This window comes from Ruegeria sp. CE9, assembly GCF_056537425.1.
Genome location: NZ_JBQFRO010000006.1, coordinates 110985 through 168655 on the forward strand (window position 1 = coordinate 110985; position 57671 = coordinate 168655).

The following is a 57671-nucleotide window of genomic DNA, read 5'->3' on the forward strand; positions in this document are numbered from 1 at the left end:
AATTGTCAGCTTCAGAATCGGCTTCGGTCCGGCGTGAAATCTTCCACGCGCCCCGCAGGAACAATCCGTTCAGAACCAGCGCAACAACCAGATAGATCGGACCGCCAATATCCGAGAATGCAGTACCCACGGCCAGCAGAGCCAGCAGTGCAGTATAAACCAGAATATGCCAGCGCGTTGCCCGACGACCGTGTGTTACAGTCAGCATCGGCACGCCCGCATCGTCGTAGTCCGAGCGCATGAACAGAGCCAGCGCCCAGAAATGAGGTGGGGTCCACATGAAGGTCAGCGCGAACATCAGCCATGGCTCGATCGACATCGTCCCCGTCGCCGCAACCCAGCCGATGACAGGAGGAAATGCTCCGGCAGCCCCGCCAATCACGATGTTCTGCGGCGTCGAGCGCTTCAGCCACATCGTGTAGACAACGACATAGAAAAATATGGTGAAGGCCAGAAACGCTCCGGCGAACCAATTGGTGGCAAGCCCAAGCATGATCACCGACAGACCGGACAGCGCCAGCCCCAATGCCAGTGCCTCACCCTCTTCAACCTTGCCGGACGGGATCGGACGCCCCTTGGTACGCTTCATCACACGGTCGATATCCGCATCCCACCACATATTCAGTGCACCGGATGCCCCACCGCCGATTGCAATGAACAGGATGGCGCAGAAGCCGACAAAGGGATGTACGGGGACAGGAGCTGCAAGCAAGCCAACCAAAGCTGTGAAAACGACCAGCGACATCACGCGCGGCTTTAGCAGGGCGAAGTAATCGCCAAAGCTGGCCTCGTCCGCGCGGGTCTGCGCGGAAACGGTGCTGGCATTGAAGCTTGCGTCGCTCATCTTTGGTCCTTTTCGGGGCAAAAGCTGCGCGATACCCGCGCAGCCCGCATGTGTTTACCTAGGCCGGTAAAGGCTTAGTTCGAGGCCACCTGATAAGATGCAGGCTGACCTGCATATTCTTCCAGAGCGCCTTGCAGCCATTGTTCATAGGCTTCTTCGCTGACCACTTTGACGGTGATCGGCATATAAGCGTGGTCCTTGCCACACAGTTCCGAGCACTGGCCGAAATAGACGCCTTCCTTTTCGGCTTCGAACCACAGCTCGGCCAAACGACCGGGCACGCCGTCCTGCTTCACGCCGAACGAAGGAATGGTCCAGGAGTGGATCACGTCAGACGCGGTAACCTGCATCACGATCACCTTGCCAACCGGAACAACAACGGCGGTGTCGGTTGCCAGCAGCCATTCGTCTTCACCATAGCCCGCGTCGGCCAACTTTGCGCGCATCGCATCGTCCAGAACAAACGGCGTGACATCGGCATCAGCCGGGCGCGCGCCCTCGTCCAAAGTGGCGGGGTGGCCTAGCAGATAGCTGTCAAAGGCAAAGTCGTGATCGACATATTCGTATGTCCAGTACCACTGGTTGCCGACAACTTTGATGGTGATATCGCCTTCGGGAATTTCCTGCTGATTGAACAGCACTGGCAGCGAGAAGGCCCCGATGAAGACCAGAATCAGGATCGGGCCTAAGGTCCACGCGATCTCAACCGGTGTATAGTGCGAAAATCCTGCGGGCTTGGGGTTCGCGCGCTGGTTGTAGCGCACGATGCAATAGACCAGCAGGCCCGCAACAAACAGGCAGATCACCGTGATGATGACCAGAATCATATTGTCCAGTCGCTGAATCCCCTCAGCAAGGCTTGTGGCGGCAGGCTGAAAACCCATGCCCCCGTCAACAGGCTTGCCAATAATCTCAAGCTCCTGAGCCATGGCGGGAAGGCTGGAGAGGGCCGTAGCAAGCCCGGAAAGCATCAAAGCATTCTTCATTTTCTGTCCTGATCGTTTGATCTTTGCGTCTCTGGCGAAAAGGTGTGAATCGGTCGCACCTCTCCCGTTGTCTTTGGCCGCGTTAAAAACCATATTCCGTCGGGTAGATAAAGCAAAATGCTTGCGTCAAACAGACGCTATTTTTGATCTGGATCAAACCCGAAAGGTCACGACCTATGACTCAGGCCCCGTTTCGCCCCTTTGAAAGCGTTCTTCCCAAGGACGAAGCGCTTGCCGTGCTGCAGGCTGCAACCAATGGCGCCGAGGACGGAGAGCTGTTTGTCGAGCGGCGAAAATCCGAGTCACTGGTATTCGATGATGGGCGTTTGCGCACGGCTTCTTACGATGCCTCCGAGGGATTCGGCTTGCGCGCGGTCCAGGGTGAAGTGGCCGGGTATGCCCATTCAACGGATGTCTCAATTCCCTCGCTGAAACGTGCCGCTGAAACTGCGCGGCTGGCGGTTGGGGATGGCGGCGGGACGCTGGCCGGGCCACCGCAGGCCACCAACACGCGGCTATATACGGATGAAGACCCGATCGAATCCGCCAGTTTCCCGGTCAAGATTGAGACCCTGCGCGAGATAGATGCCTTTGCCCGTGACCTCGACCCTCGGGTTGTGCAGGTCAGCGCCACAATCGCCGCAGCCGTACAAGAGGTCGAAATTCTGCGCCCCGATGGCGTGCAGGTGCGCGATGTGCGCCCGATGACGCGCCTGAATATTTCGGTCATCGTCGAGCAGAACGGGCGACGCGAAAGCGGATCAGCCGGGGGTGGAGGCCGCGTGGGGCTGGACGGGTTGATAGACCCCGCCGATTGGCAGGACAAAGCACGCGAAGCGCTACGGATCGCACTGGTCAATCTGGATGCCATCCCTGCCCCTGCGGGCGTGATGGAAGTTGCACTAGGTCCGGGATGGCCAGGAATTCTGTTGCACGAGGCCATTGGCCACGGACTTGAGGGGGATTTCAACCGCAAAGGAAGCTCGGCATTTGCGGGGCTGATGGGGCAGCAGATCGCCTCGAAAGGCGTGACGGTTGTGGATGACGGTACGATTGTAGATCGTCGCGGCTCGATTTCGGTAGATGACGAAGGAACCCCCAGTTCGCGCACCGTTTTGATCGAGGATGGTGTCCTCACCGGCTATATGCAGGACCGTCAGAATGCACGTCTGATGGGCGTTGCCCCTACCGGGAACGGACGCAGGCAGAGCTATGCCCATAAGCCGATGCCGCGCATGACCAATACGATCATGCTGGGGGGTGAGGCCGATCCGGCTTCGTTGGTCGCCGATATCAAAGACGGGATCTGGGCTGTAGGGTTCGGCGGTGGTCAAGTCGATATCACCAACGGCAAGTTCGTGTTCTCCTGCACCGAGGCCTACCGGGTTGAAAACGGCAAGATCGGCGCTCCGGTCAAAGGCGCGACATTGATTGGCGATGGCCCTTCGGCGTTGAAGCGCATCCGGGGGTTGGGCAATGACATGGCTCTGGACCCAGGCATGGGCACTTGCGGCAAGGACGGTCAGTGGGTGCCAGTAGGCGTAGGTCAACCTACCGTTTTGATGGATGGGCTAACTGTTGGTGGTTCTGCCACTTGAGTCGCCCCGCTAGGAAAAACCAGACGCACGGAGTTAACAATGCACCCTTCAGGTGGTGCCGATTGCTCGACTTTGGAAATGCAGGCCAAGAAAATTCATACGGATTTTCTCGTTATTTTTCTGAGGCATAACCTCTCATCTGCAACAAGGGCAGGACAAATACACATCTAATTTTCTGAGATTCACAGGCTGTTAACCCGCTGCACCGTAAACCAGTTTTGCAATCAGGCGGAGCATCGGATGACCGAAGAGCAGCTTTCTTCCTATCACCCCCCACTCCCACCCACCACGGAAGAGGACCGGTTTTCGTGGCTCCGTCTGTTGCGCTCGCGCAAGGTTGGCCCGGCGACGTTTCGGCGCCTGCTGCGCGAGCATGGCTCGGCGCAGAACGCGCTGGCTGCGCTGCCTGAAATGGCGCGCGCTGCCGGGATCGAAGGGTATGAAACCTGTCCTCCTGGTGTGATAGAGGCGGAGCTCAAGGCCGCAAAAGCCGCCAAAGCGCGGCTTTTGTATCTTGGGGCCGCTGACTATCCCGAGGCACTATATGACCTTTCAGATGCCCCCCCGATGCTTTGGGCGATCGGAGATCCAACCATTTTGAAGCGCCGGATGATTGCCATGGTCGGGGCGCGCAACTGCTCTTCGCTGGGCGCGCGCATGGCACGGTCACTGGCCAGCGATCTGGGCAAGCAGGAGTTTGTTGTAGTCTCAGGGCTTGCGCGTGGCATCGACACGTCAGCGCATCTGGCCGCGCTGGCGACGGGAACGGTTGCAGTGATGGCAGGTGGGGTTGACGTTATCTATCCGGCCGAAAATACCGATCTGGCGCGCAATATTGCCGAAACCGGCCTTCGCCTGTCCGAGCAGCCAATGGATACGACACCACAAGCACGGCATTTCCCGCGCCGCAATCGCATTATCTCGGGCCTGGCGCAGGCTGTGGTGGTTGTCGAAGCCGCAGCAAAATCCGGCAGCCTGATCACCGCGCGAGACGCCTTGGATCAAGGGCGCGAGGTTCTGGCCGTGCCAGGCCATCCTTTCGACGCGCGTGCGGCGGGGTGCAACTTGCTGATCCGGGACGGGGCAACACTTGTTCGAAATGCAGAAGACGTGATGGCCGCATTGCCAATGCAGCAACCAGTGTTTGTCGCCCAAGACGCTCTGACCCTTGAACCCGCCAAAGAATCAGCCGGGCCAACGCCACAGGCATTGCATGAGGCGATTCTGACGCGTCTGGGCCCATCTCCGATCGCCGAAGATCAGTTGATCAGGGATATCGCAGCCTCCGCTGGCGAAATCGGTCCTGTGCTGGTTGATCTGGAACTCGACGGAAAAATCCAGCGACAACCAGGCGGGCTATTGTCGCTATGCGCCTGACATACCGATAGTTTGCACCTACATTCCGGTATCCGATCTTTCGGTAAATTGGATCGTATCCGGCCTGAAGTCAGCACATTTTACGTTGCAAAAAGGAACGCATTGACAATTCGATCTTGCCCCACACATTTTGCACGGTCATACAAAGCGCAAAATCCGTCGAGCGAGGATTCCTCTTAAATGCCCGTAGTTGTTGTAGAATCTCCGGCCAAAGCAAAAACGATCAATAAGTATCTTGGCTCCGACTACACTGTTTTGGCCTCATATGGCCACGTGCGTGACCTGCCGCCGAAGGATGGTTCAGTCGATCCCGAGCATGAATTTTCGATGAAATGGGAGGTCGGGAATGACAGCCGCAAGCATGTCAAAGCCATTGCCGACGCTCTCAAAGAGGACAACGCACTGATCCTGGCAACCGACCCCGATCGCGAAGGTGAAGCAATCAGCTGGCACCTCCAGGAGGCGCTTACTAAGCGCCGCTCGATCAAGAAAGACACGCCGGTCAGCCGTGTGACCTTCAATGCGATCACCAAGGATGCGGTAACCGAGGCGATGCAGAACCCGCGTGAGGTCGACATGCCTCTGGTCGAAGCGTACCTGGCCCGCCGCGCATTGGACTATCTGGTGGGGTTCAACCTGTCGCCAGTTCTGTGGCGAAAACTGCCGGGTGCCAAGTCCGCAGGTCGTGTGCAATCGGTCTGCCTGCGCCTGATCGTTGAGCGCGAGATGGAGATCGAAGCGTTCAAACCAGTAGAGTACTGGTCGGTCAAGGCGGTGTTTGAAACACCGCGCGGTCAAACCTATGAGGCGCGTCTGGTCACTCTGGCCGGTCAGAAACTGGACAAGCACGATCTGGCCAATGCGACGCAGGCGGAACTGGCGGTTCAGGCGATCACCAGCCGTGATTTGAGTGTGACATCGGTCGAGGCCAAACCCGCTGCACGCAATCCCAGCGCGCCATTCATGACCTCGACCCTTCAGCAAGAAGCCAGTCGCAAATTTGGCATGGGTGCACGCCATGCGATGCAGGTGGCCCAACGGCTCTATGAGGCCGGCTACATCACCTATATGCGGACAGACGGGATCGATATGGCGCCCGAAGCGGTGGCCGCTGCACGGGATGCCATCACCGACCGATATGGCGCCGAATATGTGCCTGACAGCCCTCGTATCTATAAGAACAAGGCCAAGAACGCGCAGGAAGCGCATGAATGTATCCGCCCGACGGAAATGAACCGCGATGCCAAGGCGTTGAAGGTCACGGATGAAGATCAGCGCAAGCTCTATGATCTGATCTGGAAACGCACCATTGCCTGTCAGATGGCCGCCGCGCGGCTCGAGCGGACGACGGTTGATATCACAAGCACAGACGGTCAGGTCGGCCTGCGCGCCACGGGTCAGGTGGTGTTGTTCGATGGCTTCATGCGCGTCTACGAAGAAGGCCGCGATGACGTGGTTGACGATGATGACAAGCGTTTGCCCCAGATCATGCAGGGCGACCCGGCACGCTTTGCCAAAACATCGCTGCGCGATCAGTACGCGAAGGCCACCGGTGACTCGGACAAGGCAGCGATCCTGTCTGACAACGAATCCGTTCTGGCGCTGCAGCATCACACTCAACCGCCGCCGCGCTATACCGAGGCGACTTTGGTCAAACGGATGGAGGAGTTGGGTATCGGTCGACCCTCGACCTATGCCTCGATCGTCACCACGATACAGGATCGTGAATATGTGCGCAAAGACAAGAACCGGCTGATCCCCGAAGAGAAAGGCCGGATCGTCACGATATTTCTGCTGAATTTCTTCCGCCAGTATGTGGGCTATGAGTTCACCGCCAATCTGGAAGAAGAGCTTGACGATGTCAGCGCCGGTGATCGTGACTATAAAGATTTGCTGGGCAAGTTCTGGCGCGATTTCTCGGCGGCGATTGGCGAAACGTCCGAACTGCGCATCTCGGAAGTGCTGGACAAGCTGGACGAGGCGTTGGCGCCTCAACTCTATCCCCCGCGTGAGGATGGGTCAGATCCGCGGGTCTGCCCGAAATGTGGGGTGGGTCAGTTGCATCTGAAAACCTCGCGCACGGGTGGATTCGTGGGCTGCGGCAACTATCCAGAATGCACTTATACCCGGCCCATCGCGGGCGAAGGCGCGGAAGGTGATGAACGCCTATTGGGCGAAGATGCGGGCGATGAGATCTGGCTAAAATCCGGCCGCTTTGGTCCTTATGTTCAGCGGGGCGAGCCGACGCCTGAGAACAAGAAACCCCCGCGCGCATCCTTACCACGCGGCTGGAGCAAGGATGACATGGATCTGGACAAGGCATTGACGCTGCTGTCCTTGCCCCGCCAGATCGGAGAGCATCCTGAGGGCGGTATGATCACATCGAACTTTGGTCGCTTTGGTCCATATCTGATGCATCAATTGGCTGACGAGGCCAAACCGGTCTATGCCAATCTCAAAGACCCGAACGATGTGTTTGAAATCGGCATGAACCGTGCCGTCGAACTGCTGGCCGAAAAACGCGCCAATCCGGGGCGCGGACGGCGCGCGGCAGCAAAACCGCTCAAAGAGCTGGGTGAGCATCCCGATGGCGGCGCTATGCAAGTCCTGGACGGGCGCTATGGGCCCTATGTCAAATGGGAGAAGGTAAACGCTACCATCCCCAAGGATATCAAGCCCGAGGACGTGACGCAGGAAATGGCCATTGAACTGGTCAACGAACGTGCCGCCAAGAAAGGCACAAAGAAAAAGGCAGCCCCTAAGAAGAAAGCCGCCGCCAAGAAAACCACTAAAAAGGCGGGTTAGGTAGAAATACCACCTGCTCCTTGGATTCGTTGACTTCCCCGTGACGTGGCGGCACAACTCGGCCCAACACCATGTCATTGGGGGAGTTTTCCATGAAGAAAATCTATGCCAATGCCGAAGAGGCGCTCGATGGAGTGATCTCGGATGGCATGTTGATTGCCGCTGGCGGCTTTGGCCTGTGCGGTATTCCCGAATTGCTGCTTGAGGCGATCAAGGCATCGGGCGCTCAGAACCTGACCTTTGCCTCGAACAACGCGGGTGTTGATGATTTCGGCATCGGCATCCTGCTGCAGACCAAGCAGGTAAAAAAGATGATCAGCTCATATGTCGGCGAGAACGCCGAATTCATGCGGCAGTATCTGAGCGGTGAGCTTGAGCTGGAATTCAATCCGCAAGGCACTCTGGCTGAACGGATGCGCGCAGGCGGTGCTGGCATTCCCGGCTTCTACACCAAAACCGGAGTGGGCACGGTCATCGCGGAAGGCAAAGAGCACAAAGACTTCAACGGCGAGACATATATCATGGAGGAAGGCATCTTCGCCGACCTCGCGATTGTGAAGGCCTGGAAAGCGGATGACACCGGGAACCTCGTGTTCCGCAAGACCGCCCGCAATTTCAACGTGCCCGCTGCGACTTGCGGTAAAATCTGTGTGGCTGAGGTGGAAGAAATCGTTCCTCGTGGCTCGCTGGACCCGGATGCGATCCATCTGCCCGGCATCTATGTGCACCGCATCATAGAAGGCAGCCACGAGAAGCGCATCGAACAGCGCACCACCCGCAAGAAGGAGGACGCATAATGCCTTGGGATAGGAACCAAATGGCCGCTCGAGCGGCGCAAGAGCTGGAAGACGGCATGTATGTGAACCTCGGCATCGGTATTCCGACGCTGGTGGCGAACTATGTGGGAGATAAGGACATCACGCTGCAGTCTGAGAACGGGATGTTGGGCATGGGCCCCTTCCCGTTCGAAGGCGAGGAGGATGCCGATCTGATCAACGCTGGAAAGCAGACGATCACCGAGTTGTCTCGTACGTCTTATTTCGACAGCGCCACCTCTTTTGGCATGATCCGTGGCGGTAAAATCGCTGCAGCAATTCTGGGTGCGATGGAGGTCGACGAAGAAGGTGATCTCGCCAACTGGATGATCCCGGGCGTGCTGGTCAAGGGCATGGGCGGCGCGATGGACCTTGTTGCGGGCGTGGGCCGCGTGATCGTGGTGATGGATCACACAAACAAGCATGGAAAGTCCAAGCTGCTGAAGAAATGCACCCTACCGCTCACCGGCAAAAAGGTAGTGAATCGCATTATTACCAATCTGGGCGTTCTGGACGTCGCAGAAGGTGGTTTGAAAATCGTCGAGATCGCTGAAGGCGTCACCGAAGATGAAATTCGTTCAGCAACAGAGGCAAAGATCGTCAATTAAGTTGGATCTGAAGAGTTAAAAGGCCCGCTGTGACGCGGGCCTTTTTCAGTTCGATGTCTGGAAGATGCAAGGATCCGAGACAAACTGGGGCGTTGTTGTGCACAAGGCGCTGGCGACCTGAAATGCTGCAAGTACCTTGGGCACATAATCTCTGGTCTCGGCATAAGGTGGCACACCGCTGTGTTTATGAACCGCCCCCTCACCTGCATTATAACCCGCCAATACGAGAATCGGGTCGTTGTCGAATTCCTCCATCAGCCAATGCAGGTACTTAACGCCTCCCTCGATATTCTGCTCGGGTTTGAGGCTGTCTTTAACTCCGAACCGCTCGGCCGTTGCCGGCATCAGCTGCATCAACCCTTGTGCACCGGCAGAGCTTACCGCTTCGGTGCGCCCGGCCGACTCGACTGAAATGACGGCCAGCACCAACGCAGGTGAGACGTTGGTGCCCACGGTGGAACGCAGAATATCCACACCACGCTTCTCGGCGATGTCCTGAAGCGCCTGTAGACGCGGCGCAGCTATCCCCGTTGCGGTCAGTGCTTGAACCGCTTCTCTGAGCCGTCCTGCGCTTGCCTGCGCCAGATCAGGTGACACTCTGTTCCAAAAGGCCTTGTAAGTCCCCACCGGCTTCGTTGCCCCAGCGATCTTGGGGGGCACCGGTGCAGGTACTTTTGTAGGCGCCGTAACCTCGGGCACATCCAGCTTGGCACCCGTGCTGGGCGCCGAGGGCGATGCCGCGTGTTGTTCGGGCGTGATTTGAATCGTCACCCTTGGGCGCGTGCCCGGTTTGGGCGCTTTGATGCGTTTATAGACGCCGCGCGGCTCTGCCTCAGTCGCGGATACAGGAATCACACCCGCAAATAGAAACACCACCGCACCGGCGCAAAGGATTGCGTCCCGGAAATGCATTTGCCTGCCTCGATTTCTTATCTTTTGAAGTATTTTGAACATCATAACTGCTCACAACACCAGAAAAACCAAGCGAATTGGGGCAATTTCGCCTCATTTGCCGCTATTTTGCATCGCTCGATCATAGCAACGAAGAAAAAGTGACATATTTTTTCGCTTATTTTCAGTATGTTATAAAAATTACCAATAAAAAATTAAGCTTTGCGCCAAAAAAAATTGGTTTGGCCCAATTCCTGCCACGCACAGAGGTCAAACATATATCCATACCGAGACGATCGGGAGCGGACTGAGAGAGAAAGCTCTGAAAGACGCCGAGGTTAATTACTTTTTGATCCTTTAGGAGGGACGTAACATGATCAAGTTCATCAAGAACTTCCGCAAAGACGAAGACGGCGCCGTAACTGTAGACTGGGTCGTTCTGACCGCAGCCGTTGTTGGCCTTGCAGCCGTTGCATACAACCAGATCCACAGCGGCGCGAGCAGCCTGGCTGGTAACATTGACGACGCTCTGGGTTCGGTTACCATCACAGTTCCGAGCACCAACTAAGACTTAATCGGTCTAACATGACATTTGGGGCCATGTCTTTGTTCAAAGGCGTGGCCCTTTTGTTTTCAAGTAAGATTGATCTGGTGTGAACTGATGTTGAACAGACTTAAGAGATTCGGGGTCGACGAGACAGGCGCGATAACGGTGGACTGGGTGGTTCTAACCGCCGCGGTGACGGGCCTGGCGGCATTGATGTACTTTGTACTGAGCCAAGGGCTTCTGACGGCTGGTCAGCCAGTAGCAAATGTTGAAGTTGAAGAAATAAACTTCGATTGAAGCTCTACCTTTGCTTGGATTGGATCGTAACCCTGGTTCTGTCTGTAGTTTGTCTTTTTTATCAAATGACAGCAGGATTGTCCGCTTTTTCGACACAATTGGAAAATATCCTTAAGACTGAATCACTGTGACGTCGTGCGTCACGGTCTGGAAAAGAAAAAGAGGAACAAATGCGAGCTGTTTTTGGACTTGTTCTTATCATCGGGGTCGCTCTGGCCGGTGGTGCTGTCTATATGGCACGCGAATACATAACGGATAACCAGGCCAAACTGGCGCAGGAACGAAAGCTGCGCGAAGAGGCGCTGGCGAACGCGAAGGCAGGAATTGTCCCGACTGTCGGTGTTTTGGTTTCAAACCGATCGCTCAAATACGGTGAGCGCCTGAACCAAGAAGACATTCGGATTGTTCAATGGCCAGAAAATGCGATTCCTGAGGGCGCTTTCCTAGAGATGGCAACCTTATTCCCAGAGATTAAAAATAATGAACGATTCGTCCTCCGTGCGATGGAGAAAGACGAAGCCATTATGGAAGTTAAAGTCACCAATCCGGGCGAAACGGCTGGCCTGAGGTCGCAGTTATCCAAAGGGATGCGCGCTTTCGCGATCAGCGTCGACGTCGCCTCGGGTGTATCGGGATTCTTGCGTCCAGGCGACACTGTTGATGTGTACTGGACTGGTTCCTTGCGCGGAACCAATGATACTGGCCGCGGTGAAATCACGCGCCTCGTACTCACCAACATCGAGTTGGTCGCCGTTGACCAGACGGCAGGCGCGGACGTGACTGGTACTACCATCGCCCGCACTGTTACGGTTGCTGCAACCCCACAACAAATTGCGGCCTTGGCTCAAGCCCAGAACACTGGTCGTATGTCACTGGCATTGGTCGGCGCACAAGACGACAAGGTGGCAGAGGTTGTCGAGGTTGATCAACAATCCCTGCTGGGAATCGAAGAACAGGCCCCGGCACCTGTTGTCGCCGAGAAGAAAGTTTGCACAATTCGGACACGTCGGGGTGGCGAAACGGTCGAAACCCCAATTCCCTGCACAAACTAGCGTCAATTCAGACATTTACCAGTTAAAGACCGTGCAAATCGCGCGGTCTGTCTCTTTGTGTTGTTGCGAATAACCCACATAAGGAAAATTCCGGAAACCATTGATTATTGCAATAAATCTGGTTTTGGCGCAGGGTTTCCAACCATAGGGCATAAGACCCAAATAAAATCGAGTGGTGATCGGAGAGGCAGGTCACATGACAATACGTTCCTGGATCAGCGCAACCCTGCTGGGGTTGTCGCTAGTTGTGAGCCCAATCGGCGACGCCGCTTGGGCAGAAAATCTTCGCGTGGTGAAAAAGGGTACGGCAGAATCGCTGGATGTTCCCGTGAACCGCGCAATCGTGGTGGAAAGCGAACAACCGTTTGCTGACATCAGCATTGCCAACGCAGGCATCGCGGATATTTCGACTTTGTCGGACCGCACAATTTATGTTCTCGGTCGAGCACCGGGGATGACGACACTGACCCTGTTCGACGGCGCAGGTAATCTGATTACCAATGTTCGTGTGCGGGTTTCGCCGGATGTCACGGAATTCAAAGAGCGGCTGCGCCAGATTCTTCCAAATGAGCGAATAGAGGTTCGGACCGCTAACGATGGTATCGTTTTGTCTGGTACAGTTTCCAGCAGTGCCAAGCTTGCACGCGCTCTTGAACTGGCTGAACGGTATGCACCTGAGCGCGTATCAAATCTGATGAATGTCGGTGGTGTGCAACAGGTCATGCTAAAGGTACGCTTTGCGGAAATGAACCGCTCCGTTGCAAAGAACCTGTCAGCATCTCTGGGGTTTGGCGGTGGTGACACCACCGCTGGTTTCAATACGCTGAACAACCAAGGTGCTCTAAACAACGCCTTGGGGAACAACATCCCGTTTGTTCAAACAAATTCGGGCGCTATCCTTTTCGGTTTTGGCGCGGGTTCAACACAAGTTCGACTGTTGTTGGAAGCCCTTGAAACCAAAGGGCTTGTGCGCAGCCTCGCGGAACCAAATCTTTCAGCCTTATCTGGTCAAGAAGCTGAGTTCCTCGCTGGCGGTGAAGTGCCGATTCCCGTCCCGCAAGGTGACGGTGTGGTTGCGATCGAATATCGTCAGTTTGGTGTACAACTTCTGTTTGTCCCGCGCGTCGTCGATGGAGACCTGATCAACCTGGAACTTGGCGCCTCGGTATCTAGCATCGACCAAAGCCAAAGCTTCACGATCAATGGCGACAATGTACCCAGCTTTATTACACGCCAGACCCGGACGACGATTGAGTTGAGGGATGGTGAGAGCTTTGCGATCGCTGGACTGATCCAAGACGACTTCACGGATCTGAACAGCCAGGTCCCCTGGCTCGGTGATGTACCGGTGCTTGGAGCCCTGTTCAGAAGTGCCCAATATCAACGAGATCAGAGCGAATTGATCATCATCATCACTGCGCATCTGGTTTCACCAACGCGCGGCGAAGCACTCGCCTTGCCGACAGATCGGGTCAAGCCTCCCAGCGAGTTTGATCTGTTCGTCAATGGTAAGGTCGCTCGGACCGAACGCGCCGGCAACGGCGCAGCCTCAGAAGTCGCCAGACAAGATTTTGGCACCTCTTACGGCTATGTCCTGGATTGATAGAGAGGATAGACCAATGGATAAGTGGATCATAACACTGGGTCTTTCGGTTGCTGTCGCCGGCTGTACACGTGAGGCCGGGTACGAAATCGATCAGGGAACTTTCGGTAACGCCACCCTCAACAACATTCAGGTCATGAATGGCGAGCTGACCTATGGTCAAATTCTCGCGAGGCGTTTTGCCGCTGAGGTGCCTTCGCAGATCAACTTTGCCTTTGATAGCGCCCAGCTGGACGCATCAGCGCAACGTATTCTGCTGCAGCAAGCGGCCTGGATCAAACAGTTCCCCGAAGCGCGATTCCGTGTCTACGGACATACTGACGCCGTTGGATCTGAGTCATACAACAAGCGTTTGGGACAGCGTCGTGCAAATGCCGCCGTCGCCTTCCTGACGCGACAGGGGATTTCCCGGTCGCGACTTGAAGCTGTTGTTTCTTTTGGAAAATCCAGACCACTGGTTGCAACCCAGGATCGCGACCGGCGCAACCGTCGCACGGTGACTGAAGTTTCCGGCTTTGTTGATCGGCATCCAAATGTGCTGGATGGAAAATACGCTGACGTGATCTATCGCGAATATATCTCAAGTGCGATCCCACAAAGCTATATCCAGCGTCAGGAAGATGCTGGAGGCACCGGAGAATAATAACCAGGGCATGGGCGGCATTGTCGCCCATTTCCCTACAATTGGTTCTTTTGCGCCCAATTCTCGCCCAACTTTCGAGCGACCTTGTGAACAATTGGGTGACCTGCGGCCAAAATTGACCGCATCGGGCGACAGCATACCAGAACTGACCCTTCAAGCGTTCTAACGGTTTGCTCAGCCCTCTCGACGAGGATTGTGTTAATGACCAGCGCGACGCCGCAAGACGATAACAATGCTATTCTGGCCTGCACCATCAGCCGGGATGTCCAGAACTTTGATCTTCTGATCGAAGACATGGAAGCCGCGCTGGGTGAGCGCTGGGGTGACCTTGGATTCGCCGAAGCGCTTGCGTTCTTCAGTCAACCCGAAGCCCAAACGCTTCAATTTGTTGCCCTGGCACTGGACGGTGATGACGAAGATAACCTGACCCTGATGAGTGAGATCATCACGCAAGCCAAGGAAAAGGGCATCAAGGTCGTACTGATTGCCGAAGACGTAACCCCAGCCGCGCTGCATCAGCTACTGCGCAAGGGCGCGGATGAGTTCGTCCCCTACCCGCTTCCGGAAAATGAGCTACAGGAAGCGATTGATCGGATGAACAAACCTGATCCGGTTGTCGCGCCTCAAGCTACTCCAACCCCAACTGGCGGCGCTTCGAAAGAAGGGGCGCTATTTGTTGTTCAGGGTCTCGCAGGCGGTGTCGGTTCAACGACCATGGCGGTCAATCTAGCTTGGGAGCTTGCAACGGTATCCGCCAAGGAAGCGCCCAAAGTGTGCCTGATCGATCTGGATCTGCAATACGGCACGGTTTCGACTTATTTGGATTTGCCGCGCCATGAAGCTGTGTTCGAGATGCTTTCTGACACCGATTCAATGGATGATGATTCTTTCAGCCAGGCATTGCAAACATTTGACGAGAAGCTGCAGGTGCTTACCGCTCCTTCCGACATGGTACCGCTGGATATTATCAATCCCGAGGACATCCAGCGTGTAATCGACACTGCTCGAGCTAACTTCGATTACGTGATCGTCGACATGCCGAAAACGCTCGTCCACTGGTCAGAAACAGTCCTGCAAGCTGCACATGTGTACTTTGCACTGATCGAACTGGATATGCGTTCGGCTCAGAACGCTCTGCGCCTGAAACGTGCCCTGCAGGCCGAAGAACTACCGTTCAATAAGCTGCGGTTCGCGATGAACAAAGCACCGAAGTTTACGGATCTCAACGGCAAAAGCCGGGTCAAACGCATGGGCGAAAGCCTTGGCATCTCTATTGATCTGCTGTTGCCAGATGGGGGGAAACCCGTGATGCAAGCCGGTGATCATGGTTTACCACTCGCCAGTTCGGCAGCCAAAAATCCGCTGCGCCGCGAAATCGCCAAACTGGCCCAATCGCTTCATAGCTTGGGCAGTAGCGACGCCGAAGCCGCATAACACAAAGGGGAGCTGCCGTGTTCTCAAGATACAAAAAACAGCCTTCGGCGCAGCCGGTTGAAGCCCAGGCGCCCAAGCCAGAAGCGCCGGCAGAACCTGCAGCAGCACCTGCTGCGAACGCAGTCGCGCGGCGGCCGGTCAAGAAAAAGGCAGCAGAAGTTGTTGGAAACGACAAGGAACGCAAGCGCAAGGAGAGATTGGGGGAGATCAAGCTAGAGCTCCACCGCGAACTGCTTGAAAACCTGAATCTCGCAGCACTGGAAAAGGCCGAAGAGGTCGAGCTGCGCAACGAGATCAGCGCAATTGCCAGCGAAGTGCTGGAAGCGCGTAACATCGTTCTGAATCGTGAAGATCGCAGCCAGCTGAATAAAGAGCTTTATGACGAAGTAACCGGCCTTGGTCCTCTGGAAACACTGCTGCAGGACGATTCAGTCAACGATATTCTGGTCAATGGCCCTCAGCAGATTTTCGTTGAACGTGCCGGTAAGCTTGAGCTTAGCGACATCACGTTCAAAGACGAAAAGCACCTGATGCGGATCATCGACAAGATTGTCTCTGCCGTTGGTCGTCGCGTCGATGAATCTAACCCCTATGTTGACGCCCGTCTGGCGGATGGCTCGCGTTTCAACGCAATGGTGCCGCCGATTGCGGTGGATGGTTCGCTAGTTTCCATTCGTAAGTTCAAAAAAGACAAACTGGGCATCGACGATCTGGTGAACTTCGGTGCGTTTACCGAAGAAATGGCGGCCTATTTGCAGGCCGCAGTTTCGACGCGTTTGAACATCATCGTTTCGGGCGGTACAGGTTCCGGTAAAACGACGACGCTGAACGCTCTGTCCAGTTTTATTGATGATGCCGAGCGGATTCTGACCATTGAGGATACGGCGGAACTTCAGCTGCAACAGACCCATGTGGGCCGGATGGAAAGCCGCCCACCCAACGTCGAAGGCAAAGGTGAGGTCAGCCCGCGCGATTGTTTGAAGAACGCCCTGCGTATGCGCCCCGACCGCATCATCGTTGGTGAGACGCGTGGCGCCGAGGTGATCGACATGCTTCAGGCCATGAACACAGGCCACGATGGTTCGATGACCACGATCCACGCCAACTCGGCCCGCGATGGTATCTCGCGTCTGGAAAACATGATTGCCATGGCCGGGATAGAAATGCCGATCAAGGCCGTTCGCAGCCAGATCTCATCAGCTGTGAACCTGATCGTTCAGGCCAGCCGTCTGCAGGACGGCTCGCGCCGGATGACGTCGATCACCGAAATTACCGGCATGGAAGGCGATGTCATTTCGATGCAGGAGATCTTTAGATTTCAACGTGTTGGACTGACGCCAGACAACAAGATCATTGGTCATTTCACGGCAACCGGCGTGCGCAGCCACTATTCCGAGCGCTTCCGCCTTTGGGGCTTTGACTTGCCCGCCTCGATCTATGATCCGACCACGATGTAGGAGAACCAAGATATGCAACTGCCTATTGAGGCGCTCATCTATATCGTGATCTTCGTCGGGGTCTTTGCCCTTGTCGAAGGTATCTATCTGGTCGCCTTCGGAAAATCGATCAGCCTGAACAGCCGCGTCAACCGAAGGCTGGACATGATCGACAAAGGTGTCGGTCGTGAACAGGTTCTGGAGCAGCTGCGCAAGGAAATGCAGCAGCACATGAAGTCGCAGAGCATTCCGCTCTATTCACTATTGGCCGACAAAGCGCAGAAAGCTGCGATCGCCTTTTCCCCACGACAGTTGATTATGATCATGGCGCTGGTTTCCGGATTGGCTTTCATGGTCCTGAGTATTGCCACTGCTACCGAAGTCGCGCTTCGTTCAGCGCTTTCCGTCGCCATTGGCGTTGGCGCGGTTTATGCTTGGGTAAACAACAAAGCCAAAAAACGCATGGCATTAATCGAAGAGCAGCTGCCGGATGCGGTAGAACTCATGGTGCGATCGCTGCGCGTGGGTAACCCGTTTGTGTCCTCAATCCAGATTGTTGCAAACGAGGTCGAGGATCCTATCGCCACCGAATTTGGCGTTATCTCGGATGAATCTGCCTATGGTCGCGATGTAGGCGAAGCGCTCAAGGATATGGCCGAGCGGTTGGATATGCAGGATTTGCGGTTCCTCGCCGTCGCAGTGTCGATCCAGCAGCAATCAGGTGGTAACCTGGCCGACATTCTGGCCGGTCTTGCAAAAGTGATCCGCGCTCGATTCCGATTGTTCCGCCGTGTGAATGCCATCACTGCTGAAGCTAAATGGTCAGGGAAGTTTCTATCGGGTTTTCCGGTCGCGTGTCTTCTGTTCATCTTGGTCAAAGATCCGAACTACTATGACGCCGTGATCGACGACCCGCTATTCATTCCCGCATGTTTCTTTGTTGGCATCACGCTAACGCTGAACCTGATCGTCATGCGTATCCTGACCGACATTAAGGTTTAAGAGGCCCAAAGATGGAATTTTTGAACCAGATCAACGAGCTGCTAAAAGAGAACCTTGGCGAATTCGGCCCGCTGATCGTTGTCGGCGTCTTGGGATTGTTCATGATCCTGGTCACAGTGCCTTTGATGCTGAACCAGCCGGAAGATCCGCTCAAGAAACTGCAACGGTCGAATTCTGCGCCAAAGACTAGCAAGAAAGAAAAGAAAGAGCGCCTCAGAACTGCCAGCCGAAACGAGCAGCTTGAGAAGTTTGCCAATTTTCTCGAACCAAAGGACGAAAAAGAATATTCGGCAGTTCAACTTAAACTGCGGCAAGCCGGCTATCAGTCGAAAGACGCCGTTCGGTTCTTTCACTTTGCTCAGTTTGCATTGGGCATAGTCGGAATTTTAGTCGGGGTCACACTGGTTACGGTATTCGCAGGGGATCAGGAGTTTGATACGACCCAACTGCTGATCCGCGTTCTGGGACCTGGCATTGCTGGATATTTCGTACCCAAGTACTGGATCACGCGACGCGTCGAAGAGCGCAAGGAGGCAATTGTAAACGGCTTCCCTGACACGCTCGATCTGATGCTAGTCTGCGTCGAAGCTGGTCAGTCATTGGATCAGGCGATCGTTCGGGTCGCATCCGAAATGAAGGCATCTTATCCGGACATTGCGCTTGAGTTTGAGGTTGTCGCCTACGAAATGAAGGCCGGTAAGGAGAAGGATACCGTTCTGCGTGATTTTGCGACAAGATGCGGAGTTCAGGACGTAAGCGCATTCGTAACCGTGATGATCCAGTCGGCGACTTTCGGGACATCAATTGCTGAAGCCTTGCGGGTTTACGCCGATGAAATGCGTGACAAGCGCGTGATGCGCGCCGAAGAGGCCGCGAATAAGTTGCCAACGAAAATGACGCTTGCGACAATGATGCTGACCGTTCCCCCACTGCTGGTCATTCTTGTTGGTCCTTCGGCGAAAGCTATCATGGAGTTTGGAAGATGAAGAAAAGAATCTTCTTTTGCGCGGGAGCGCCAATCTGACTTATTGGTACCTTAGCAGGATTTTTCAGGCCGCCATGGTTTTCGCCATGGTGGCTTCTTGCACTGAAACAACTGCGACGGACGATCCGTTTGCACCGGGCGTCGACCCTAAAGGGCCTACGGTAGATGAGGTTGCCGTCGGAAACCGGTTGATGGCAGCGGGCGAATATGAGCTTGCGCTTGAATCCTTTACTCGTGCTGCGTTGCAACAAGGCATGACTCCGGAAATTCTGACATCGCTTGGAACGGCCAATCTGGGTCTAAGCCGGATTGGCCAAGCTGAACCGCTCCTTCGCCGTGCGGTCGAGGATGACCCCGACTGGCCCGTCGCATGGAATAATCTGGGCGTGTTCCTTGTCGAAACAGGTGAATTTGCCGAAGCAGCCCAAGTGTTCCGCAGAGCCTACGCATTGGACAATGGCGAAAGTGACGCAATCCGTGACAATCTGCGGTTAGCACTCGCAAAAATAGAAAATCCTGTTAATAATACTCCACAAGAACAAGAATTTGAGCTGGAGCAGCGCGGCGACGGAGAATTCGTTCTGCGCAAAACCCGGCAATAGAGGCAGAGCAGTAAAAGGACGCAAAAAATGCGCCAACCCTTCTTGATTCCGACGATGGTTGCGTGCGGGCTGGTTTTATCCGCCTGCGCGAAAGAAACCGAAGAGGAAAAGGTCGAGCGTACATTTCAGGAAGTGAACGTCATCGACGAGACCAACCTGAATGATGTTATGCTAAACGCGGCCGATCCCAATGAGGCGGTGACCTATTTCCAGGGTGCAGCCGCTAAAAATCCGGATCGTATTGATTTGCAACGCGGTCTGGCAATCACCCTAACCCGCGCCAAGCGCAGCACCGAAGCTGCCGCTGCGTGGAAACGCGTGCTCAGCATGAAGGGCGCCAATAACGCCGACCGTGTCGAATATGCGGATGCTCAGATACGTGGTGGAAACTGGGACGGTGCAAAGGAGACGCTGGATCGGATCCCACCGACCTACGAGACCTTCAAGCGCTATCGGCTTGAGGCGCTAGTGGCGGATTCTCGGAAGGATTGGAAGCGCTCTGACCACTACTACGAAACCGCTGTTGGCCTGACGACGCGCCCGGCGGGTGTCATGAATAACTGGGGTTATTCCAAGCTGTCGCGCGGCCAGTATGCCGAAGCCGAGCGTCTGTTTACCGAAGCGATCCAGCAGGACAACTCTTTGTTTACCGCCAAGAACAATCTGGTTTTGGCGCGCAGCGCGCAAGGCAACTATAGCGTCCCGGTTGTGCCAATGACACAGACCGAACGAGCGCGGCTGCTGAATACGATGGCCATTTCGGCGGTGAAACAAGGTGATATCAACCTTGCGAAAAACCTGTATCGTGAGGCGATTGCCACGCATCCCCAGCACTATGACGAGGCGGTCCGCTCGCTTCGGGCGCTTGAGGACGCCTGATCCATGACCATACCAGCGGCCGCAGCAGCGTGGTTTCTGCCCTTTGTTCTGCCGATCTGTTTCTACGTTGCCTACACGGATATGCGTGAGATGCGGATCAAGAACCATGCGGTCGTGGCGCTGGCCGTGGTTTTCATAGTCGTCGGCCTCATCGCCCTGCCACCATGGTCTGGGCCGTGGGTTCCAGGCAATTTGGGCCCGTTAAGCCTGACTTTACCGGTCTACGGGTGGCAGTTATTTCACATGGTCGTCGTTCTCATCATCGGTATCGTACTGAATGCTGCCGGTGTGATGGGCGCCGGAGACGCCAAATTCTGCGCCGCCGCAGCCGCATTTGTTTGGGTCGGAGACCTGATGCTGGTCTTAGTGATACTGACCGCAACTCTACTGGGGGCGTTCTGTGCCCATCGGCTCGCGAAATACACGCGGCTACGCCAGATCGCGCCGCATTGGGAAAGCTGGGATCGCGGAAAACAATTCCCAATGGGTCTGACGTTGGCAGGCAGCCTCGCTGTCTATTTGATTCTGGGCATAATCCACGGATCGTAAACAATCATCAGCGCGCCTCGCCTGCGCCTTTGTCCTGCCACAAATCCGCGCCAAATTCTGAAAAAAGCGGTCCTTAACGGGCCTTTGGCGTGATTTTTGTATGGACGAGCCCCGCTCATGAATATGCAGACCTCCTCTGTGATTGCCCCCCCTGCCCCAAAGGGTTTGGGCGAAATGCAACTTCCGCTGGTGATGATGCGGGACATCCTGCTGAAAACGGTTTTTCGCAAAAACGTGGACACCGTCAGCGAAATCGCCGAGGCCGTCTGCCTGCCGGGTTCCGTCACTCAAGAGATTGTGGACATCGCCCGCGAACAGAAACTGCTGGAAGCAACCGGTACGTTGAACGCCAACTCCGGCAATGAAATGGGCTATCAGTTAACAGATGCCGGCAAAGCCCGCGCGCTGGACGCGCTGAGCCAGTCTGAATATTTCGGCGCAATGCCGGTGCCGCTGGATGTGTATCGCGAGCAGGTCAAGCGACAGTCGATCCGGAACATTCAGGTTACGCGCGACCAGTTGACAGGCGCGATGGGGCATCTGGTTTTGCCCGACAGTCTTCTGGACCATCTGGGCCCTGCGGTCAGTGCAGGCCGGTCGATCCTGATGTATGGCCCTCCGGGCAACGGTAAATCCTCGATCTCGAACGGAATACGCGATGCGCTGGGGGACAATGTCTATGTTCCGCGTGCCATTGAATATGCCGGTCAGGTGATCACAGTTTACGACCCGATCGTACATACGGCGATCGAGCAGGAGGCTGATGACCCCAACAGCCTGCGCCGCCGCAAGCGGTTCGACACGCGCTATGTGCAATGTGAACGCCCCACCGTGGTAACCGGTGGTGAACTGTCGCTCAGCATGCTCGATCTTGTCTACAACCCAACGGCGCGGACCTATCAGGCCCCGCTGCAGTTGAAATCAACCGGTGGCATCTTCATTGTGGACGACCTTGGGCGTCAGGCCGAACCCCCTCAGGCCCTGATCAACCGCTGGATTGTTCCACTGGAAGAGAGCAAGGATATCCTAGGCTTGCAATCGGGTGAAAAGTTCGAAGTGCCCTTCGATACCCTTGTCATTTTCTCGACCAACTTCCACCCGAATGAAATCTTTGACCAAGCGGCCCTGCGCCGGATCTTCTTCAAGATCAAGATTGACGGGCCGAACCAGGAGAACTTCCTGAAGATCTTTGCCATGGTGGCCCGCAAACGTGGTATGCCGCTGGACGAGGCCGCGCTGGTACATTTGTTGAAGGTCAAATACCCGACGATCAACAATATCTATGCGAACTATCAGCCGATCTTCCTGATCGACCAGATGATCTCGATCTGTGAATTTGAAGGCATCCCCTATCAGATGAGCCCCGATCTGATCGACCGCGCATGGGCCAACATGTTCGTTAAGGAAGAAAAGATCATTCACTGATCTAAGGGCCATGGTTTCCATGACCTTGGGGCTGCGCTAGATTTGCTGGATGGCGCAGATTCCCCATGCAATTCAGAACTGGTTCTCAGACAAAGGCTGGTCGATCCACCCACATCAGCACGAGATGTTTGAGCGGGCTGCCGATCCGGCGACGTTGCTGATTGCGCCTACCGGTGGTGGTAAAACCATGGCCGGGTTTCTGCCTTCGCTGGCCGAATTGGCAGAAGGTCAACAAGAAGGCTTGCACACGCTCTATGTATCACCGCTCAAAGCATTGGCGGCGGATATCAGACGTAATTTGCGGGTTCCGGTGGAAGAGATCGGCTTGCCCATTCGGATTGAAGACCGCACCGGCGATACTTCGGCCACGCAAAAGAAACGCCAGCGTGCCGACCCGCCCCATATTCTGCTGACAACACCTGAAAGCCTTGCGCTGTTGACCTCTTACGAGGATGCGCCCCGTATGTTTGAAGAAGTTCAGCGTATCATCGTTGATGAAATCCACGCGTTGGCGGAAAGCAAACGAGGGGATCAGTTGATGCTGGCGCTGGCACGGTTACAAACCATCTGCCCCAATCTACGCCGGGTTGGCCTTTCGGCTACCGTCGAAGACCCCGAAGGCATCGCGCGCTTTCTGGCCCGTCACCCTGATCCTTGCCAGATTATTCAGGCCGATCCCGGCCCAGACCCCGATATCTCGATGCTGCAAACGCAAGAGATGCCGCCGTGGTCGGGTGGTGGCGCGGCATATGCAATCTCTGCAGTTATGGAACAGATCAGGCGGCACAAGACGACACTGATTTTTCACAACACCCGCGCGCAGGCCGAGATTTTCTTTCACAACCTCTGGCTCGCCAATGATGACGCCCTGCCCATTGGCATCCACCACGGTAGTCTGGATCGGCAACAGCGCGAGCGGGTCGAGGCGGCGATGGTTCGGGGGGACCTGCGCGCGATTGTCTGCACGGGCAGCCTCGATCTGGGAATCGATTGGGGCGATGTGGACCTCGTGATCCAGATCGGCGCCCCGAAAAACGTCAAACGGTTGGTGCAGCGGATCGGACGCGCCAATCACCGCTACAACGCCCCCTCAAAGGCCATTCTCGTGCCTGCCAATCGGTTCGAAGTGGTTGAATGCGTGGCCGCGCTTGAGGCCGTGCAAGAGCATGATCTGGATGGCGATCCGCGCGGGTCCGGTCCTCGGGACGTTTTGTGCCAGCACATTCTGATCGCCGCCGCTGCCGGGCCATTTGAGGCTGATGCGCTATACGCGGAGCTTACGGCAGCTGGACCCTATGCAAAACTCACGCGCCCTGACTTCGACGCCTGTTTGGATTTCTGCGCAACCGGTGGTTATGCCCTGCGTGCCTATGACCGGTGGCAGAGGTTGCAGCAGCGACCTGATGGGAAGTGGCAATTGCGTGATCCGAGGGCGGCGCAGCGCATCCGTATGAATCTGGGCACGATTCAGGACACCGACACGCTTAAGGTTCGGCTCAAACGCAGCCGCGGCGGCAAGCCCTTGGGCGAGGTAGAAGAGGCGTTTGCGGCCTCACTGACCCCCGGTGATACGTTTCTGATCGGTGGTCAGATCGTCCGCTATGAAGGCCTGCGAGAGATGGTGGTTGAGGTAAGCCGCCGCGCCGACCGCAAACCCAAGATCGCTACTTTTTCGGGCACCAAATTCGCAACTTCAACGCAGCTAAGTGACCGGATACTAAAAATGTTCGCGCAGCCGGATTGGCCTCAGCTGCCCCATCACACAGCCGAATGGCTTTGCCTGCAGCGCGAGATGTCGCGCTTGCCACAAAGCGACCGGTTGCTGATCGAAAGCTTTCCCGACAGAGGGCGCGAGCATCTCTGCGTCTACGGGTTCGCTGGGCGTAATGCGCAACAGACACTTGGGCTTTTGCTCACCAAACGTATGGAAGAGACCGGTCTTGCCCCGTTGGGTTTTGTGGCCACCGACTACGCAACCCTGATCTGGGGATTGGATGCAGTTACCGATCCGCGCCCCCTGTTTCAACTGGACGCTCTTCGCGAGGGGTTAGAGACTTGGCTTGCAGGCAATGCCGTCATGAAACGCACATTTCGCGCTTCGGCTACAATTGCCGGCCTGATCGAGCGCAATACAGGCGGGCAGCGCAAGAACGGCCGGCAGGCCACATTTTCCTCTGACATCCTTTATGACACGTTGCTGAAATACGATCCCGACCACCTTCTGATGCAAATTACCCGCGAAGAGGCCATGCGCGGATTGGTCGATTTCGGACGGATCGAAGCCATGATTGCCCGAATCGGTGATCGGATTGATCTTCTGCGATTGGACCGTGTTTCACCCCTGGCGGCCCCACTATTCTTGGAAGTTGGCAAAGTTCCCGTCAAAGGCGAGGCTGAAGAACGCCTACTGGCCGAGGAAAGCGCCCGGTTGCTACAGGCGGCTGGATTGCAACCGGCATAAACCTCTTGCACGACCCGCGAAATCGTTCGAAGAACGGATCATGAACAAGATCACCTTTTCATTTTATGGCCAGCAACTGACCGCATTGGGCTCGGGCGCGTTATGGTGGCCGGATCAGGGCTTGCTTTGTGTTTCAGATCTGCATCTGGGTAAATCCGAACGGATTGCCAGAAGGGGTGGGCCAACTCTGCCACCCTATGATAGCCACGAAACGCTCACCCGCTTGGCAAGTGATCTGGCCCATACGGGCGCCGCGACGGTGATATGTTTAGGGGACAGCTTTGACGATATCGATGCATCAAGTGCGTTGTCGGCTGAGGACAAGCTGCAGATCATGACCCTGCAAGCCGGTCGCCGTTGGATCTGGATTGAAGGAAACCATGACCCCGGCCCCGTTGAGATGGGCGGGACACATCTGTCCGAATGGGGCTGCCATGGCCTGAGCTTTCGTCATATTGCGCATGCAGACTGCGCAGGAGAGGTTTCGGGTCACTATCACCCCAAAGTAAGGCTCGTCGCCCGGGGAAGATCCATCTCACGCCCTGCGTTCCTGTTTGACGAGGCCAGGCTGATCCTTCCGGCGTACGGTGCCTATACCGGAGGATTGCGCAGTTCAGACCAAACCCTGACCGATATCATGGCACCGGACGCGCGCGCGATTTTGACCGGAGCGCAGCCGCAACTCATTCCTATGCCACGTTAAGGTCTAGAAAAGCCCGTCATCTACAAGCTGCTGCTTGTATTTTCTGCTGACCGGAATCCGATCTCCGTTCTTGAGGTTAAGAAAAGACTTCCCCCCTTCTTTGTCGGCCCCGACGATCGCCGAGTCCACGACCCAGTGCGATCGGTGTGTGCAATGACCGGGCACAGGCTCCATCTCATCAATTGCATCGGTAAAGCGCGAACGGATGGTGAATGTGCCCTCTGAGGTGACCACATCAACACTGTGATCGCGAACAGCCAGTCGGTAAATCGTTCCTTGGAAAGTGGCCGGTAAACGGTTGTAGATACGCGGCCTTTGCGCTTCTTCGGAGTCAGTGGGCTCGTTTCGTTGATGCACCAGCAACAACCCGGTAGCAAACAGAACGCCGTACGGTGCTACTTTGAGCAAGCCAGGCGCGGACAGGCCATTCAGAGTGAATACAATCCAGGTCAAAAACCACAAAGACGGAGCAAACAGCGTCAGGATCAGGATGGTAAAGGCAACATCCCGCACCAGCACACCGGAAACGCAAAACCGTTCACGAACCAATTTCCCAGCCGACCAAGTCGCCGCGAGCGCGAGCAGCAAGACACCTGTCCAAAATAGCAATCTTTGAGAGAATGGCAGCGTCATGTCCCGAAACGGGGCAAAGGAATATGCCAGAAGTGGAATGAAAACGACACCCGCCACCACCCTTTGTAGGCTAAGAAACGAGATGATCGGACTCAGATTGGATATCATACCGGCTAACGTACCTCCCCAAACGTAAAACCAACAATCCCCAGATCGGAAGGTATTCTAAACCCAAAATTATCTGGAACTGAAGGCTTACCATTGGTTGACGCTGGGTCAAGAATAGATAGCGCTGGATAAATTTCTCTTTCTTTTGAAGCAAGTAGGCCGGAGAGCTTTTTGCACTCTCCGGCTGCTACAATAGTCTGTGCTTATGCCCAATAATGTCTGCGTGAAGTGATTATGCGGTCAGCCCTTCGGGCTCCGGCAGACCATTTGCGCGGCACGCCGCAGTGAGCGTATTTGCAAGAAGGCAGGCAATCGTCATTGGACCGACACCGCCAGGAACCGGGGTGATCGCACCGGCGCGTTCAGAGGCAGAAGCATAATCAACATCGCCGACCAGTTTGTTCTTACCGTCGCGTTCAATCCGGTTGATGCCCACGTCAATAACGGTCGCGCCTTCTTTGATCCAGTCGCCCGGAACCATCTCGGGGCGGCCAACGGCGGCAACAACGATATCGGCACGGCGGACCACATCGGGCAGATCCTTGGTGCGACTATGCGCGATGGTGACCGTGCAGCTGTCACCCAGTAGCAACTGCGCCATCGGCTTGCCCACGATGTTCGACCGACCGATCACAACCGCATCCATGCCGGACAGCGAACCATGGTGATCGCGCAGCATCATTAGGCAGCCCAGCGGAGTGCAGGGCACCATCGATTTTTGGCCAGTCCCCAACAGACCCACGTTCGAAATGTGGAAGCCGTCTACGTCCTTGGCGGGATCAATCGAATTGATCACAAGATCTTCGTTCAGGTGCTTGGGCAGAGGGAGTTGAACCAGAATGCCGTGCACCGCAGGATCATTGTTCAGCTTATCGATCAGCGCCAACAGATCCTCTTCGGACGTATCCGCATCCAGCTTGTGTTCATACGAGTTCATGCCAACTTCGACGGTCATCTTGCCTTTCGAGCGGACATAGACCTGGCTTGCCGGATCCTCACCGACGAGCACCACAGCCAAACCCGGAGTGATCCCGTTCTCTTCTTTCAGCTTTGCAACCTGGTCGGCCACCTGCGCGCGCACTTTGGCGGCAAAGGCCTTCCCGTCGATAACCTGCGCTACCATTCTATGATCCCTTCTTTCAAAGCCAAAAGGGCGCAAATGCGCCCGATTATCAGTCGTCGCCGAGCACACGTTCCTCACGCGCAATCGACCAGTCAATCAGAATACGCCACAACCGCTCGGCCAATTCCGGGTCCATCCCTACCTCGCTCGATCCGGCGCGTACTTTCTGCACCACCTCTTCGACCCGGTCCGGGATGCGGGCAGGCAGGCCCTCGCTTGGTTTCAACTCGGACGCGCGGTCGATATAACCTGCGCGCGCGACCAGCATCTCGATCAGTTGGCGATCCAACTTGTCGATCTGAACACGCAATTCCTGCATCGATTGGCAGTCTTGTGGAGGTGTCAGAATGGGCATGTTCTTCTCCTCATGGCCCGGGGGTTCCCCGGACCACGAGATGTCTTATTCGGCGGCTTAGAACAAGCCCTCGATCTCACCTGCGTCGTTAAGGCAGATGGTTTCAGCCGCAGGTTTGCGCGGCAGGCCTGGCATCGTCATGATCTCACCGCAGACAACCACGATGAAACCGGCACCCGCGGACAGGCGAACCTCGCGCACAGGGACCGAGTGGCCAGTGGGGGCGCCGCGCAGGGTCGGGTCAGTCGAGAACGAGTACTGCGTTTTCGCCATGCAGACTGGCAGGTTGCCATAGCCCGCTTCTTCCCACTCGCGCAGTTGGTTGCGGATCTTGTTGTCGGCCAGCACCTCGTCGGCGCGGTAGATGCGCTTGGCGATGGTCTCGATCTTCTCGAACAGCGGCATGTCATCCGGATAGATCGGCGAGAAGTTCGCAGCGCCATTTTCGACGATCTCGACCACTTTTTCGGCCAGAGGCGCAGAGCCATCCGAACCCAGTTCCCAGTGACGTGACAGAATCGCTTCGACACCGTGTTCGGCACAGTAGCTCTTGACTGCCTCTACTTCGTCATCAGTGTCGGTAACGAAGTGGTTGATCGCTACGACAACTGGGACGCCGAACGATTTGACGTTCTCGATATGACGTCCCAGGTTGGCACAACCAGACTTCACAGCGTCGACGTTCTCGGCACCTAGATCTGCCTTGGCCACGCCGCCATTCATCTTCATAGCGCGCACGGTGGCGACCAGCACCACGGCCGACGGAGCAATACCCGCCTTGCGGCATTTGATGTTCATGAACTTCTCGGCACCCAGATCCGCGCCAAAGCCCGCCTCGGTAACGACATAGTCAGCCACTTTCAGCGCGGTCTTTGTCGCGATGACCGAGTTACAGCCATGTGCGATGTTCGCGAAGGGTCCGCCATGGACAAAGGCCGGGTTGTTTTCCAGCGTCTGCACCAGGTTCGGCTGCATCGCGTCTTTCAACAGAACGGTCATTGCACCTTCGGCCTTGATGTCACGGCAGTAGACCGGGGTCTTGTCGCGGCGGTAGGCCACGATGATGTCGCCCAGACGCTTTTCAAGGTCTTTTAGGTCGTTCGCCAGACACAGAATCGCCATCACTTCTGAGGCCACGGTGATGTCAAAACCAGCTTCACGCGGGAAGCCGTTCGACACGCCGCCCAGCGACGCAGTGATCTGACGCAGGGCACGGTCGTTCATGTCGACCACACGGCGCCATGCAACGCGGCGGGTATCGATTTCCTGCTCGTTGCCCCAATAGATGTGGTTGTCGATCATCGCCGACAGCAGCGAGTGGGCCGAGGTGATGGCGTGGAAGTCACCGGTGAAGTGCAGGTTCATCTCTTCCATCGGCACAACCTGAGCGTAACCACCGCCCGCAGCGCCGCCCTTCATGCCGAAGTTCGGGCCAAGCGAGGCTTCGCGGATGCAAATCATCGCGTTCTTGCCGATGCGGTTCAGACCGTCGCCCAGACCCACGGTTGTGGTGGTCTTGCCTTCGCCCGCAGGGGTCGGGTTGATCGCGGTCACAAGGATCAGCTTGCCGTCTTCACGATCCTGAACCGAGTTGATGAAGTCCTGGCTGACCTTCGCCTTGTCATGGCCATAAGGCAGCAAATCATCGCTGGAGATGCCCAGCTTGGCACCAATTTCCTGGATCGGCTTCTTGTTTGCCTCGCGGGCAATCTCAATGTCGGATTTGTAGCTCATTGGGCAGGGTCCCTGATTGAATTCCGTGCAAAACCGACGCTCAGGCGTCGGCGCTGCGCAACATATACTGAGGTACACAAATCAGAAGGCTAAGGATTCCGACATTTTCTTGCCGCGAAACGGCGTTGCAGGAAATCGTAGTGAGCAAATCGGAAACGGATTGAACCTATGGTTGCCAAAGTGGCTGATCCGGCACAAACAATTGCATCTTGTCGCCGCGCTTCAGCGCCCCTGGTCGTTCAACCCACGCCGTAACTCCGCGCCGCCCTTTGGCCGCCGGTTTGAATGCTGCTCCGTATCCTGTGTGATCCGCCTCAATCTCGCGACCCGGTAGAACGCAGGGGGCGTTTTCCATATCCACAGTGATCGTCAAGCCGCTATCGGCCTGCAACCGTGACGACGGAGGGATATGAGAGAAATCGGGAATGCCCTTCAAGACGATCGATGCCCCAAGATAAGACGGATCAAGCTCGGCCAGGTTCATCTCGGCTGCGATGCCACCCAACTCCTCTGCCGATAGCACCGATAGCTGACGCACATTACGGATTTCGGTGCCCTTGGGATAGAGATTCGCCACCCGAACACAGGACGCCCTATTGAGCCCGTGATGCCGTTCACCCAGCGCACCATCAAAGTTCAGCTCCAGAGCGTCGACAGGCTTGGCCCGCAAAGACTGGCCTGCTGGGACATATCCCAACCACACCACTTCGGCTGAAAATTCAGTTTCACGTAGAAACGGCATGAGGCGCCCCCTTCAATGACAGATTTGCTGGCATAATGCCCAGCAACGACCTGATGAAAAGAGAAAACCCGGAGGCTGGCTCCGGGTTTTGCTGTTATGCGGTAGGCTCAGGTTCCATCCCACCATCTGGCGGAGATTTCTTGGCCTTCGTCTTTGGAATGGCCGTGACGCTGGGTGCGCTGCCCTGATCCGGGTTATCGCCTTCGTCATCGCCATCTGTCGGAGACTCGCCGTTCATGACGCGCTTGATCTCGTCACCGGTCAGGGTTTCGTATTCCAGCAAACCTTGCGCAAGGCGCTCCCATTCTTCGTTCTTCTCAGTCAGAATCTGGTGCGCGCGTTCATATCCTTGCTGGATCAGGCGCTTCACTTCTTCCTCGATCAGCTCTTTCGTATGGGCCGAGACCGAGAACCCGGCGGTATTACCCTGATACCCTTCATGGGCCTCGGCATAGTCAATGTTGCCGACCTTATCCGACATTCCCCAGCGCATCACCATGGCCCGCGCCAACTGGCTGGCTTGCATGATATCACCAGCCGGGCCGTTGGACACGTGGTCTTCACCGTATTTGATGACCTCAGCAGCCTTACCCGCCATGGTCATGGCCAGCTTTTGTTCACACTCATCACGATGATAATTCAGACGGTCCATCTCGGGTAGCGAGACAACCATACCCAGCGCACCACCGCGCGGAATAATAGTCGCCTTGTAGACCGGGTCACACAGCGGCAGTTCCAGACCAACAACGGCATGACCGGCTTCGTGGTAGGCGGTCTTTTCCTTCTGGTCCTGGGTCAGCACCATCGAGCGACGCTCAGCCCCCATCATCACTTTGTCCTTGGCATTCTCAAAGTCTTCCATCGTGACAAAGCGGCGGCCCACGCGGGCAGCCATCAAAGCGGCCTCGTTCACGAGGTTCGCAAGATCCGCACCAGAGAAGCCCGGAGTACCACGTGCGATAATGCGCAGATCAACATCGGGGCCCAGAGGCGTCTTGCGCGCGTGCACGCCCAGGATCTTCTCGCGCCCCTTGATGTCGGGGTTGCCAACGGTCACGTTCCGGTCAAAGCGGCCCGGACGCAGCAATGCCGGGTCAAGAACGTCTTTTCGGTTGGTTGCCGCCAGAATGATCACGCCTTCATTGGCCTCGAACCCGTCCATCTCGACCAATAGCTGGTTAAGCGTCTGTTCGCGTTCATCATTACCACCGCCATAACCTGCGCCACGATGGCGACCCACGGCGTCGATCTCGTCGATGAAAACGATACAGGGCGCGTTCTTCTTGGCCTGCTCGAACATGTCGCGGACACGGGACGCACCGACACCCACGAACATTTCAACAAAGTCGGAACCCGAAATCGTAAAGAACGGCACACCCGCCTCACCCGCAATGGCGCGGGCCAAAAGGGTCTTACCCGTACCCGGAGGGCCAACCAGCAGCGCACCTTTAGGAATCTTGCCACCGAGGCGGCTGAATTTCTGCGGGTTGCGCAGGAATTCGACGATCTCTTCCAGCTCTTCCTTGGCCTCATCGATGCCAGCCACATCGTCAAAGGTCACGCGGCCATGTTTTTCGGTCAGCATCTTGGCCTTGGATTTGCCAAAACCCATCGCGCCACCTTTGCCGCCACCTTGCATCCGGTTCATGAAATAGACCCAGACACCGATCAAAAGCAGGAAGGGCAGCAGCGTAATCAGGAACGACTGGAAGCCAGACTGCTGTTGTTTCACAGCCTCAACGGGGATGTTCTTGTCGATTAACAGCTTCGTAACCTCGGCGTCGCCGGGTTTGATCGTCGTATAGCTGGCGCCGTTTTGAGTTGTGTAGCGAATCTGCTCACCGTCCAGCGTAACTTTGTTGACCTCACCACTCTCAACGGCGGTCACAAAATCAGAATAGGTTTTTTCATTGCCCTGAAGCGACCCGCTGGGTCCGCTAAACAGGTTGAAAAGTGCCAGGATCAGCAGAAACAGAACGACCCAGAAGGCGATGTTGCGAGCGTTGCCCAAGGAAAATCTCCTGAAAGGTTTCGGCAGGTGGGGACCCGCCGGGGTTACCCCTTAAAATAGAGAGGATTGTGGCAGGTTCAATGCGATAAAATTACTGATGCGAAGTCGGACCTATCCGGCAGCAGTTCGGCACGCCATTCATTCGCAAAACCGGCCAGAGGTGCCGCCACCAGCATGTCACCGATCCAGACAGCGGGCGTCGACAACAAAGCAGCGCGGGGTTTCCCCACCGAACGCCAATCCTCAAGTTGGCGAACTCCGTCTTCGCCCAGCGCTCGGATTTCCGCATCCACAGTATTCGGACCGGTCAATAGCCAGCGCCGATCCCATGGTTCAGAAGGGCGTGCCCGCTGTTCGTTCACAGCGTTTAGCTCTCTGCAAATCCAAGTTTTTTTACCTCCCGAGGCCAAAACGCACCCCTTCAGCGTGGTTGCATGCCCAGCGGCGATTGCGTCCAGTCCCTGATCCGCTGCTTTGTGACGCGGCGGATAGTCTCCGCCCGCTATCCACGCAACAGACGCGACCAACAAACGTCGTCGAATCTCCTCGGGCAGAGAATTGAACCGTCCACGATCGATACACAAATCTCCGTCCAAAACCTGAACACAGCGGTCAGCAGCCTCCCGCGTGTAATGCGCCAGAGCCTCACGCGCTTGTGCCATATTATCAGCAACCCGCGCCAACGACTCGGCGGTGATTCCGATCTGATCCAACCCGGAAAGGACCTGACGCGCCTTGATACGGTCAAAACGCTGGTCCTGATTCGATGGATCGTCGATCCAAGAGATATTTTGCGACGTCAGGTATTCCCGAAGGCGCGTCCTGGTTGTTGCAAGTAAAGGGCGGAGCAATGCGATACCATTCTCAGAGCGAATTTCTGGCATCGCAGACAGCCCTGAAACGCCCGAGGCACGGGCCAGTCGCATCAAAACCGTTTCAGCCTGATCATCTGCCGTGTGCCCCAGCGCAATTGCCTGCAGCCCCTTCGCCTTGGCCCATTCAACCAACAGCCGGTATCGCGCACGCCGCGCCTGATCCTGCAGATTGCCCGCTCCATCCCAATCCCGCCAATTCAACGTTTTATGCGGAATACCCCAGCTTTGCGCCAGCTCTGCGACAGTGGCAGCCTCCGAGGCTGCCTCAGGCCGTAGCCCATGATCAACAGTTGCCGCGAATAGGTTCAGCCGCTCTTCTTGCGCGATGTCCGCCAACAATCGCAACAGCGCGGTCGAATCACTGCCCCCGGAAACCGCCACGCCTAACAGACGCGGCAGTGGGGCGGGCAAACGCGCCCTCAATTCAGCCCGAAGCGTGTCGGCGTCAGCGGTCAAGAACAGCCCAGTGTTGCCATTTCCTGCGTCGCCGAAGCCGCCGGGGCCGATGTCGGGAAACGCACGCCAACTTCGCCGAGAGTGATGCAAGCCTGATCGGTTTGGCCCAATTGTCCAAGCGCCGCGCCCAATTCAAACAGCGCCTCAGGGGCGAGAGGGCCTTCGGAATCGCCGGTGAAACTGGCCAGAAAGGCGCGTGCCGCTTCGCGGGTATCGCCCACCCCTTTCAGCGCCTGCCCGCGCCGCAGGTTGGCTTGGCTCGCTAGTGGACTGCCCGGATAAGACTGGTCGAATTGCGCAAACAGGTCGGCCGCGGTCTGGAAATCTCCATCCACCAAAGCCTGCGATGCAGCATCGAAATCAGCCTGTTCGCCCACCGCCAGCTCACCCTGATCAGCGACCGTGGGTTGAGTGGGGGTCGGCGTGGGGGCCACAGCCACATCGGTCGATGTCTCACCCCCTAATGTTGAGGTTTCACCCAGCGTGCTCAGATCACCGCCTTCAAGCTCAACCAGACGAAACTCCAAATCGCCGATACGGTTGGTGCCATCAGTCACGACATTTTGCACCCGTTGGTTCAACTGCTCGGTCTGGCGCGTCAGGCGTTGTAGCTCGGCCTCAATCGCGTCGACACGTTCCAGCACGGAGCTGCCGGACAAGTTCGGTGCGGGCGAGCCTGTGGTCGAAAACTCGCGCTTGAGACGCTGAATTTCCACATGCAGCACTGTCAGTTCCTGACGGATATCCGCCAGCGTCTGCTGATCCTGTGCTTGTGCCACACCAGCGACGGCTACAACCGTCGCCAGAACCAAACCTGCAATTCGCATCATCTTACCCCAAGGTTGAACCGGTCAGCACCGTCACCGCGCGGCGGTTTTTGGAATAGCAATCCTCGGTGCTGCAAATTTCGATCGGGCGTTCCTTGCCGAAGCTGACGGTGGTCAACCGGTTGCCCGCCACCCCGCGCGAGATCAGATACTCCCGCGCCGCATTTGCGCGACGGGCACCAAGCGCTAGGTTGTATTCGCGCGTGCCCTGCTCATCCGCGTGGCCTTCGATATTGGCCACAAAATCCGGGTTGGCCAGCAGCCAGTCCGCCTGCCCTTGCAGGATCGTCTGCGCCTGCGGGCTAAGGGTGGACTGATCGACCGCAAACAGAACCCGGTCGCCAACCGTCTGTTGGAAATAAGCCGGTGAGCGCGGATCACTGGGTGAACCCGGTACCAGCGCGCCGCTGCCTCCAGCGCCACCGCCTAAAGCAGACGGATCATTATTGGAACAGGCCGCAATCAGGGTCAGCGCCCCGATCGCCGCGACTTTGCTCAACAGTTTCATTTCAAGTGCCTCTTGTTTCGTTGTTTATTGGCGCGTTTCTATCACATTGCGGGTTTGTTGTGAACTTTACCTGCTGTCTGTTCCGTTCAATTCTGCAGTGGCCCCCATGACGGGTCGCTTCCACCATCGGGTGTCCGAACCGGGCGTAGATTGCGGCCCGAGATATCCACCGAATACAGCGTTGAACGCCCGCTCGCCCCCTGCGTTTCGCGGGTAAACATGATGACCCGCCCGTTGGGTGACCATGTGGGGCCTTCATCCAGGAAAGATGCCGTCAGAAGGCGTTCCTCGCTGCCATCTGTTCGCATGACACCGATATGGAAACGGCCTTTGTTTTGCTTGGTAAACGCAATCAGGTCCCCGCGCGGTGACCAGACCGGAGTACCATAGCGCCCTTGACCAAAGCTGATCCGCGTCGCCTCGCCGCCATTGGCGGGCATGATATACAGCTGCGGGGTGCCGGAACGATCGCTTTCAAACACAATCCGGCTGCCATCCGGTGCATAACTGGGCGCAGTTTCAATTGCCGGCGTATTGGTCAGCCGCACGCTCTGGCCCGAGGCCAGATCCATTTTCCACAGATCCGTATTACCGCCTTGGGTCAGCGAATAAACGATCGAACGGCCATCGGGCGAAAAGCGCGGCGAAAAGCTCATCGTGCCTTCCTGCGTCGGCAGTTCCTGCCGCTGCACACGACCGACATCCAACAGATAGATCCGCGGCTGGCCAGTTTCATAGCTGGTATAGAGCAGCCGGTCCCCCGTAGGCGAGAACCGAGGGGCCAGCACAATCGCTGCGCTGTCGGTCAGGTACTGCACATTTGCACCATCATAGTCCATGATCGCCAACCGTTTGCGCCGCTGATCCTTTGGGCCGCTTTCCGACACATAAGCCACGCGGCTGTCAAAATAAGCACCCTCGCCCGTGATCCGGGTATAGACCTGATCGGCCACCTTATGCGCCATCCGACGCCAACCGTCGGTGGTACCTGCAAACTGAAGGCCATTGCCCAGTTCCTGACCCGAGAACACGTCCCAAACGCGGAACCGTACTGTTAGCCGCTTGCCCGACACATTGACCGCGCCGGTCACCAACGCCTGTGCGTTGATTGCTTTCCAATCAGCGAACTGCACCGGAGCATCGAAACTGCTGACGCGGCTGATGAAAGCGTCCGACGAGATTTCGCGGAACAGGCCCGTTCCCGTCAGATCCGACACGATTACCCGTGAGATATCTTGCGCATATTGCGCCGCTGAGGGCCCGTCGGGAACAAAGCTTGGCACTGCGAACGGCATCGGCTCGATGATCCCCTCATCGATTTCCAGGCGCAGAGGGCCACTTTGGGCATAGGCTGATGTCGACAGAAGGGTCAGGCCAACTAAGAGGCTGGTCAGAAGTTTCATCATTTGATCCGCATCCTCTCGGGATTGAATGTAATCTCAATATCCTGCCATTGATCGTATTTGTCAGCAGGCAGGTCGTATCCTCGGGCACCACAGCGCAATATTGCGCGCCGGGCAGCCTCGTAGGCTTGTTTTGCAGAAGCGGCCGAGCCACCAGAACTGTCGAGTAGCTGCAAACTGCCGCCAACAACTTTGCCGTCCCGGGTCAATGAAAATCCGACCACAACAACAGTTTCCAACGCATCCGTCGATAGGGAACCGACGTTCCAACAGCGCGAAACCGCAACGCGCATCGCGTCTTTTTCCCCGCTGGTCAGCGGCGGGCCAGAAGGTTCGGTGCCATTGCCCAACGCTTCAGCAAGCGCATCATTGATCGCTTGCTCATTTTGCGCTGGCTCAATTGGCGCGGGATCTGGCGTTTCAGCCACTTCGGGCACGGGTTGCGGTGCCGGACGGTTCGGGCGCACGCGCGGGCGGGGCGAGGTTCGGGGGGCCGGATCATCAACCTCTTCTGCCTCGGTCACGATCTCTGGTGACGTTTCGACAGGCGCAGTCTGATCCTGCTGTTCTTGCTGAGTTTCGGCACCTTCGTCCAAAGAAACAGCAGGTGTCTCGATATCACCCGGCTCGGCCTCGGGCGGCGGTGGAGGAGTTTGTTCGGGCGCGATCTTGTCCGCCGGGCTTGGCTCGGCCTCGGGACCCGGAGGGACCGGAAGCGCGACGACTTCAGGCTCAGGCTCTGTTAACGTCGGGGCTTGCTCGATCAGTTCAGGCTCGGGCTGAATTTCTACGGTCTCGGGCTCAAATTCGGGCTCGGGCTCTGGTTCTGGCTGTGTGACAGGCTCAGGCTCGGGCTGTTCTTCCAGTGTGGGCTCCGGCGTCTCAATCTCATCCGGTGCAGATGGTTGCGGCAATTCTGCTGGGTCCGTCGGCAGCTCAGGCGCTTCGCGTTGTGCGGTCATCGCCGCGAATTGCTCAGCCGAGATCACCGAGACATCCTGCACAGCCATCGGCAAAGGCTCGGATCGAAAGGTCCCGCCGAACAACGCCCAGCCAATCAGGCTGACATGCGCAATTGCCGAAATCTTGGTGCCGGTATCCACCGCGCAACCTCACTCTCACCCTTCGTCCAGCGTTGGCCCGCCGGTATCGGTCACAAGGCCAACGTTGGAAAACCCGCCCGCATTCAGCGCGCCCATGACCTGCATCACCTGCGCATAGGGAATAGCGCCATCAGCACGCAAGAACACGCGGTCGCTGCTGCGTTCTGCCGCAATCGCACGCAGTCGGCCAATCAACTCTTCGCGCTGAATATCCGTGGTCTGGATCTGGATCCGGCCATCAGCAGTCAGAGTCACGGTCAGCGGCTCTTCGTTATCACCCGGCAAGGCGCTTGCAGCTGTCTTTGGCAGATCAACAGGGACACCGACGGTTAACAAAGGAGCTGCCACCATGAAGATGATCAGCAAAACCAGCATGACATCCACAAATGGTGTCACGTTGATCTCGGCCATTGGCTGCGCCCGTCCGCGCCGCCGCCCGCGCCTGCGTCCATTCCCGCCCGAGCTTTGCTGAACCGCCGCACCCATTGTCAGCTATCCAACTGGCGCGAGAGAATGGTGGCAAACTCATCAGCAAAGGCTTCATACCCGCCCACGATCCGGTCACTATCCGCACTGAGTTTATTATAGAAAATCACAGCAGGTATCGCCGCCAACAGGCCCAATCCCGTAGCCAGCAAAGCCTCGGCAATACCGGGGGCCACAACAGCAAGGTTAGTGTTTTGCTGCTCGGCAATTTCGATGAAGGCATTCATGATACCCCACACCGTGCCGAACAAGCCAATGAACGGTGCTGTTGAGCCTACCGTGGCCAATATGGGCAAGCCTTTCTGCAGCCCTTCGGCCTCTTTCGCGATCGCAACATCCATGGATCGATCAATCCGCGCGGTCGCCCCCGCAATCAACCCGCCATCGGTGCGATGCGAGCGCCGCCATTCGATCATGCCCGCGGCAAAAATCTTTTCGGAACTGCCATCGGGCTGGGTTCCGATCTGCTCGAACAATTCATCCAACGGGTTCCCAGACCAGAAGTTTTCATCAAACACCAGTGCCTCGCGCCGCGCGGCCCGGTAGTTGATCAGCTTCTGAATGATGATGCCCCAAGACCAGATGGATGCAGCGATCAGCATCAACATCACAAGTTTGACGATAAAGGTCGCGCGGGCATACAGCCCCCACATGGAGAAATCGATCTCCTGCGCCAGCGCCAGCGTTTCAGCTTCCATGAACCTGCTCTTTGTTTTGCCTGTTGGCCATTTGGCCTTGTTTTGCCAAACGCTAACGCAGATGGAGATGAAAAGCCAATAGAACCACCCCGAGGGGCTAATTTGTTACATTAATGCGCGAATCTCTGCCGGAAGGCGCACAGGTTTGCCTTCTTTGTTCATGCAAACGGCGGTCACAACCGCGCGGAATATTTCGGTTTCACCCCGTTTGACCAGCTGCGACATGGTCAATCGCGCGCCGGACAATGAAACGACATCCGTTTCTATCGTCAACTCGTCTTCAAACTTCGCAGTGGCCAGATAATCAGCCTCGATCCGCCGCACGACCCAAACAATGCCCGCATCACGCATCGCATTCTGATCGTTGCCCAAATTTCGGACCCAGTCAGATCGGGCCCGTTCGATGAACTTCAAATAGTTTGCGTGATACACCACCCCGCCCATGTCGGTATCTTCGTAATACACGCGAACCGGGTAGATATGCTTCATTGCGGTGCTTCCAATCTGGCAAACAGGCGCAACGCATGAGAGGTATCTTGCGCTGCACGCGGCAAGACCGGATCGTAGGCAGCCCGGATCAAAGCGGCAATATCTGGTCGCAGGATCGTTGCGTCACCCGCGATGGCCAGAGGGGAGGCATCGCGAAATGCCCCGTCGGACCACAACAATATCGTCTGCACCACCTGACCCAGCGCCAGAGTCTCTGCCGGTATCTTTGACAGCTCTTTGTCCATACGAAGAAACACAAATGCGGCCCGAATGGCACCATCTTCCTCGAACCGAAAAATGCGATACTGATTGGCGTCAGCCGCCTCCAACCGCTCGACCAGCGGGGCCAAATCCGGAATCAGGCGATCCAGATCAGGGACCTCCAGCAGTTCTTGCCAATCGCGAAAGAAGAAGACCATGCAGTTAGCACCCAGTTCCGGGTCCGTTTCGGCCATCTTGTGATTTGCCAGAGTAACAACCGCCTCAAACGCGCCTTTGACGGTCGATAGCGTTTCGTCCTCGACACCGAAGACGATTGGCACGATGGGGCGGCCCCAGCGCGCAAACAAAAACTCTCCGCTATCGCGGGTAAACAGCGCCTCGATCTGATCCGGAGTCACGCCCAGCCCTTCATCTTTTCAAAAATACTCCCGCCAGAGGCATAAAATCTAACGCGCACGTCTTCAACCAAACAGATCGCTCTGGCGCTTTGGCGCAGCCATCCCCAGATGCGTCCACGCCTTCTGCGCTAGCATCCGCCCACGTGGCGTCCGTTGGATCAGACCCTGCTGCAGCAGGTAAGGCTCAATCACTTCTTCCAACGAATCCCGGCTTTCCGACAGTGCTGCCGAAAGCGTTTCGATCCCAACCGGCCCACCCGCATAGTTCTCGGCAATCAGTTTCAGATAGCGCCGATCCGCCCCGTCCAGACCCAGATTATCAACGCCCAGCCGGGTCAACGCCCCATCTGCCAGATCGCGCGTGATCCGCCCATCCCCTTCGACAATGGCAAAGTCCACGACGCGCCGCAGCAGACGGCCCGCAATCCGCGGGGTGCCGCGTGACCGGCGCGCGATCTCTCGTGCCCCTTCGTCATCGGCGGGTGCACCCAGCTTGCGCGCGTTTCGCGTGACAATCTCGTGCAGCTCATCGACCGTATAAAACTGCAACCGGGTCGGAATACCAAAACGATCCCGCAGTGGTGTGGTCAGCAGACCCATTCTTGTGGTCGCTCCGACCAGTGTAAACGGCTGCAGCTCGATCCGTACTGTCCGCGCGGCTGGGCCTTCCCCGATCACCAGATCAAGCTCAAAATCTTCCATCGCAGGGTACAGCACTTCTTCGACCGCTGGATTCAGACGGTGAATTTCATCGATGAACAGCACATCCCGTGATTCCAGATTAGTCAGGATCGCCGCCAGATCACCCGCCTTGGCCAGAACCGGCCCCGAGGTCATACGGAAATTCACCCCCAATTCGCGCGCCATGATCTGCGCCAGAGTGGTCTTCCCCAATCCCGGAGGGCCATGGAATAACGTATGGTCCATGGCTTCGCCGCGCTGACGGGCAGATTGGATGAAGATGCGCAGATTGGCGCGCGCCTCTGCCTGACCAATGAACTCGTCCAGGCCCTGAGGGCGCAGCGCGCGGTCATTGTCCTCGGCCATCGGCTCGGGCCTCAGAGCGGGATCAGAATCGACCATTCAACTACCCTTTCGGAGCCAGAAGCTTTAGCGCCGCGCGGATCAGATCAGCCTCACCCGCGTCCGGCAAATTGGCGGCGGCCTCAGCCACAGCCGAGGCAGCTTCGGAAGGGCCATAGCCAAGATTGCCCAACGCTGACAGCGCACCTGCCGAAGCAGCCGCAGCACCCGAGGATGGCTTTGCCACCCGCTTGGGCGCCGGTGCAGGCTCAGCCGTTTCGACGACTTCCAGCGCGGGGCCATCCATTGCTTCGGTCACGGTACCACCCATGGCCATCACGCCCGGGGCTTTGTCCTTGAGGTCCAGCACGATCCGCTGTGCCGTCTTCGGCCCAACGCCCTTGGCTGCTTTGACCGCACCCCAGTCGCCCAATGCAATCGCTCGGCTGACTCCATCTGGTCCCAACGCGCTGAGAATTGCCAATGAAACTTTCGCACCCACACCCTGCACCGAGCACAATAGACGATGCCATTCTTTCTCGACCAAGGACAGAAAGCCATAAAGCTGCATCAGATCTTCGCGCACGACCATGTCGGTGTAGATCGAAATCCCTTCGCCCACGCCGGGCAAGGCAGCCATGGTCCGGTCCGAACAATAAACCAGATAGCCTACTCCGCGCACATCGATCAGAACGTGATCTGCCGCGCGGTAATCCAACCGTCCGGTAAGTTTGCCGATCATGCGCGCACCTCTTTCATCCGTGCTTGTGGGGCGGAACCGTAATATGAATGACAAATCGCGATTGCCAATGCGTCAGCGGCGTCTGCCCCTTTGGGCGAACATCCGGGCAATTGCAACTTGACCATGTGGAGAACCTGCTCCTTTTCGGCGTGACCAACTCCTACCACGGTTTTCTTGACGCGGTTCGGAGCATACTCCCCAACCGGCAAGCCAGCCTGCGCCAATGTCAACAAAGCCACCCCGCGTGCCTGTCCCAGTTTCAGCGTGCCGGCACCGTCCTTATTAACAAAGGTTTGTTCAATAGCCGCCTGATCAGGCCGATGTTCGGCAATGACCTCGACGATCTGGTTGTGAAGTGACAGCAACCTCTCGCCCAGATCATCCCCGTCTGATTTGCACAATCCATTGGCGACGTGGCTCAAGCGGCTGCCATGCGATTCGATGACGCCCCATCCCAGAGTTCTAAGCCCCGGATCAATGCCCAGAATTCGCATGCTTTGTCTCGACCTGCTCGGGTTCGTGTGATCTTTTTCCATCGACTAGCACGAAGCATGAACATTTTCCAAGGAATTCGGCCCGCAGTCTAAAACCGACATTCATGTCGCACCCGCTTTACCAAAGTCTGATTACGACAGAGATCCGTTTGTTTTCGACACATTTATGAGGCGAGATTAACCAACAATTTAAGGGGTTTTAAGCATTTTTGAGCATTGCAAAAATTGCATAGGACAGTTGCAAAATCTGCGCTTGTCGAGCGGACTTTGCATCTCTAGATGCCGCTCAGATCGCAAGATCAGAGTTTAACACAAACCAGAAGGAAACAGGATATGGCTGCACTGGACACCACCCGCACCACCACTGGCTCATTCGGCCTCGTCGGCCGTATCGGCGCGACATTTGCAGCGGTTGTAAACACCGTTGAGGAATGGAACGACGCCCGCGCTACACGCAACGCGCTGAGCGGTCTGACCGACCGTGAACTGGACGATATCGGCCTGTGCCGTGGCGACATCGACGTAGTCGCCGAAGGCCGTCGCTGAACCTAGCCACCGCTTATATGCCCCTTCCTCCTCCCTGTGGGGCAAACAGAAACACCGCTTGCCAGAAGGCCAGCGGTGTTTTTGTCGTGAGGAGGGTGCAAGATGCCCGGTTAGTACCAAACCTTGTTCAGATGGCTCGATAAAAACGCGGTCACCGGGTCGGCCTGCATGATCCAGGCACCAGCCTGTTCAACAGGCGTTCCTTGATTCAGGCTTTCAACACGCGTTTCATATGCAGTCGGACCGAGATGGGACAGCAGGAACGCCTTGAATGCAAAGAAACCAACAAAACAAACCAAAAGCACCTTGAGCGAAACGGCTGAACGCATGCGCTGTGGTTTCATCACCACCAGCCCATCCGCGCGCATCGTGGCACGATAGCCCCGGCTCAGTTTCTGGTGCTTTTTGTTCAAACGCGTGATGCGCTGATCGAATTCGAGTTGTTTTCCTGTCATGGCAGCCTCCGAAAACCGCCCCCCGATTGCATTCAGAGACGGTAAAAAGAGAATGCGACATAAACGTGGCGTATATCCACAAAACTCCTGTAAATGGCCTTATTTTAGCCCTGTTTGCTTAAGATTAGGGTCGTCCATTCACCAATCTGATCCCTGCGGACCAGATTGAAGCCATTTTGTAGATAAACCGCGACCACGTCATCCGCCTGCTCATTGAGGATTCCTGACAGAATCGCCTGCCCGCCAGCGCGAAGATTCGCTGAAATCTCGGGCGAAAGCGCCACCAGTGGTCCTTTGAGGATGTTGGCAAAAATCAGATCGTAGGGCGCGTGCGCCTTCAAATCCGGATGATCGAATCCGGCCGCTTCAACGCAGTTTACCGCACCAGCCATTCCGTTTGCCTTGAGGTTCGCCTCGGCAACGTCGACTGCAACTTCATCAATATCGCTGGCGATAATATCGCCGTCCCAGACCCGCGCGGCAGCCATCGCCAACACGGCGGTTCCACAACCGATATCGGCGATCTTGGTTGCCGAGAACCCTTGGTCCAGAAGAAAGTCCAAGGCCTTGAGGCACCCAAGGGTCGTTCCATGGTGCCCTGTGCCAAAGGCCATTGCGGCCTCAATCAACAACGGAATGCGGCCTTCGGGCAGCTTGTCGGCATCATGGCTGCCATAGACAAAAAAGCGTCCTGCCTCGACGGGGGCCAGTTCGCGGCGCACATGCGCGACCCAGTCTGTATGAGGGAGTTCCGAGACAACAAAGGGCTTGGCCTCAAACGCGGCAGCTAGAACAGCCAACGCGGTTTCGTCCGGAGTTTCGGTGAAATAGCCGCCCACCTCCCACAAGCCCGAGCCATCTTCGACCTCGAACACGCCAACGCCAGTGGGTTCAGGATCCAACCGTTCCATCGCCTCGCCAAGACCTTCGGCAGCGGTCTTACCGGTCAGGGTGGTCAGCGCGGTGAATGTGGGCATTTGGGCCTCCTGTCTCAATCTTCCCCAGCGCCTAGGGCGGCGCGACGCCGAGGTCAAGCACGGGCGATCATTCGGCAGGGGCAGGCGCGTATTTCGACAGGATCGTTTCGTTCCCAGGCTCAGGATGGCGTGGGATCAGCAGCGACAAGCCCAGCGATACCATCGCCATCGCTGCGGCCAATCCAAAGACAGCCCCCGGAGACACCACCCACAGCAACCCCAAAAGCGCAGGCAGAAACACTGCAGCGATATGGTTGATGGTGAATGCCACCGCGGCTGTTGGTGCGATGTCCGCAGGGTCCGCGATTTTCTGAAAATAGGTCTTCAAAGCCAGCGCCAGCGCGAACAGGACATGGTCGATCACATAGAGGATCGCCGCCAGCAACACCCCCCACCCGAACCAGTAGATACCGCCATAGGCCGCGAATACGATGGCCAGTCCTGTATACTCAAAGATCAACGTCCGCCGTTCTCCGAACCGAGCCACCGCCTTACCCAGCAAAGGCGCCGCAGCCATGTTGATCATCAGGTTGATCAAGTAGAGGCTGGTCAGCTCATGCACTTCAAACCCAAACTTTTCGACCATCATGAAGCCAGCGAAAACGATGAAAATCTGCCGCCGCGCACCAGCCATGAACTGCAGCGCGTAGTACAGCCAATAGCGCTTGCGTAGGATCAGTTTCTTGGTCTGTGGCGTGGGGGCATCGAACTGGGGATAAGCAAACAAGCAAAACAACGCCAGCAGGGCCGTCACGCCACCCGCAGCCATGAACACCAAGTTATAGGACAGATCAAACCGATCCCATGTCAGCACAATCAGCCCATAGACCACCGCCGTTGCGGCTGAGCCCATGGCCACCAGCCAGCCCAAAATCTGCGGCGCGCGGTCCTTGGGCAGCCACTGCAGTTGCAGCGATTGGTTGACCGTCTCGTAATAGTGAAAGCCGATCGAGCTGAACAGCGTCACGAACAACAACCCGCCAAGGCTGGGGAACCACGCGGTCACCGCCGTTGCAACGCCCAGCATCATCAGCGAGATCATCGCCAGCACCTGCTCTCGGATGAAGATGATCACCGCGATCACACCGACGGCCAGAAACCCAGGGATCTCGCGTACCGTGTGCAGCAACCCGATATCTGCCCCGTCAAAATTTGCGGCTTCGATGACGAAATTGTTCAGCAGCGCACTCCACGCGTTGAACGCGATCGGCATGGTCAGGGCCATCACGAACAAGAGCGTCATCGGGCGGCGCCAGAGCGGAAGACTCTGCGCCTCAGACAGGGGCATGGGTTTCAGCATGTGTTCGCTCTACGCCTATTTAAACCATTTGGCGAGAGGAAAGCGGGACCGCACAGTGGCTCTGCGCTGATGCAGGTCTCAGTAAAAGCTTTGCGGGTCGATATCCACAGTCAGGCGGATATCGCCTTTCAGTTTCAAGGGTGCAATCCATTGGGCAATTGCCTCCTGAATTGGTGCACCCTTGGGGGCTTTGACCAACAGCCGCACGCGGTGGCGCCCTCGAATTCTTGCAATCGGCGCCGGAGCCGGGCCAAAGACCTGAGCACCAACCTGTCGCAACGGTGCATCGTTACGCGCCATGGCGTTGCCTATATCGAACACCGGTCCAACCTCGGGGCCGGACAAAACGATCCCGGCCATACGACCATAAGGTGGCACCCCGGCGGCCTGACGCCCGGCGGCTTCAGCCGTCCAGAACCCCTCTTCGTCCCCTGACAGGATCGCGCGGATCACAGGATGTTCCGGCTGAAAGGTCTGCAGCAGCGCCTGCCCCGGTTTGTCCGCCCGACCAGCGCGCCCAGCCACTTGCCGCATCAACTGAAAGGTTCGTTCCGCCGCGCGCAGATCAGCCCCGTGCAGGCTAAGGTCTGCGTCGATCACACCGACCAGTGTCAGATTTGGAAAGTTGTGCCCTTTGGCCACCAACTGCGTTCCGATGACAATATCCGCGTCGCCCTCGGCAATTTCTTCGATCTTCGCCTTCAAGGCCCGCGCCGAGCCAAACAGGTCGGAACTCAGCATTGCGATCTTGGCCTCGGGAAACGTGCCCTCGGCCTCTTCCGCCAGCCGTTCAATCCCCGGCCCAACCGGGGCCAGCTTACCTTCGACACCGCAGGACGGGCAGGCCTCGGGCATCGGCTTGGTCTCACCACACTGATGGCACATGAGGCGTTTGAGAAAGCGATGTTCCACCATCCGTGCGTCGCAATGGTCACAGGCAATCTGCTCGCCACATGCCCGGCACAATGTCACCGGTGCATAGCCACGGCGGTTGATGAACAATAGCGACTGCTCGCCGTTCTCGATCCGCTGCTCTACTGCCTGTCGCAGAGACGGAGAAATCCACGTCCCCGGCTGCATTGGCTCAGCCCGCATGTCGATGGGCTTCATCTCGGGCAGCACCGCCGCCCCGAAGCGGGCAGTCAAATCCAGGCGCTCATATTTTCCGGCCTCAGCATTCGCCCAGCTTTCCAGCGAAGGAGTCGCGCTGGCCAAGATCACGCGCGCGCCACAGATCGAAGACCGCAGCACCGCCATATCCCGCGCGCTGTAATGCACCCCGTCTTCCTGCTTGTACGAGGTGTCATGTTCTTCATCGACAACGACCAACCCCAGATCACGAAACGGCAGGAACAAGGCTGACCGCGCGCCCACAACCAATTGCGCATCCCCCTGCCCAACCATCCGCCAGACCCGGCGACGCTCGGTCATCGTAGCCCCCGAGTGCCACTCCGCAGGGCGCGCGCCAAAACGCTGTTCAACTCGGGTTAGAAATTCAGCCGTCAGCGCGATTTCTGGCAACAAGACCAAGGCTTGTCGCCCCATCAGCAGGGCTTCGGCCACGGCCTCCAGATAGACCTCGGTTTTGCCCGAGCCTGTCACGCCCTTCAGCAGCGTGGTGCCATAGTCGCCAGACCGCTGCCCTGCTTGCAACTTGGCGACTGCAGCCGCCTGATCTTCGGTCAGCTCATTGCCCGGCAAATCCGGTTCCAAATGAGGATAAGGCAGGTCACGCGGACTGTCCTCTTCCCGAACCGCGCCCTGTTTCACCAAACCTTTCACGACCGAAGACGTCACACCTGCCTGCTCAGACAATTCCTTCAGGGTAAACGCCAGCCCGCCGTAATCCCGCAGCACTTCCAGCACGCGGGTCCGCGCGTCGGTCATTCGATCCGGTTCAGAACCGCCCAAGCGATAGATCTTGCGCATGGACGGCGGGTCGCTCAGCCCCGGCGCGCGGGTTGCCAAACGCAGCATCGCGGGCATCGGCGTCAGCGTGTAATCTGCCACTTTGCCCAGAAACAGCCGCATCTCTTCACGCATTGGCGCTACTTCCAACACACGTATCACCGACCGTGCTTTGGCGAGATCAAAGCCTCCCTGCCCCGGCCCCCAGACCACACCCAAGACTTTGCGCGGCCCCAATGGCACCTCGACAAACGCCCCAAGGAAGCACCCGCCCTCGGGCGCTTTGTAGTCCAACGTCCGGTCCAGCGGTTGCGTCGTCAGCACCGCAACCAGCTCTCCTTCGTCGAAAAATCCGTTAGCGCTCACGGCATATCCTTCGCAGGGGGTTCCAGCAGGGGTCTCTTTGAGGTAAAGCCATCCGCGACCAAGGCCAACCCATCAAAGGACTGCCCTCATGAAATTCTTCGTAGACACTGCCGAGATCGACGCTATCGCAGAGCTGAACGATCTGGGCATGGTGGACGGCGTGACCACCAACCCCTCGCTGATCCTGAAATCGGGTCGCGATATTCTGGAAGTGACAAAAGAGATCTGTGAACTGGTCGACGGCCCCGTATCCGCCGAAGTTGTCGCCACCGAAGCCGACGACATGATCGCCGAAGGCCGCAAGCTGGCCAAGATTGCGCCCAATATCGCCGTCAAGGTACCGCTGACATGGGCGGGTCTTAAAACCTGCAAGACGCTGACCGATGAAGGCCAGATGGTCAACGTGACCCTGTGCTTCTCGACCAATCAGGCGATCCTTGCAGCCAAAGCGGGCGCGACCTTCATCTCGCCCTTCATCGGACGTTTGGACGACATCAACCTCGACGGCATGGACCTGATCGCCGACATCCGTCAGGTTTATGACAATTACGGGTTCGAAACCGAAATTCTGGCCGCCTCGATCCGCACCGTGAACCACGTGACCGATAGCGCGCGTATCGGGGCTGACGTGATTACGGCCCCTCCGGGCGTGATCAAGAAACTGGCGGATCATCCGCTGACCGACAAAGGCTTGGAAACCTTCCTGGCCGACTGGGCAAAGACAGGTCAGAAAATCCTCTGATCTCAAGTGCTGCAGCGCGGTGCCGTCAGGCGCCGCGCCAGGCCCTACGGCCACAGCTGATCTGCGATCAGCCCATAGCGGGCGGGAGCCGCCGCCACAATGCACACGAAATTCGCCTCTTGCGTGCATTTTTCCCAAGGCAAATCCAGTAACCCGTGTTATAAGCCCGCCAAAATAAAAACGACCGGACGGGACATGAGCAGCGATCCTAAACTCAAGGACAATCTCCGCGCGGCTATTCTGGCCGAACCTGACGCCGTGCTGGATGACAAAGACCTGATGCAGGCTTTGGTGGCGGCAAATGAACAGGCGCGGGGTGACAATGTCGTCGATCTGCGCGGCATCGCCATGCAACGGCTTGAGGCGCGCCTCGACCGCCTTGAAGACACGCACCGCTCGGTTATCGCGGCGGCTTATGAGAATCTGGCAGGCACCAATCAGGTTCATCGCGCCATTCTTCGTCTGCTCGAACCCACAGTGTTCGAGGATTTCCTGCGCGCGCTCGGCAATGATGTTGCCGAAATCCTGCGCGTCGATCACATCACGTTGGTTCTGGAAACCACCGTCATGCGCGACGACCCCGTAGTAAATCAACTCGGGGGTGTTCTAACGGTTGTCGAGCCCGGATTCATCGACGGTTACCTAACATCTGACCGTAACGGCCAACCGCGCGAAGTCACATTGCGCGAGATTCGCCAGACCAATCGGCAAGTATATGGCGAACAGGCTGATCAGCTTAGGTCTGAGGCCTGCTTGAAGCTCGATCTCGGTACCGGCCGCCTTCCCGGTATGATTGTGATGGGGGCAAGCGACCCAAGGCATTTCTCGCCTCAACTTGGCACCGATCTTCTGTCCTTCTTTGCTGGCGTGTTCGAACGCTCGATGCGCCACTGGCTGTCGTGAGCTTGATTTCCCCAGCCTGCCGCGATGCTTTGCAGCATTGGCTGGACAGTCTGGGGGCGCTGTCGGGACGCTCCGAAAATACCCTGAACGCTTATCGTGGCGACGTGACAGAATTCCTGTCCTTCATGACCCTGCACCATAGTGAACGTCAGGGTCTGGCCGCGCTGGAACGCATTACCGTGTCCGACATGCGCGCGTGGATGGCCGATCAGCGTGCGTCTGACGTCGGCGCGCGGTCACTGGCCCGTAAGCTATCGGCGGTCAAAACCTTCTATCGCTGGCTGGCCGAACGCGAGGGTTTCGAACCTACCGCCGTTCTTTCCACCCGGGCACCCAAGTTTACCAAGAAACTGCCTCGCCCATTGGCCGAGGACGCCGCCCGCGCGATGATCGAGACAGTCGAATTGCAATCATCGTCGGATTGGGTCGCCGCGCGGGATGTCGCAGTTGTAACGCTTCTTTACGGCTGCGGGCTGCGCATATCCGAAGCGCTTTCTTTGACCGGCGCGGATGCCCCGCTGCCAGACACGCTGCGCATTTCAGGAAAGGGTGACAAAGAACGAATCGTACCGGTTCTTCCTGCTGCACGGGCTGCGGTTGATCGCTATCTGCGCCTTTGCCCACATCCACAAACACCCAAAGCCGCGCTGTTTCGCGGCGTGCGCGGCGGCCCTCTGAACCCAGGGATCATTCAATCTGTGGTCGCCAAGGCGCGAATGCAGCTTGGCCTGCCAGCCACGGCCACCCCGCACGCGATGCGCCACAGCTTTGCCACCCATTTGCTGTCTGCCGGTGGCGACCTGCGCGCGATACAAGAGCTTTTGGGCCATGCATCGCTTTCGACTACGCAGACTTATACAGCCGTCGACACGGCCCGGTTGATGGAAGTCTACAACCGCACGCACCCAAAAGCCTGAAGCAATGAGCCTTTTTGCTTTGCATCTGCGCCGTGCTTCGGTCATGACACCACCATGACACTTAGATTCAAAGCGCTTTCCGTTCATCTGTTCACTGCTACCGGTGCCGTTTTTGCAATGCTGGCCATGTTGGCAGCAGTCGAAGAAAAATGGAGCCTTATGTATCTCTGGCTCGTCGTTTCGTTCATTGTGGACGGAATCGATGGCCCGCTTGCGCGCCACTATCACGTCAAGGCAAACGCGCCTGAATTTGACGGCGTGCTGCTGGATTTGATCATCGACTATCTGACTTATGTGTTCATTCCCGCGTTTGCCCTGTTCAAGTCGGGCCTAATGGACGGATGGACCGGCTGGTTCGCAATCATCGTCATCACATTTGCCAGCGCGATGTATTTTGCGGACACCCGCATGAAAACCAAGGATAATTCATTTTCAGGCTTTCCAGGCTGCTGGAACATGTTTGTCATCGTGATTTTCGCGCTCGAACCCAATTTCTGGGTCATCCTGCTGCTGGTCACGCTGCTGTCTGTCGCCATGTTCCTGCCCCTAAAGTTCATTCACCCGGTCCGAACCGAGCGTTGGCGCAACCTGTCTTTGCCGATGGCATTTGCCTGGACTTTGTTTGCAGGCTGGGCTGCTTGGGTAGATTTCCACCCCGAAAGCTGGGCCCATTGGGGGCTGGTGATCACCAGCCTCTATCTGGTCTCGGCCGGGATCGCGCAGCAGATCATTCCGGCGCGTAAGGCCCGCGACTACAAGACCTCCTGAACCTCAAACTCTGTCCCGTTATGGGTGAACACATCACCCTTCTGAAGACCAACCATCGCCAGATAAATCGGGCTTTGGGTGGAAATGCCCATATAGGTCTTGCCCTCCACCTCAAATCGGGTGGTTGAGACGCACACAACAAAGCGGCGATTGTTGAATTTGATCACTGCGCCGGGCTGGACGGTATCGGTCAGACTGAAGTCGGTGTTCTCGATCACATCTATCTTGGCATGGTGCGCATGGACGGGTGCGTCGAACGCCGCCGCCAGATCGGCGTTTTCGCGAGAGGCGGCGATGTCGTCTTTGTCATGCCCTTCGCGGTCATCCAGTTGGGCGTCTTTCAAAAACGCATCATAATGCGCCTGAGCAGTCGCCAGTTCCTGTTCTTCCAAAGACATCAGATGGTCAATGATGGCTTTCTTACGTGCGGCGGGATCTGTCTGGCCGGTCATTCAATTCGGTCCTTCAAATTCACTATTCTGTATAGGTTGGGGCCGCGCCCTCCCGATTGCAACAGGTAAGTGCCGTTCAGATCAACAGGCTGGCAGCGCCTTCGTGACGCAGAAGGGCAACTTTGGTCTCAACGCCGCCGCTGCCCGAAAACCCAACCATCTTTCCACCCGCGCCCAGAATCCGGTGACAAGGAATAATGATCGGAATGGGGTTTCCACCGCATCCGCGCCCTACAGCTTGCGCCGAGTATCCAAGCTCGTTGGCCAACTCACCATAGGTGCGCGTGTCACCAAACGGAATCGCATACATCGCATCGCATACGCGACGCTGAAACTCGGACCCCTTGATCCGGTAGGGCAGATCGAACTGCTGCAATCGCCCTTCGTCATAGGCGCACAACTGCGCCGCCGCCTCTTCCAGAACCGGGGTCAGAGTGCCTTCGTCCCAACCATTCCAGACAAGACGCGTGATGGCCCCGTCCGTCTCTTCGACACCAAGGCAACCAAACTGAGTTTCTACGGCAATCATCGGCATATGAGAACGGTTGCAGATGTTTCCCCACACCTGCAACCCGAATTCTGACGATCCATCCCTTCATCTGGCCAAAAATATCCCGGAGCGCGAGGCAGAGCCTCGCAAAACTCCAAAGACTCGGCGCAAGGATTAGCCCAGCGCGTCGTTACAGCGCCCGCACACCCCCGGATGGGCGTGCAGGCCTACATCTGGCAGGATTTTCCAGCACCGCTGGCATTTGTCGCCTTGGGCTTTTTCGAACACCACAGCAACGCCTTCGATCTCCGGCACACGGAATGCCTCTGCCGGGGCCGGATCACCGGTTACAGCCAAACCCGACGTGATGCACATATCATCCACATCGAATGTCGCCAGCAGATCGCGGGTTTCCTGATCCTCGACATGCACAATCGGAGCGGCCTCAAGGCTGGAACCGATAACCTTGTCCTGCCGCTGAATTTCCAGCGCGGCAGTCACAGCGCGGCGCACGCGGCGGACTTTGGACATGCTGGCTTCCAGCTCTTCATGGCGCCAGTCGGCGGGTGTTTCAGGGAAATCCACCAGGTGGACCGAGCTGTCATCAGCCGGAAACCGTTCCAACCAGACCTCTTCCATGGTGAACACCAGAACCGGGGCCAACCATGTGGTCAGGCGGTGGAACAGAATGTCCAGCACGGTCCGCGCCGCGCGGCGGCGCAGGCTGTCCCCATCACAATAAAGCGCATCCTTGCGGACGTCGAAATAGAACGATGACAGGTCAACCGTGGCAAAGGTGAACACGGCACTGAACACGCCCTGGAAATCAAACGACGCATAGCCCTTGCGCACCTGCTCATCCAGATCGGCCAGACGGCTCAGCACCCAGCGCTCCAGACGCGGCATATCCTCGGGCGCGACACGGTCGGCTTCGGTAAAATCGGCAAGCGAGCCCAACATGAACCGCATGGTGTTACGCAGACGACGATAGCTGTCGGCGGTGCCTTTCAGGATCTCAGGCCCGATCCGCTGGTCGGCGGTATAGTCGGTCTGGGCCACCCAAAGGCGCAGGATATCAGCACCGTATTGCTTGACTACCTCCTCGGGCACGATGGTGTTACCCAGCGATTTGGACATCTTGTTGCCTTTGGCATCCAGCGTAAAGCCGTGGGTCACCACGTTCCGATATGGCGCACGTCCCTTGGTGCCGCAGGCCTGCAGCATCGAGGAATGGAACCATCCACGGTGCTGGTCGGTGCCCTCCATATAGACATCGGCAATACCGTCTTCGGTCCCGTCTTCACGATCGCGCAAAACGAAAGCGTGGGTCGAGCCCGAGTCGAACCACACGTCCAGAACGTCAAACACCTGATCATAGTCATCGGGGTTAACGATGCCGTCGAGGATCTTCTCTTTGAACCCGTCGGTGTACCAAATATCCGCGCCTTCCTGCTCGAACGCCGCCTTGATACGCGCGTTCAATTCCGCGTTGCGCAGCAGGTAATCCGCGTCGGTCGGCAGAGCGCCTTTCTTGGTGAAACAGGTCAGCGGCACGCCCCAGGCGCGCTGGCGCGATAGCACCCAGTCCGGGCGCGCCTCGATCATGGAATACAGGCGGTTACGACCGGTCTGAGGCGTCCATTTCACAAGCTCGTCGATGGACCGCAGGGCACGTTCGCGGATGGAGTCGCCCATCTCACCCATACCATCGTCCAGCTTGCGATCAACAGACGCAAACCACTGCGGTGTGTTACGGTAGATGATCGGCGCTTTCGAGCGCCACGAATGCGGATAGCTGTGCTTGATCTTGCCACGTGCCAGCAGCCCGCCAACCTCGGCCAGCTTGTCGATCACGGCCTTGTTGGCATCCCCTTCGCCGCCTTTACGGGACAGGATGTATTTGCCACCAAAGAACGGCAGATCGGTGCGGAACGAGCCGTCATCCATCACGTTGTAAGTGATGACCTGCTCCAGCATGCCCAGATCGCGATAAAGCTCGAATTCCTCCATCCCGTGTGACGGCGCGCAGTGGACGAAACCGGTGCCTTCCGTATCGGTCACAAACTCAGCAGCGCGGAAGTCACGGATATCGTCCCATTCGCCGTTGCCGCCCTCGGCCCCCGCCAGTGGGTGGGCCAACTGGATCTTGGCCAGATCTTCCTGCGTGACATCGCACAAACGGCGATACATCGAGTCGTCCAGACGCGCTCGTGCAAAGACATCAGCCGCGCGATCGTCGGCCAACAGATAACGCTCACCGATCCGCGCCCAGCATTCCTCGGGGCGGCCCGTCACTTCGTAGAGGCCGTACGAGATGTCGTCGCCATAAACCACGGCCTTGTTTGATGGCATGGTCCACGGCGTCGTGGTCCAGATCACAACATAGGCATTGTCCAGCGTCACGTCATCGGTGTTCACAACCTTGAATTTCACCCAGATGGTGAAGCTTTCTTTGTCGTGATACTCGACCTCGGCCTCTGCCAGAGCAGTTTTCTCGATGGGCGACCACATCACGGGTTTCGAGCCTTGATACAAAGTGCCGTTCATCAGGAACTTCATGAACTCGCCGGCGATCACCGCTTCGGCGTGATAATCCATAGTGATGTAAGGATCGGGCCAGTTGCCGGTGATGCCCAAACGCTTGAACTCTTCACGCTGGATGTCGATCCAGCCCTCGGCGAACTTGCGGCATTCCTGACGGAAGTCGACGATGTTCACCTCATCCTTGTTCTTGCCCTTCTTGCGGTACTGTTCCTCGATCTTCCATTCGATTGGCAGACCGTGGCAATCCCAGCCGGGTACATAGCGTGAATCGTAGCCCATCATCTGATGGGACCGCACGATCATGTCCTTGATTGTCTTGTTCAGCGCGTGACCAATATGCAGGTGGCCATTGGCGTAGGGGGGACCATCATGCAGAGTGAAGGGTTCACGGCCCTCTTTTTCGCGCAGGCGGTCATAAACGCCGATCTTTTCCCAACGCTCCAGCCATGCAGGCTCGCGCTTGGGCAGGCCTGCGCGCATCGGAAAATCGGTCTTGGGCAGGTTCAGCGTGTCTTTGTAGTCAGGTGTCACGGCGCACATTTGGGGCGTCCTCAGGATGTTCTGGTCGTGTGTGGATCGAAGCGGTCAGTGCGATAACTCAAGCACCTTTGCCCGGCGTCTCGCGATATCAGAGCGCCGGGGATATAATTCGAATAATGATGGCCAGACGGTCAAACATGGCCGCGCTTATAGGACGCCCACGCCTAATGGTCCAGAGGTTCTGACCCTTGCGACGAATGGCGCAACGTGGCCCAGCGATTGAGCCACGCGAGCCCCGCCAATGCCAGACCCAATGCCAACAGTGAAAAGACCCGGATCAGCCCGCCCAAACCGGCGATATCGATCAAAAATACCTTGGCAACGGCCAATCCAATCACGGCCAGCCCTGCCTTGCGCATAAGATCGGATCGACGTGCAAGCGACTGATAAAACAGACCTGCGCCGATCAATAAAAGCGCCATTGTATAAGTATATAGTTCAGGCTGAGTGACGCCGTTGCCTTCATACATGCCCCCTGCGCCTTGCCAGAGGTGCCGGATCGCCAGACCCAACCAGACCGCCATCAACACCACAGACAGGCCATAGCTGATCTGTTTCAGCAGCACAGGTGACGTCACAACGCGCCAGGCCGAAAAACCAATGGCGAGTGCGGGCAATAGGTAAGCGACGGCAAGCGTGTTCAGTACAGGCGGCCCAAGCACTGGTTCGGCAAACGGGTTGAGCAGCGGATTGCTATCTGACAACGCCTGCCCCAATCGAACCACGCCATGTGCCGCAAAAAAGGCCGCTAGCGCGTAGCGCAGGTAGTTCAGCTTACCGCCGAGCTTGAATCGTTGCACCTGTGCGAAGGCCAGCAGCAGCCAGATCACCGCCAGCAGCCCCAAGCCCCAGTGGCTGTTGGTAGCCCCGCCTTCCCCAAAGCCCTCCAGCCAACGCAGCAACAACAGAGACAGCAGTATGCCCGCCGTCGCCCAGGCTGCACTTTCAAGCAGTAAAGCAGCAATCGGACGATCGAGCGGCTTCAGCAAGACCCAACCCACAACAAAGCCGATGGCTGACACGGCATAGACCAGGATCATTTCGATCAACGGAGCGCTCTCGGCCCAGTCGAGCCCTGGGTCAAGCACCAACCGTACGGTCACAGTCAGAACACCCGCCCAGATGAACCAACTCATCGGCGGCAGCTCAAAGCGCCGGTCTAGCGCTGCAGCCACGACGACCATAACGACAAGCGCCATGGTAAGGGCAGCAGAGCTGAGCACGATGATGCAGGCGAAGCTGAGACAGGACAGCGCCGAGAGAGTTGCCAATGCCGCGCGCATTCGGTTCTCACCATCGGCACGCGCAAATTGCTCGGCCAGAACCACCTTTAGCGCGCCCAAAGCAATGGCGTGCAATGCCCACGTGTAGGCCCCGATCACTTCCGCAGGTTTCCAACCAACTTCAATTGCAATTGCTAGGGTCGGAGCAAAGATGGCCGCGCCACCTGCCCAGACCATCGCATAACGCCCGGCCTGAAATGATCGCCACGCCGCAAGCAGCGTAACCAAAGCACCCAAACCTACCAGCAGAGTAACGCTCCATGGATAATCCGCCTCGGCAGTCTCTGCGTATGTTTCGGCGAACTGGTACCAAACGCGCCCGCCGTCCAGCCCGTGCACCAGAACGAACCAAATCAGCCCAAGGGCAGGCAGCACTGTCAGATCCTGCAAAGCGCGCGCATCTTTGGCCCAAAGGATCAGACCCATGATCAGACCCATGAGCAGAATGACGCCAAGCCAGAACTCACTGATTGTATCCGGCCAATGTAGAGACAAAATCACCGAAGTGACGAGTACGGCACCAAAGGCAATACGCGTGGGAAACTCGGGCCACGGCTCCCCTTTACGGCGCCTGACGATCTCAGTGATCATCGGGCCGGTATGATTTGGCCAGATACGTCGCGCAGGGATTGCGATAGCGATAAATGCCAGCGCCGTTACGCAGGTCAGATACCCGGGCTCGGTTGAAGGTGAGGAGAGGACCAGCAGCAAGGCTGCTCCGTATGCGCCGACGAGTGTCAAAACCGAAATCCAAGCCCAACGTCTTACGGTATCGATGCCCAGCCCTAATACGGCGATGATAAAAAAATACCCGTACAGCCAGCTTGGATCATCCGAAGAACCACCGACGACAAAGGGGGCAGAGAAGGCTCCGATCAGGCCCACAGCAGCCAAAAGCGGCCCATGGAACCAGCCAAGCACAAGCCCGAACAGCGCGATGATAACCAGCCCGGCTAATGCAGTCTCGGGGCCGATCAGATCGTATAGTTGGCGGGCGGCCAGGATCCCTCCGAACAGGGTGACCAGACCAGCGCCTGAAAAGACCGACGGCAGATACGCGGTTGACGTATCTTCGTCGTCACCGAACCTGCGTCGGATAACTTCGCCCGCGCCGATCAGCAGTGCGCCAAAGGTGAGTGCAGCTATGACACGTGCCGTCGGAGGCAATAAACCGTTCTCGACCCCATATTGAACCAGAAATATCCCGGCCAATGCCAGCGACAGCGCTGAGACCGCATAGAACCAATTCTCGCGCAGCCACGCGCCCAGCGCAGCGAACTTTTCCTCTCGGAATACGATCGTGGCCGGAGGGTCGATCGCCTCAGCAGGTTGAAGCATCTCTGACGGGTCTGTATCCTTAGGCGAAGCAGCCTTGGCAGCGGCCCAGGGCGCGCGCCTGGGCGGTTCTGTTGTCGGCTTGAGATCAGGAATTTCGGATATCTCAGCGACACCATCAGGCAATTGTCCTGATAGCTGACGCTCCAGCTGTTCAACGCGCTTTCGCAGCC

54 protein-coding genes (2 of these 54 cut by a window edge) are annotated in these 57671 nt (G+C 57.1%); 25 read left to right on the forward strand and 29 right to left on the reverse strand.

The window, feature by feature from the left end:
* Nucleotides 1-844, reverse strand: the 5' portion of a protein-coding gene (gene cyoE / locus ACR0B3_RS13235) for a heme o synthase (RefSeq protein WP_480809486.1). 113 nt of this gene lie to the left of the window's left edge; only the first 844 of its 957 coding nucleotides appear in the window; it begins with the start codon at nucleotides 842-844; the stop codon falls past the left edge of the window.
* 74 nt (nucleotides 845-918) lie between these two features.
* A complete protein-coding gene (gene coxB / locus ACR0B3_RS13240; RefSeq protein ID WP_480809487.1) occupies nucleotides 919-1830 on the reverse strand; it encodes a cytochrome c oxidase subunit II in 912 nt (303 codons plus the stop codon).
* Between the two features lie 176 nt (nucleotides 1831-2006).
* Between coxB and tldD the strand changes: the two genes are divergently transcribed.
* From tldD to ACR0B3_RS13265, 5 genes are all read left to right on the forward strand, one after another.
* A complete protein-coding gene (tldD, locus tag ACR0B3_RS13245; protein ID WP_480809488.1) occupies nucleotides 2007-3428 on the forward strand; it encodes a metalloprotease TldD in 1422 nt (473 codons plus the stop codon).
* Nucleotides 3429-3668: 240 nt separating this feature from the next.
* Nucleotides 3669-4805 (forward strand): DNA-processing protein DprA, encoded by a 1137-nt coding sequence (gene dprA / locus ACR0B3_RS13250; protein WP_480809489.1) that lies wholly within the window; start codon nucleotides 3669-3671, stop codon nucleotides 4803-4805.
* Nucleotides 4806-4985: 180 nt separating this feature from the next.
* Nucleotides 4986-7610 carry a type I DNA topoisomerase gene (gene topA / locus ACR0B3_RS13255; protein ID WP_480809490.1) on the forward strand — a complete coding sequence of 875 codons (2625 nt, stop codon included), beginning with the start codon at nucleotides 4986-4988 and terminating at the stop codon, nucleotides 7608-7610.
* Between the two features lie 92 nt (nucleotides 7611-7702).
* Nucleotides 7703-8407 carry a CoA transferase subunit A gene (locus ACR0B3_RS13260; RefSeq protein WP_480809491.1) on the forward strand — a complete coding sequence of 235 codons (705 nt, stop codon included), beginning with the start codon at nucleotides 7703-7705 and terminating at the stop codon, nucleotides 8405-8407.
* Nucleotides 8407-9033: a 3-oxoacid CoA-transferase subunit B gene (locus tag ACR0B3_RS13265; protein ID WP_480809492.1), complete on the forward strand. Its 627-nt coding sequence runs from the start codon at nucleotides 8407-8409 to the stop codon at nucleotides 9031-9033. The genes ACR0B3_RS13260 and ACR0B3_RS13265 overlap by 1 nt, the downstream gene beginning before the upstream one ends.
* Before the next feature lie 45 nt (nucleotides 9034-9078).
* On the opposite strand, the gene ACR0B3_RS13270 is transcribed toward ACR0B3_RS13265, so the two are convergent.
* Entirely contained in the window at nucleotides 9079-9945 is an 867-nt protein-coding gene (locus tag ACR0B3_RS13270; RefSeq protein ID WP_480809493.1) for a lytic transglycosylase domain-containing protein, read from the reverse strand.
* A 352-nt stretch (nucleotides 9946-10297) separates the two neighbouring features.
* Between ACR0B3_RS13270 and ACR0B3_RS13275 the strand changes: the two genes are divergently transcribed.
* From ACR0B3_RS13275 to pdeM, 15 genes are all read left to right on the forward strand, one after another.
* On the forward strand, nucleotides 10298-10492 hold the full coding sequence (locus tag ACR0B3_RS13275) for a hypothetical protein (protein WP_480809494.1): 195 nt from the start codon (nucleotides 10298-10300) through the stop codon (nucleotides 10490-10492).
* A gap of 93 nt (nucleotides 10493-10585) precedes the next feature.
* Complete coding sequence (locus tag ACR0B3_RS13280; RefSeq protein WP_480809495.1) at nucleotides 10586-10768, forward strand: hypothetical protein; 183 nt, start codon at nucleotides 10586-10588, stop codon at nucleotides 10766-10768.
* Nucleotides 10769-10938: 170 nt separating this feature from the next.
* Nucleotides 10939-11820, forward strand: a complete 882-nt coding sequence (gene cpaB, locus ACR0B3_RS13285; RefSeq protein ID WP_480809496.1) for a Flp pilus assembly protein CpaB — start codon at nucleotides 10939-10941, stop codon at nucleotides 11818-11820.
* Between the two features lie 196 nt (nucleotides 11821-12016).
* The gene (locus ACR0B3_RS13290) at nucleotides 12017-13423 is read left to right on the forward strand and encodes a type II and III secretion system protein family protein (RefSeq protein ID WP_480809497.1); all 1407 of its coding nucleotides are present in this window, start codon (nucleotides 12017-12019) and stop codon (nucleotides 13421-13423) included.
* A 16-nt stretch (nucleotides 13424-13439) separates the two neighbouring features.
* Nucleotides 13440-14066 carry an OmpA family protein gene (locus ACR0B3_RS13295; protein WP_480809498.1) on the forward strand — a complete coding sequence of 209 codons (627 nt, stop codon included), beginning with the start codon at nucleotides 13440-13442 and terminating at the stop codon, nucleotides 14064-14066.
* 201 nt (nucleotides 14067-14267) lie between these two features.
* Nucleotides 14268-15500 carry a CpaE/TadZ family protein gene (locus ACR0B3_RS13300; RefSeq protein WP_480809499.1) on the forward strand — a complete coding sequence of 411 codons (1233 nt, stop codon included), beginning with the start codon at nucleotides 14268-14270 and terminating at the stop codon, nucleotides 15498-15500.
* 17 nt (nucleotides 15501-15517) lie between these two features.
* Nucleotides 15518-16957: a TadA family conjugal transfer-associated ATPase gene (locus ACR0B3_RS13305; protein ID WP_480809500.1), complete on the forward strand. Its 1440-nt coding sequence runs from the start codon at nucleotides 15518-15520 to the stop codon at nucleotides 16955-16957.
* 12 nt (nucleotides 16958-16969) lie between these two features.
* Nucleotides 16970-17938, forward strand: coding sequence for a type II secretion system F family protein (locus ACR0B3_RS13310; protein WP_480809501.1), 969 nt, complete (start codon nucleotides 16970-16972; stop codon nucleotides 17936-17938).
* Between the two features lie 11 nt (nucleotides 17939-17949).
* A complete protein-coding gene (locus tag ACR0B3_RS13315) occupies nucleotides 17950-18924 on the forward strand; it encodes a type II secretion system F family protein (RefSeq protein ID WP_480809502.1) in 975 nt (324 codons plus the stop codon).
* 73 nt (nucleotides 18925-18997) lie between these two features.
* Entirely contained in the window at nucleotides 18998-19525 is a 528-nt protein-coding gene (locus ACR0B3_RS13320; RefSeq protein WP_480809503.1) for a tetratricopeptide repeat protein, read from the forward strand.
* Nucleotides 19526-19552: 27 nt separating this feature from the next.
* Entirely contained in the window at nucleotides 19553-20404 is an 852-nt protein-coding gene (locus tag ACR0B3_RS13325; RefSeq protein WP_480809504.1) for a tetratricopeptide repeat protein, read from the forward strand.
* 3 nt (nucleotides 20405-20407) lie between these two features.
* The gene (locus ACR0B3_RS13330) at nucleotides 20408-20953 is read left to right on the forward strand and encodes a prepilin peptidase (protein ID WP_480809505.1); all 546 of its coding nucleotides are present in this window, start codon (nucleotides 20408-20410) and stop codon (nucleotides 20951-20953) included.
* Nucleotides 20954-21070: 117 nt separating this feature from the next.
* Nucleotides 21071-22378: an ATPase gene (locus ACR0B3_RS13335; protein WP_480809506.1), complete on the forward strand. Its 1308-nt coding sequence runs from the start codon at nucleotides 21071-21073 to the stop codon at nucleotides 22376-22378.
* A 49-nt stretch (nucleotides 22379-22427) separates the two neighbouring features.
* The gene (locus ACR0B3_RS13340) at nucleotides 22428-24839 is read left to right on the forward strand and encodes a ligase-associated DNA damage response DEXH box helicase (protein ID WP_480809507.1); all 2412 of its coding nucleotides are present in this window, start codon (nucleotides 22428-22430) and stop codon (nucleotides 24837-24839) included.
* Between the two features lie 40 nt (nucleotides 24840-24879).
* On the forward strand, nucleotides 24880-25542 hold the full coding sequence (gene pdeM / locus ACR0B3_RS13345) for a ligase-associated DNA damage response endonuclease PdeM (protein WP_480809508.1): 663 nt from the start codon (nucleotides 24880-24882) through the stop codon (nucleotides 25540-25542).
* Nucleotides 25543-25545: 3 nt separating this feature from the next.
* Here pdeM and ACR0B3_RS13350 read toward each other — a convergent pair whose 3' ends face one another.
* From ACR0B3_RS13350 to ruvC, 18 genes are all read right to left on the reverse strand, one after another.
* Complete coding sequence (locus ACR0B3_RS13350) at nucleotides 25546-26283, reverse strand: LytTR family DNA-binding domain-containing protein (protein ID WP_480809509.1); 738 nt, start codon at nucleotides 26281-26283, stop codon at nucleotides 25546-25548.
* Nucleotides 26284-26515: 232 nt separating this feature from the next.
* Nucleotides 26516-27406, reverse strand: a complete 891-nt coding sequence (gene folD, locus ACR0B3_RS13355) for a bifunctional methylenetetrahydrofolate dehydrogenase/methenyltetrahydrofolate cyclohydrolase FolD (protein WP_170685992.1) — start codon at nucleotides 27404-27406, stop codon at nucleotides 26516-26518.
* Between the two features lie 49 nt (nucleotides 27407-27455).
* Nucleotides 27456-27761 carry a chorismate mutase gene (locus tag ACR0B3_RS13360; protein WP_480809510.1) on the reverse strand — a complete coding sequence of 102 codons (306 nt, stop codon included), beginning with the start codon at nucleotides 27759-27761 and terminating at the stop codon, nucleotides 27456-27458.
* Between the two features lie 57 nt (nucleotides 27762-27818).
* Nucleotides 27819-29495: a formate--tetrahydrofolate ligase gene (locus tag ACR0B3_RS13365; protein WP_480809511.1), complete on the reverse strand. Its 1677-nt coding sequence runs from the start codon at nucleotides 29493-29495 to the stop codon at nucleotides 27819-27821.
* A gap of 166 nt (nucleotides 29496-29661) precedes the next feature.
* On the reverse strand, nucleotides 29662-30237 hold the full coding sequence (locus ACR0B3_RS13370; protein WP_480809512.1) for an MOSC domain-containing protein: 576 nt from the start codon (nucleotides 30235-30237) through the stop codon (nucleotides 29662-29664).
* 94 nt (nucleotides 30238-30331) lie between these two features.
* Nucleotides 30332-32248, reverse strand: coding sequence for an ATP-dependent zinc metalloprotease FtsH (ftsH, locus tag ACR0B3_RS13375; RefSeq protein ID WP_480809513.1), 1917 nt, complete (start codon nucleotides 32246-32248; stop codon nucleotides 30332-30334).
* Between the two features lie 77 nt (nucleotides 32249-32325).
* Nucleotides 32326-33579, reverse strand: coding sequence for a tRNA lysidine(34) synthetase TilS (tilS, locus tag ACR0B3_RS13380; RefSeq protein WP_480809514.1), 1254 nt, complete (start codon nucleotides 33577-33579; stop codon nucleotides 32326-32328).
* The gene (gene ybgF / locus ACR0B3_RS13385) at nucleotides 33576-34406 is read right to left on the reverse strand and encodes a tol-pal system protein YbgF (RefSeq protein ID WP_480809641.1); all 831 of its coding nucleotides are present in this window, start codon (nucleotides 34404-34406) and stop codon (nucleotides 33576-33578) included. Before ybgF ends, tilS begins: the two co-directional genes overlap by 4 nt.
* A gap of 4 nt (nucleotides 34407-34410) precedes the next feature.
* Nucleotides 34411-34914 (reverse strand): peptidoglycan-associated lipoprotein Pal, encoded by a 504-nt coding sequence (gene pal / locus ACR0B3_RS13390; RefSeq protein ID WP_480809515.1) that lies wholly within the window; start codon nucleotides 34912-34914, stop codon nucleotides 34411-34413.
* An 86-nt stretch (nucleotides 34915-35000) separates the two neighbouring features.
* On the reverse strand, nucleotides 35001-36320 hold the full coding sequence (gene tolB, locus ACR0B3_RS13395) for a Tol-Pal system beta propeller repeat protein TolB (RefSeq protein ID WP_480809516.1): 1320 nt from the start codon (nucleotides 36318-36320) through the stop codon (nucleotides 35001-35003).
* Nucleotides 36317-37420: an energy transducer TonB gene (locus ACR0B3_RS13400; protein WP_480809517.1), complete on the reverse strand. Its 1104-nt coding sequence runs from the start codon at nucleotides 37418-37420 to the stop codon at nucleotides 36317-36319. Before ACR0B3_RS13400 ends, tolB begins: the two co-directional genes overlap by 4 nt.
* A 15-nt stretch (nucleotides 37421-37435) precedes the next feature.
* Nucleotides 37436-37906 carry a protein TolR gene (gene tolR, locus ACR0B3_RS13405; RefSeq protein ID WP_170721213.1) on the reverse strand — a complete coding sequence of 157 codons (471 nt, stop codon included), beginning with the start codon at nucleotides 37904-37906 and terminating at the stop codon, nucleotides 37436-37438.
* Nucleotides 37907-37908: 2 nt separating this feature from the next.
* The gene (gene tolQ / locus ACR0B3_RS13410) at nucleotides 37909-38604 is read right to left on the reverse strand and encodes a protein TolQ (RefSeq protein WP_480809518.1); all 696 of its coding nucleotides are present in this window, start codon (nucleotides 38602-38604) and stop codon (nucleotides 37909-37911) included.
* 105 nt (nucleotides 38605-38709) lie between these two features.
* The gene (ybgC, locus tag ACR0B3_RS13415; protein WP_480809519.1) at nucleotides 38710-39093 is read right to left on the reverse strand and encodes a tol-pal system-associated acyl-CoA thioesterase; all 384 of its coding nucleotides are present in this window, start codon (nucleotides 39091-39093) and stop codon (nucleotides 38710-38712) included.
* Nucleotides 39090-39713 (reverse strand): hypothetical protein, encoded by a 624-nt coding sequence (locus tag ACR0B3_RS13420; protein WP_480809520.1) that lies wholly within the window; start codon nucleotides 39711-39713, stop codon nucleotides 39090-39092. The genes ybgC and ACR0B3_RS13420 overlap by 4 nt, the downstream gene beginning before the upstream one ends.
* Nucleotides 39714-39776: 63 nt before the next feature.
* On the reverse strand, nucleotides 39777-40796 hold the full coding sequence (gene ruvB / locus ACR0B3_RS13425; RefSeq protein ID WP_170686004.1) for a Holliday junction branch migration DNA helicase RuvB: 1020 nt from the start codon (nucleotides 40794-40796) through the stop codon (nucleotides 39777-39779).
* 4 nt (nucleotides 40797-40800) lie between these two features.
* Complete coding sequence (ruvA, locus tag ACR0B3_RS13430; RefSeq protein WP_480809521.1) at nucleotides 40801-41478, reverse strand: Holliday junction branch migration protein RuvA; 678 nt, start codon at nucleotides 41476-41478, stop codon at nucleotides 40801-40803.
* On the reverse strand, nucleotides 41475-41972 hold the full coding sequence (gene ruvC / locus ACR0B3_RS13435) for a crossover junction endodeoxyribonuclease RuvC (protein WP_480809522.1): 498 nt from the start codon (nucleotides 41970-41972) through the stop codon (nucleotides 41475-41477). The genes ruvA and ruvC overlap by 4 nt, the downstream gene beginning before the upstream one ends.
* A gap of 333 nt (nucleotides 41973-42305) precedes the next feature.
* Here ruvC and ACR0B3_RS13440 point away from each other — a divergent pair, with 333 nt between their 5' ends.
* A complete protein-coding gene (locus ACR0B3_RS13440; protein ID WP_170686007.1) occupies nucleotides 42306-42518 on the forward strand; it encodes a DUF1127 domain-containing protein in 213 nt (70 codons plus the stop codon).
* Between the two features lie 110 nt (nucleotides 42519-42628).
* On the opposite strand, the gene ACR0B3_RS13445 is transcribed toward ACR0B3_RS13440, so the two are convergent.
* From ACR0B3_RS13445 to ACR0B3_RS13460, 4 genes are all read right to left on the reverse strand, one after another.
* Nucleotides 42629-42973, reverse strand: coding sequence for a hypothetical protein (locus ACR0B3_RS13445; RefSeq protein WP_170686008.1), 345 nt, complete (start codon nucleotides 42971-42973; stop codon nucleotides 42629-42631).
* 104 nt (nucleotides 42974-43077) lie between these two features.
* Complete coding sequence (locus ACR0B3_RS13450; RefSeq protein ID WP_480809523.1) at nucleotides 43078-43950, reverse strand: 50S ribosomal protein L11 methyltransferase; 873 nt, start codon at nucleotides 43948-43950, stop codon at nucleotides 43078-43080.
* A 67-nt stretch (nucleotides 43951-44017) separates the two neighbouring features.
* Complete coding sequence (locus tag ACR0B3_RS13455) at nucleotides 44018-45250, reverse strand: MFS transporter (RefSeq protein WP_170721236.1); 1233 nt, start codon at nucleotides 45248-45250, stop codon at nucleotides 44018-44020.
* A gap of 78 nt (nucleotides 45251-45328) precedes the next feature.
* Entirely contained in the window at nucleotides 45329-47524 is a 2196-nt protein-coding gene (locus ACR0B3_RS13460; protein WP_480809524.1) for a primosomal protein N', read from the reverse strand.
* Nucleotides 47525-47612: 88 nt separating this feature from the next.
* On the opposite strand from ACR0B3_RS13460, the gene fsa reads away from it, so the two are divergent.
* The 4 genes from fsa to ACR0B3_RS13480 all read left to right on the forward strand — a co-directional run bounded on the left by fsa (nucleotide 47613) and on the right by ACR0B3_RS13480 (nucleotide 50854).
* Nucleotides 47613-48266, forward strand: a complete 654-nt coding sequence (gene fsa, locus ACR0B3_RS13465; protein ID WP_170686012.1) for a fructose-6-phosphate aldolase — start codon at nucleotides 47613-47615, stop codon at nucleotides 48264-48266.
* 195 nt (nucleotides 48267-48461) lie between these two features.
* Nucleotides 48462-49169, forward strand: a complete 708-nt coding sequence (locus tag ACR0B3_RS13470; RefSeq protein WP_170686013.1) for a DUF484 family protein — start codon at nucleotides 48462-48464, stop codon at nucleotides 49167-49169.
* Nucleotides 49166-50086, forward strand: a complete 921-nt coding sequence (locus ACR0B3_RS13475) for a tyrosine recombinase XerC (RefSeq protein WP_480809525.1) — start codon at nucleotides 49166-49168, stop codon at nucleotides 50084-50086. The genes ACR0B3_RS13470 and ACR0B3_RS13475 overlap by 4 nt, the downstream gene beginning before the upstream one ends.
* A 54-nt stretch (nucleotides 50087-50140) precedes the next feature.
* Complete coding sequence (locus tag ACR0B3_RS13480; protein ID WP_480809526.1) at nucleotides 50141-50854, forward strand: CDP-alcohol phosphatidyltransferase family protein; 714 nt, start codon at nucleotides 50141-50143, stop codon at nucleotides 50852-50854.
* Here the strand turns inward: ACR0B3_RS13480 and ACR0B3_RS13485 are convergent.
* The 4 genes from ACR0B3_RS13485 to ACR0B3_RS13500 all read right to left on the reverse strand — a co-directional run.
* Nucleotides 50839-51306, reverse strand: coding sequence for a hypothetical protein (locus ACR0B3_RS13485; protein WP_480809527.1), 468 nt, complete (start codon nucleotides 51304-51306; stop codon nucleotides 50839-50841). The two genes, ACR0B3_RS13480 and ACR0B3_RS13485, sit on opposite strands and share 16 nt — an antisense overlap.
* A 76-nt stretch (nucleotides 51307-51382) precedes the next feature.
* On the reverse strand, nucleotides 51383-51841 hold the full coding sequence (locus ACR0B3_RS13490; protein ID WP_480809528.1) for a methylated-DNA--[protein]-cysteine S-methyltransferase: 459 nt from the start codon (nucleotides 51839-51841) through the stop codon (nucleotides 51383-51385).
* A 129-nt stretch (nucleotides 51842-51970) separates the two neighbouring features.
* Nucleotides 51971-54880, reverse strand: coding sequence for an isoleucine--tRNA ligase (ileS, locus tag ACR0B3_RS13495; RefSeq protein WP_480809529.1), 2910 nt, complete (start codon nucleotides 54878-54880; stop codon nucleotides 51971-51973).
* 164 nt (nucleotides 54881-55044) lie between these two features.
* A protein-coding gene (locus tag ACR0B3_RS13500; RefSeq protein WP_480809530.1) for a DUF2339 domain-containing protein crosses the window boundary here: on the reverse strand, nucleotides 55045-57671 show its 3' portion. Its footprint extends 82 nt past the window's final position; the window shows 2627 of its 2709 coding nt (coding positions 83-2709); the start codon falls outside the window, past its right edge; the stop codon is at nucleotides 55045-55047.

Bases quoted from the DNA above. Each gene is read 5' to 3' on its own strand.
- coxB (WP_480809487.1), bottom strand. From the start codon at position 1,830: ATGAAGAATGCTTTGATGCTTTCCGGGCTTGCTACGGCCCTCTCCAGC.
- tldD (WP_480809488.1), top strand. From the start codon at position 2,007: ATGACTCAGGCCCCGTTTCGCCCCTTTGAAAGCGTTCTTCCCAAGGAC.
- dprA (WP_480809489.1), top strand. From the start codon at position 3,669: ATGACCGAAGAGCAGCTTTCTTCCTATCACCCCCCACTCCCACCCACC.
- topA (WP_480809490.1), top strand. From the start codon at position 4,986: ATGCCCGTAGTTGTTGTAGAATCTCCGGCCAAAGCAAAAACGATCAAT.
- ACR0B3_RS13260 (WP_480809491.1), top strand. From the start codon at position 7,703: ATGAAGAAAATCTATGCCAATGCCGAAGAGGCGCTCGATGGAGTGATC.
- ACR0B3_RS13265 (WP_480809492.1), top strand. From the start codon at position 8,407: ATGCCTTGGGATAGGAACCAAATGGCCGCTCGAGCGGCGCAAGAGCTG.
- ACR0B3_RS13270 (WP_480809493.1), bottom strand. From the start codon at position 9,945: ATGCATTTCCGGGACGCAATCCTTTGCGCCGGTGCGGTGGTGTTTCTA.
- ACR0B3_RS13275 (WP_480809494.1), top strand. From the start codon at position 10,298: ATGATCAAGTTCATCAAGAACTTCCGCAAAGACGAAGACGGCGCCGTA.
- ACR0B3_RS13280 (WP_480809495.1), top strand. From the start codon at position 10,586: ATGTTGAACAGACTTAAGAGATTCGGGGTCGACGAGACAGGCGCGATA.
- cpaB (WP_480809496.1), top strand. From the start codon at position 10,939: ATGCGAGCTGTTTTTGGACTTGTTCTTATCATCGGGGTCGCTCTGGCC.
- ACR0B3_RS13290 (WP_480809497.1), top strand. From the start codon at position 12,017: ATGACAATACGTTCCTGGATCAGCGCAACCCTGCTGGGGTTGTCGCTA.
- ACR0B3_RS13295 (WP_480809498.1), top strand. From the start codon at position 13,440: ATGGATAAGTGGATCATAACACTGGGTCTTTCGGTTGCTGTCGCCGGC.
- ACR0B3_RS13300 (WP_480809499.1), top strand. From the start codon at position 14,268: ATGACCAGCGCGACGCCGCAAGACGATAACAATGCTATTCTGGCCTGC.
- ACR0B3_RS13310 (WP_480809501.1), top strand. From the start codon at position 16,970: ATGCAACTGCCTATTGAGGCGCTCATCTATATCGTGATCTTCGTCGGG.
- ACR0B3_RS13315 (WP_480809502.1), top strand. From the start codon at position 17,950: ATGGAATTTTTGAACCAGATCAACGAGCTGCTAAAAGAGAACCTTGGC.
- ACR0B3_RS13320 (WP_480809503.1), top strand. From the start codon at position 18,998: ATGGTTTTCGCCATGGTGGCTTCTTGCACTGAAACAACTGCGACGGAC.
- ACR0B3_RS13325 (WP_480809504.1), top strand. From the start codon at position 19,553: ATGCGCCAACCCTTCTTGATTCCGACGATGGTTGCGTGCGGGCTGGTT.
- ACR0B3_RS13330 (WP_480809505.1), top strand. From the start codon at position 20,408: ATGACCATACCAGCGGCCGCAGCAGCGTGGTTTCTGCCCTTTGTTCTG.
- ACR0B3_RS13335 (WP_480809506.1), top strand. From the start codon at position 21,071: ATGAATATGCAGACCTCCTCTGTGATTGCCCCCCCTGCCCCAAAGGGT.
- ACR0B3_RS13340 (WP_480809507.1), top strand. From the start codon at position 22,428: ATGGCGCAGATTCCCCATGCAATTCAGAACTGGTTCTCAGACAAAGGC.
- pdeM (WP_480809508.1), top strand. From the start codon at position 24,880: ATGAACAAGATCACCTTTTCATTTTATGGCCAGCAACTGACCGCATTG.
- ACR0B3_RS13350 (WP_480809509.1), bottom strand. From the start codon at position 26,283: ATGATATCCAATCTGAGTCCGATCATCTCGTTTCTTAGCCTACAAAGG.
- folD (WP_170685992.1), bottom strand. From the start codon at position 27,406: ATGGTAGCGCAGGTTATCGACGGGAAGGCCTTTGCCGCCAAAGTGCGC.
- ACR0B3_RS13360 (WP_480809510.1), bottom strand. From the start codon at position 27,761: ATGCCCATTCTGACACCTCCACAAGACTGCCAATCGATGCAGGAATTG.
- ACR0B3_RS13365 (WP_480809511.1), bottom strand. From the start codon at position 29,495: ATGAGCTACAAATCCGACATTGAGATTGCCCGCGAGGCAAACAAGAAG.
- ACR0B3_RS13370 (WP_480809512.1), bottom strand. From the start codon at position 30,237: ATGCCGTTTCTACGTGAAACTGAATTTTCAGCCGAAGTGGTGTGGTTG.
- ybgF (WP_480809641.1), bottom strand. From the start codon at position 34,406: ATGCGAATTGCAGGTTTGGTTCTGGCGACGGTTGTAGCCGTCGCTGGT.
- pal (WP_480809515.1), bottom strand. From the start codon at position 34,914: ATGAAACTGTTGAGCAAAGTCGCGGCGATCGGGGCGCTGACCCTGATT.
- tolB (WP_480809516.1), bottom strand. From the start codon at position 36,320: ATGATGAAACTTCTGACCAGCCTCTTAGTTGGCCTGACCCTTCTGTCG.
- tolR (WP_170721213.1), bottom strand. From the start codon at position 37,906: ATGGGTGCGGCGGTTCAGCAAAGCTCGGGCGGGAATGGACGCAGGCGC.
- tolQ (WP_480809518.1), bottom strand. From the start codon at position 38,604: ATGGAAGCTGAAACGCTGGCGCTGGCGCAGGAGATCGATTTCTCCATG.
- ybgC (WP_480809519.1), bottom strand. From the start codon at position 39,093: ATGAAGCATATCTACCCGGTTCGCGTGTATTACGAAGATACCGACATG.
- ruvB (WP_170686004.1), bottom strand. From the start codon at position 40,796: ATGGTCGATTCTGATCCCGCTCTGAGGCCCGAGCCGATGGCCGAGGAC.
- ruvA (WP_480809521.1), bottom strand. From the start codon at position 41,478: ATGATCGGCAAACTTACCGGACGGTTGGATTACCGCGCGGCAGATCAC.
- ruvC (WP_480809522.1), bottom strand. From the start codon at position 41,972: ATGCGAATTCTGGGCATTGATCCGGGGCTTAGAACTCTGGGATGGGGC.
- ACR0B3_RS13440 (WP_170686007.1), top strand. From the start codon at position 42,306: ATGGCTGCACTGGACACCACCCGCACCACCACTGGCTCATTCGGCCTC.
- ACR0B3_RS13445 (WP_170686008.1), bottom strand. From the start codon at position 42,973: ATGACAGGAAAACAACTCGAATTCGATCAGCGCATCACGCGTTTGAAC.
- ACR0B3_RS13450 (WP_480809523.1), bottom strand. From the start codon at position 43,950: ATGCCCACATTCACCGCGCTGACCACCCTGACCGGTAAGACCGCTGCC.
- ACR0B3_RS13455 (WP_170721236.1), bottom strand. From the start codon at position 45,250: ATGCTGAAACCCATGCCCCTGTCTGAGGCGCAGAGTCTTCCGCTCTGG.
- fsa (WP_170686012.1), top strand. From the start codon at position 47,613: ATGAAATTCTTCGTAGACACTGCCGAGATCGACGCTATCGCAGAGCTG.
- ACR0B3_RS13470 (WP_170686013.1), top strand. From the start codon at position 48,462: ATGAGCAGCGATCCTAAACTCAAGGACAATCTCCGCGCGGCTATTCTG.
- ACR0B3_RS13480 (WP_480809526.1), top strand. From the start codon at position 50,141: ATGACACTTAGATTCAAAGCGCTTTCCGTTCATCTGTTCACTGCTACC.
- ACR0B3_RS13485 (WP_480809527.1), bottom strand. From the start codon at position 51,306: ATGACCGGCCAGACAGATCCCGCCGCACGTAAGAAAGCCATCATTGAC.
- ACR0B3_RS13490 (WP_480809528.1), bottom strand. From the start codon at position 51,841: ATGCCGATGATTGCCGTAGAAACTCAGTTTGGTTGCCTTGGTGTCGAA.
- ileS (WP_480809529.1), bottom strand. From the start codon at position 54,880: ATGTGCGCCGTGACACCTGACTACAAAGACACGCTGAACCTGCCCAAG.